At 72.5% G+C, this 56,124-nt stretch carries 55 protein-coding genes and 1 riboswitch (2 of these 56 running past the window's edge); of the genes, 3 read left to right on the top strand and 52 right to left on the bottom strand.

The annotated features are described in order from the left end of the window. The 7 genes in view from LQF12_RS08175 to LQF12_RS08205 are tightly spaced (at most 46 nt apart) and all read right to left on the bottom strand, a layout consistent with a single transcriptional unit that may run on beyond the window. On the bottom strand, positions 1-308 hold the beginning of the coding sequence (locus LQF12_RS08175; RefSeq protein WP_231055459.1) for a DEAD/DEAH box helicase. The gene continues 2,482 nt to the left of window position 1, outside the view; the window shows 308 of its 2,790 coding nt (coding positions 1-308); it begins with the start codon at positions 306-308; its stop codon lies beyond the left edge, outside the window. Positions 309-321: 13 nt separating this feature from the next. Beyond that, positions 322-1,266 (bottom strand): diacylglycerol/lipid kinase family protein, encoded by a 945-nt coding sequence (locus LQF12_RS08180; RefSeq protein WP_231055460.1) that lies wholly within the window; start codon positions 1,264-1,266, stop codon positions 322-324. Between the two features lie 18 nt (positions 1,267-1,284). Next, a complete protein-coding gene (tatC, locus tag LQF12_RS08185) occupies positions 1,285-2,082 on the bottom strand; it encodes a twin-arginine translocase subunit TatC (protein WP_231055461.1) in 798 nt (265 codons plus the stop codon). A 32-nt stretch (positions 2,083-2,114) separates the two neighbouring features. Then, positions 2,115-2,384, bottom strand: coding sequence for a twin-arginine translocase TatA/TatE family subunit (locus LQF12_RS08190; protein WP_231055462.1), 270 nt, complete (start codon positions 2,382-2,384; stop codon positions 2,115-2,117). A 46-nt stretch (positions 2,385-2,430) separates the two neighbouring features. Beyond that, positions 2,431-2,760: a hypothetical protein gene (locus tag LQF12_RS08195; RefSeq protein WP_231055463.1), complete on the bottom strand. Its 330-nt coding sequence runs from the start codon at positions 2,758-2,760 to the stop codon at positions 2,431-2,433. A gap of 9 nt (positions 2,761-2,769) precedes the next feature. Continuing rightward, positions 2,770-3,783 (bottom strand): helix-turn-helix transcriptional regulator, encoded by a 1,014-nt coding sequence (locus tag LQF12_RS08200; RefSeq protein ID WP_231055464.1) that lies wholly within the window; start codon positions 3,781-3,783, stop codon positions 2,770-2,772. Beyond that, a complete protein-coding gene (locus LQF12_RS08205) occupies positions 3,783-4,733 on the bottom strand; it encodes a helix-turn-helix transcriptional regulator (protein WP_231055465.1) in 951 nt (316 codons plus the stop codon). Before LQF12_RS08205 ends, LQF12_RS08200 begins: the two co-directional genes overlap by 1 nt. A 32-nt stretch (positions 4,734-4,765) precedes the next feature. Between LQF12_RS08205 and LQF12_RS08210 the strand changes: the two genes are divergently transcribed. Further along, positions 4,766-5,902, top strand: a complete 1,137-nt coding sequence (locus LQF12_RS08210; RefSeq protein WP_231055466.1) for a DUF3866 family protein — start codon at positions 4,766-4,768, stop codon at positions 5,900-5,902. Here the strand turns inward: LQF12_RS08210 and LQF12_RS08215 are convergent. The 33 genes from LQF12_RS08215 to LQF12_RS08375 form a co-directional block, all read right to left on the bottom strand. Then, entirely contained in the window at positions 5,831-6,304 is a 474-nt protein-coding gene (locus LQF12_RS08215) for a PH domain-containing protein (RefSeq protein WP_231055467.1), read from the bottom strand. The genes LQF12_RS08210 and LQF12_RS08215 overlap by 72 nt on opposite strands. Positions 6,305-6,309: 5 nt before the next feature. After that, positions 6,310-7,158 carry an ATP phosphoribosyltransferase gene (gene hisG, locus LQF12_RS08220; protein ID WP_231055468.1) on the bottom strand — a complete coding sequence of 283 codons (849 nt, stop codon included), beginning with the start codon at positions 7,156-7,158 and terminating at the stop codon, positions 6,310-6,312. A 52-nt stretch (positions 7,159-7,210) separates the two neighbouring features. Next, positions 7,211-7,474, bottom strand: a complete 264-nt coding sequence (locus LQF12_RS08225) for a phosphoribosyl-ATP diphosphatase (RefSeq protein ID WP_231055469.1) — start codon at positions 7,472-7,474, stop codon at positions 7,211-7,213. Between the two features lie 10 nt (positions 7,475-7,484). After that, positions 7,485-8,486 carry an ABC transporter substrate-binding protein gene (locus LQF12_RS08230; protein ID WP_231055470.1) on the bottom strand — a complete coding sequence of 334 codons (1,002 nt, stop codon included), beginning with the start codon at positions 8,484-8,486 and terminating at the stop codon, positions 7,485-7,487. Next, positions 8,480-9,259, bottom strand: coding sequence for an ABC transporter permease (locus LQF12_RS08235; RefSeq protein WP_231055471.1), 780 nt, complete (start codon positions 9,257-9,259; stop codon positions 8,480-8,482). The genes LQF12_RS08230 and LQF12_RS08235 overlap by 7 nt, the downstream gene beginning before the upstream one ends. An 84-nt stretch (positions 9,260-9,343) precedes the next feature. Beyond that, positions 9,344-9,467: riboswitch (FMN riboswitch) on the bottom strand. Positions 9,468-9,508: 41 nt separating this feature from the next. Further along, positions 9,509-10,180: a ribulose-phosphate 3-epimerase gene (gene rpe, locus LQF12_RS08240; protein ID WP_231055472.1), complete on the bottom strand. Its 672-nt coding sequence runs from the start codon at positions 10,178-10,180 to the stop codon at positions 9,509-9,511. Between the two features lie 23 nt (positions 10,181-10,203). Beyond that, a complete protein-coding gene (locus LQF12_RS08245) occupies positions 10,204-11,664 on the bottom strand; it encodes an RsmB/NOP family class I SAM-dependent RNA methyltransferase (protein WP_231055473.1) in 1,461 nt (486 codons plus the stop codon). After that, positions 11,661-12,608 (bottom strand): methionyl-tRNA formyltransferase, encoded by a 948-nt coding sequence (gene fmt, locus LQF12_RS08250; RefSeq protein ID WP_231055474.1) that lies wholly within the window; start codon positions 12,606-12,608, stop codon positions 11,661-11,663. Before fmt ends, LQF12_RS08245 begins: the two co-directional genes overlap by 4 nt. Before the next feature lie 10 nt (positions 12,609-12,618). Further along, positions 12,619-14,193 (bottom strand): HNH endonuclease, encoded by a 1,575-nt coding sequence (locus LQF12_RS08255; protein WP_231055475.1) that lies wholly within the window; start codon positions 14,191-14,193, stop codon positions 12,619-12,621. Between the two features lie 86 nt (positions 14,194-14,279). Then, positions 14,280-14,888 (bottom strand): HAD-IA family hydrolase, encoded by a 609-nt coding sequence (locus LQF12_RS08260; RefSeq protein WP_231055476.1) that lies wholly within the window; start codon positions 14,886-14,888, stop codon positions 14,280-14,282. A 9-nt stretch (positions 14,889-14,897) separates the two neighbouring features. Next, positions 14,898-17,039 carry a primosomal protein N' gene (locus LQF12_RS16415; protein WP_290370750.1) on the bottom strand — a complete coding sequence of 714 codons (2,142 nt, stop codon included), beginning with the start codon at positions 17,037-17,039 and terminating at the stop codon, positions 14,898-14,900. A 39-nt stretch (positions 17,040-17,078) separates the two neighbouring features. Then, positions 17,079-18,299, bottom strand: a complete 1,221-nt coding sequence (metK, locus tag LQF12_RS08270) for a methionine adenosyltransferase (protein WP_231052472.1) — start codon at positions 18,297-18,299, stop codon at positions 17,079-17,081. A gap of 54 nt (positions 18,300-18,353) precedes the next feature. Then, a complete protein-coding gene (coaBC, locus tag LQF12_RS08275) occupies positions 18,354-19,565 on the bottom strand; it encodes a bifunctional phosphopantothenoylcysteine decarboxylase/phosphopantothenate--cysteine ligase CoaBC (protein WP_231052473.1) in 1,212 nt (403 codons plus the stop codon). An 8-nt stretch (positions 19,566-19,573) separates the two neighbouring features. Beyond that, on the bottom strand, positions 19,574-19,837 hold the full coding sequence (rpoZ, locus tag LQF12_RS08280; RefSeq protein ID WP_231052474.1) for a DNA-directed RNA polymerase subunit omega: 264 nt from the start codon (positions 19,835-19,837) through the stop codon (positions 19,574-19,576). A gap of 76 nt (positions 19,838-19,913) precedes the next feature. Then, a complete protein-coding gene (gmk, locus tag LQF12_RS08285; protein ID WP_231052475.1) occupies positions 19,914-20,507 on the bottom strand; it encodes a guanylate kinase in 594 nt (197 codons plus the stop codon). Then, positions 20,500-20,811: an integration host factor, actinobacterial type gene (gene mihF, locus LQF12_RS08290; RefSeq protein ID WP_231052476.1), complete on the bottom strand. Its 312-nt coding sequence runs from the start codon at positions 20,809-20,811 to the stop codon at positions 20,500-20,502. The genes gmk and mihF overlap by 8 nt, the downstream gene beginning before the upstream one ends. Before the next feature lie 68 nt (positions 20,812-20,879). Then, a complete protein-coding gene (gene pyrF, locus LQF12_RS08295) occupies positions 20,880-21,764 on the bottom strand; it encodes an orotidine-5'-phosphate decarboxylase (RefSeq protein WP_290370669.1) in 885 nt (294 codons plus the stop codon). Then, complete coding sequence (gene carB, locus LQF12_RS08300) at positions 21,761-25,102, bottom strand: carbamoyl-phosphate synthase large subunit (RefSeq protein WP_231052477.1); 3,342 nt, start codon at positions 25,100-25,102, stop codon at positions 21,761-21,763. The genes pyrF and carB overlap by 4 nt, the downstream gene beginning before the upstream one ends. Continuing rightward, positions 25,102-26,322: a glutamine-hydrolyzing carbamoyl-phosphate synthase small subunit gene (gene carA / locus LQF12_RS08305; RefSeq protein ID WP_231052478.1), complete on the bottom strand. Its 1,221-nt coding sequence runs from the start codon at positions 26,320-26,322 to the stop codon at positions 25,102-25,104. Before carA ends, carB begins: the two co-directional genes overlap by 1 nt. Then, on the bottom strand, positions 26,319-27,635 hold the full coding sequence (locus tag LQF12_RS08310; protein ID WP_231052479.1) for a dihydroorotase: 1,317 nt from the start codon (positions 27,633-27,635) through the stop codon (positions 26,319-26,321). The genes carA and LQF12_RS08310 overlap by 4 nt, the downstream gene beginning before the upstream one ends. Continuing rightward, positions 27,632-28,597, bottom strand: coding sequence for an aspartate carbamoyltransferase catalytic subunit (locus tag LQF12_RS08315; protein WP_231052480.1), 966 nt, complete (start codon positions 28,595-28,597; stop codon positions 27,632-27,634). The genes LQF12_RS08310 and LQF12_RS08315 overlap by 4 nt, the downstream gene beginning before the upstream one ends. Further along, positions 28,594-29,145, bottom strand: coding sequence for a bifunctional pyr operon transcriptional regulator/uracil phosphoribosyltransferase PyrR (gene pyrR / locus LQF12_RS08320; protein WP_231052481.1), 552 nt, complete (start codon positions 29,143-29,145; stop codon positions 28,594-28,596). Before pyrR ends, LQF12_RS08315 begins: the two co-directional genes overlap by 4 nt. Before the next feature lie 91 nt (positions 29,146-29,236). Next, a complete protein-coding gene (locus LQF12_RS08325; RefSeq protein WP_231052482.1) occupies positions 29,237-30,688 on the bottom strand; it encodes a pyridoxal phosphate-dependent decarboxylase family protein in 1,452 nt (483 codons plus the stop codon). Then, a complete protein-coding gene (locus LQF12_RS08330) occupies positions 30,685-32,052 on the bottom strand; it encodes an MFS transporter (RefSeq protein WP_231052483.1) in 1,368 nt (455 codons plus the stop codon). The genes LQF12_RS08325 and LQF12_RS08330 overlap by 4 nt, the downstream gene beginning before the upstream one ends. Positions 32,053-32,056: 4 nt before the next feature. Beyond that, positions 32,057-32,515, bottom strand: a complete 459-nt coding sequence (gene nusB / locus LQF12_RS08335) for a transcription antitermination factor NusB (RefSeq protein ID WP_231052484.1) — start codon at positions 32,513-32,515, stop codon at positions 32,057-32,059. 3 nt (positions 32,516-32,518) lie between these two features. Next, a complete protein-coding gene (gene efp, locus LQF12_RS08340; protein ID WP_231052485.1) occupies positions 32,519-33,082 on the bottom strand; it encodes an elongation factor P in 564 nt (187 codons plus the stop codon). Between the two features lie 109 nt (positions 33,083-33,191). Next, positions 33,192-33,599, bottom strand: coding sequence for a hypothetical protein (locus tag LQF12_RS08345; protein ID WP_231052486.1), 408 nt, complete (start codon positions 33,597-33,599; stop codon positions 33,192-33,194). Then, positions 33,596-34,219 carry a hypothetical protein gene (locus LQF12_RS08350; protein ID WP_231052487.1) on the bottom strand — a complete coding sequence of 208 codons (624 nt, stop codon included), beginning with the start codon at positions 34,217-34,219 and terminating at the stop codon, positions 33,596-33,598. Before LQF12_RS08350 ends, LQF12_RS08345 begins: the two co-directional genes overlap by 4 nt. Before the next feature lie 67 nt (positions 34,220-34,286). After that, positions 34,287-34,727: a type II 3-dehydroquinate dehydratase gene (locus LQF12_RS08355; RefSeq protein WP_231052488.1), complete on the bottom strand. Its 441-nt coding sequence runs from the start codon at positions 34,725-34,727 to the stop codon at positions 34,287-34,289. Between the two features lie 5 nt (positions 34,728-34,732). Next, positions 34,733-35,815: a 3-dehydroquinate synthase gene (gene aroB, locus LQF12_RS08360; RefSeq protein ID WP_231052489.1), complete on the bottom strand. Its 1,083-nt coding sequence runs from the start codon at positions 35,813-35,815 to the stop codon at positions 34,733-34,735. Further along, positions 35,812-36,324, bottom strand: a complete 513-nt coding sequence (locus tag LQF12_RS08365; protein WP_231052490.1) for a shikimate kinase — start codon at positions 36,322-36,324, stop codon at positions 35,812-35,814. The genes aroB and LQF12_RS08365 overlap by 4 nt, the downstream gene beginning before the upstream one ends. Then, the gene (gene aroC / locus LQF12_RS08370; protein WP_231052491.1) at positions 36,321-37,538 is read right to left on the bottom strand and encodes a chorismate synthase; all 1,218 of its coding nucleotides are present in this window, start codon (positions 37,536-37,538) and stop codon (positions 36,321-36,323) included. Before aroC ends, LQF12_RS08365 begins: the two co-directional genes overlap by 4 nt. Before the next feature lie 61 nt (positions 37,539-37,599). Beyond that, complete coding sequence (locus LQF12_RS08375; RefSeq protein ID WP_231052492.1) at positions 37,600-38,289, bottom strand: prepilin peptidase; 690 nt, start codon at positions 38,287-38,289, stop codon at positions 37,600-37,602. A gap of 128 nt (positions 38,290-38,417) precedes the next feature. On the opposite strand from LQF12_RS08375, the gene LQF12_RS08380 reads away from it, so the two are divergent. Further along, the gene (locus LQF12_RS08380) at positions 38,418-40,076 is read left to right on the top strand and encodes an HNH endonuclease signature motif containing protein (RefSeq protein ID WP_231052493.1); all 1,659 of its coding nucleotides are present in this window, start codon (positions 38,418-38,420) and stop codon (positions 40,074-40,076) included. Here the strand turns inward: LQF12_RS08380 and LQF12_RS08385 are convergent. The 8 genes from LQF12_RS08385 to LQF12_RS08420 form a co-directional block, all read right to left on the bottom strand. Then, on the bottom strand, positions 40,059-40,934 hold the full coding sequence (locus tag LQF12_RS08385) for a shikimate dehydrogenase (RefSeq protein WP_231052494.1): 876 nt from the start codon (positions 40,932-40,934) through the stop codon (positions 40,059-40,061). The genes LQF12_RS08380 and LQF12_RS08385 overlap by 18 nt on opposite strands. Continuing rightward, entirely contained in the window at positions 40,927-42,072 is a 1,146-nt protein-coding gene (gene mltG / locus LQF12_RS08390; RefSeq protein WP_231052495.1) for an endolytic transglycosylase MltG, read from the bottom strand. Before mltG ends, LQF12_RS08385 begins: the two co-directional genes overlap by 8 nt. Further along, on the bottom strand, positions 42,069-42,614 hold the full coding sequence (gene ruvX / locus LQF12_RS08395; RefSeq protein ID WP_354004664.1) for a Holliday junction resolvase RuvX: 546 nt from the start codon (positions 42,612-42,614) through the stop codon (positions 42,069-42,071). The genes mltG and ruvX overlap by 4 nt, the downstream gene beginning before the upstream one ends. Then, the gene (gene alaS, locus LQF12_RS08400) at positions 42,611-45,310 is read right to left on the bottom strand and encodes an alanine--tRNA ligase (protein WP_231052496.1); all 2,700 of its coding nucleotides are present in this window, start codon (positions 45,308-45,310) and stop codon (positions 42,611-42,613) included. Before alaS ends, ruvX begins: the two co-directional genes overlap by 4 nt. 58 nt (positions 45,311-45,368) lie before the next feature. Further along, the gene (locus LQF12_RS08405) at positions 45,369-45,689 is read right to left on the bottom strand and encodes a hypothetical protein (protein WP_231052497.1); all 321 of its coding nucleotides are present in this window, start codon (positions 45,687-45,689) and stop codon (positions 45,369-45,371) included. Then, positions 45,686-46,042, bottom strand: a complete 357-nt coding sequence (locus LQF12_RS08410) for a DUF948 domain-containing protein (RefSeq protein ID WP_231052498.1) — start codon at positions 46,040-46,042, stop codon at positions 45,686-45,688. The genes LQF12_RS08405 and LQF12_RS08410 overlap by 4 nt, the downstream gene beginning before the upstream one ends. Positions 46,043-46,185: 143 nt before the next feature. After that, on the bottom strand, positions 46,186-46,812 hold the full coding sequence (gene rpsD, locus LQF12_RS08415; protein WP_231052499.1) for a 30S ribosomal protein S4: 627 nt from the start codon (positions 46,810-46,812) through the stop codon (positions 46,186-46,188). A gap of 200 nt (positions 46,813-47,012) precedes the next feature. After that, the gene (locus tag LQF12_RS08420) at positions 47,013-48,359 is read right to left on the bottom strand and encodes a replication-associated recombination protein A (RefSeq protein WP_231052500.1); all 1,347 of its coding nucleotides are present in this window, start codon (positions 48,357-48,359) and stop codon (positions 47,013-47,015) included. A 74-nt stretch (positions 48,360-48,433) separates the two neighbouring features. On the opposite strand from LQF12_RS08420, the gene LQF12_RS08425 reads away from it, so the two are divergent. Next, entirely contained in the window at positions 48,434-50,740 is a 2,307-nt protein-coding gene (locus tag LQF12_RS08425; RefSeq protein ID WP_231052501.1) for an MMPL family transporter, read from the top strand. Here LQF12_RS08425 and LQF12_RS08430 read toward each other — a convergent pair. The 4 genes from LQF12_RS08430 to LQF12_RS08445 all read right to left on the bottom strand — a co-directional run. Next, the gene (locus tag LQF12_RS08430) at positions 50,730-51,527 is read right to left on the bottom strand and encodes a GNAT family N-acetyltransferase (RefSeq protein ID WP_231052502.1); all 798 of its coding nucleotides are present in this window, start codon (positions 51,525-51,527) and stop codon (positions 50,730-50,732) included. The genes LQF12_RS08425 and LQF12_RS08430 overlap by 11 nt on opposite strands. 4 nt (positions 51,528-51,531) lie before the next feature. Further along, a complete protein-coding gene (aspS, locus tag LQF12_RS08435; protein ID WP_231052503.1) occupies positions 51,532-53,343 on the bottom strand; it encodes an aspartate--tRNA ligase in 1,812 nt (603 codons plus the stop codon). A 117-nt stretch (positions 53,344-53,460) separates the two neighbouring features. Continuing rightward, on the bottom strand, positions 53,461-55,140 hold the full coding sequence (locus tag LQF12_RS08440; RefSeq protein ID WP_231052504.1) for a GTPase: 1,680 nt from the start codon (positions 55,138-55,140) through the stop codon (positions 53,461-53,463). Further along, on the bottom strand, positions 55,137-56,124 hold the 3' portion of the coding sequence (locus LQF12_RS08445) for a dynamin family protein (RefSeq protein ID WP_231052505.1). 722 nt of this gene lie beyond the right edge of the window; only the last 988 of its 1,710 coding nucleotides appear in the window; its start codon lies off the right edge, out of view; it ends in the stop codon at positions 55,137-55,139. The genes LQF12_RS08440 and LQF12_RS08445 overlap by 4 nt, the downstream gene beginning before the upstream one ends.

The following is a 56,124-nucleotide window of genomic DNA, read 5'->3' on the forward strand; positions in this document are numbered from 1 at the left end:
GCGTCGGCTCCGTGCCGCGCACGCAGGTCGAGGAACTTCTGGTTGCTCAGGGCCTTGATCGGGGTGGTGTAGAAGGTCTTGCGGCCCTGCTGCAGGCCCAGCGCGACGGCGAACTCCCCCACCACCGTCTTGCCCGCGCCCGTGGGCGCGGCGACGAGGACGCCCCTGCCCTCCTGCAGCGCCTGGCACCCCTGGATCTGGAAGTCGTCGAGCGCGAAGTCCAGCGTGCGGCGGAACACCGCGAGCGGGGTCTCCTGCTCGACCTGTCGCTGCTTGAACGCTGCGTACCGCTCGGCCGGGCTGGTCATGCAGCCAGGCTACCTACGGTTGCGCCGGGGCGAGCAGTCGGAGGCCCCCGGGGCGGACCCGGGCCCGGAGCGGCAGGCGGCCGAGGAGCTCGCCGTCGGCGTAGACCGGTGGCGGGGTGGCCGCTCCGGACCACGCCTCGAGGACCACCTCGCGGGCGCGGACGATCTCCACCCGGTCCGATTCCACGTGCCGGCCCGAGTACACCTTCGGAAAGAGACGCAGGAGTGCACCTCGCCCCATCGCATGGCCGATCACCACGTCCATCAGGCCGTCGTCCGGGCGCGCGCCGGGAGCGATCCGCATCCCCCCGCCGAAGGAGGTGGCGTTGGCGAGGGCGACGAGGGTGGCCGGCAGCTCCCGGGGCGTGCCGTCGATGGTGATCCGGTAGCCGTAGGGCCGGAAGGTGGCGAGCTCGCCGAGGACGCCACGCACGTACCGCCCGCCGCCGCGCGGCCACCGGAAGGAGTTGGCGCGGTGGTTGACCGCGGCGTCGAAGCCCGCGGACAGGACGCAAGCGGTCCATTCGATACCGGTCTGGGCGGCCTGACTCTCGCCGTCCGGAAGATGTACCTGCGTGCCGATCACGTCCAGCAGGCGAGGCGGCCGCCCCAGGCCGTCCAGCACATCCGCCACGGCCCGGCTCACGTCGTGCACCGACAACCCCAGGTTGCGCGCGAGGTCGTTGCCGCTGCCCACCGGCACGATCCCGAGCGGCGTGGTCGTCCCCGCGACGGCGTTCACCCCGAGGTGGGCCATCCCGTCCCCACCGACCGCGACGACGGCGTCCAGCTCCCACAGCGAGCGGCGCACGCGCGCCAGTGCGTCGACCGCATCACGGCCGGACAGATCCAGGATCTCGTGACCACTGCGGCCCAGCAGCCCGAGCACCTCCCGGCCGCCGGCCTCACCCCGGCCGTGCCCCGCCGTCGGGTTGACGAGCACGCCCACTCTGCTCACGGTCGGTGCCCCGCCTGCTCAGCGCTCGGCGTCGGCCGAGGACGAGGCACCGTCCGCGAGCGCGTCGTCGAGCTCGGCCTCCTCCTTGGCGGACTTCCGCGCCCGCCGCCGGTCGTTCAGCAGGCAGATCCCGACCGCGGCGAAGTAGAGCACCACGATCGGCAGCGCCATCAGGATAAAGGTCACGACGTCCGCGGTGGGCGTGGCCAGGGCGGACAGCACGAAGATCACGATGACCGCCCAGCGCCAGCCCTTCAGCCAGGTGATCCCCTTGACCACCCCGAGGAAGTTCAGCACCACCAGGATCAACGGCAGCAGGAAGGCGAACCCGAAGATCAGCAGGAACTGCATGACGAACTTCAGGTAGTCCGTGACGCCGATGAACAGCGAGGAGGTCTCGCCCTCGGGCACGAACTGGGTCAGCAGGATGTAGGTGTTCGGCAGCGCGAGCCAGGCCATGTAGACGCCGCCGGCGAACAGCGGCACGCCCGCGCCGATGACGGCGAGGGTCCAGCGCCGCTCGTTGTGCTTGAGCCCCGGCGCGAGGAACGCCCACAGGTGGTAGATCCACCACGGGCAGCTGACGATGAGGCCGAGGAAGCCGGCGACGCGCAGCTTGATGTCGAAGCTGGAGGCCACGCTGTCGAAGTTGAGGGTGGCCTCGACGCCACGCGCACGCAACTCCTCGACGGGTTGCTGGAGCAGCCCGTAGATGACGTCGTAGAGGAACCAGCCGCCGATGGCACCCAGCAGGATGCCGATGAACGCCAGAACGAGCCGCTTGCGCAGTTCACGCAGATGATCCCCGAGGGGCATCCGCCCCTCGGGGTTGTCCCGACCGGCCACTGTCAGGTGGTGGTGTTCTCGTCGGTGCGCCGCTGCTCGGTGCTCTGCGAGGTGGTGGTCGAGGCCTGCTCGGTCCGGTCCCTGCGCTCGCCGGGCTCGGCGTTCTTGTCATCGATGGAGACGTCGGTGTCGTCCTGCAGCTCCTTGATCTCCTTCTTGAAGACCTTGAGCGACTTGCCGACGTTGCCGGCGATGTCCGGCAGGCGGCTGGCGCCGAAGAGCAGCAGTACCAGGCCGATGATCGCGATCCAGAAGACGGGGTTCTTCAGCATGTGCGGTTCCTTCGTCGGAATATTCGTGGCGGTCGGCGGCCGGTGGTCACAGGGGCATCCCGATCGCCCGCCATCTGTCCAGGGTACGCCTTCGGCGCGCCCGCAGCCGTGCAGCACGTGCGGCGAGGTTCGTGGCGCGGGTGCTGCGCCACTGATCCCGCTGCTCCTCGGTGGCCGCCAGGTGCGGGCCGAACCTGGGGTCCTCGCGCAGCCGCGCCAGCTCGGCGAGACGTTCGTCGAGCCGTTGCATCACCTCGGCGCTGCGCCCGGCCTCCGCGTTGAGGGCCTTGAACGAACGCCAGAGACGACGAGCGATCACGAACAGCACGAGGAACGCCCCGAGTACGAGCGCTGTCCATACGGCTGACCAGATCACTCCCCCAGCCTAGGCCACGGAGCCGGGTGAGGTGGAGGTGTGCCCGCCGAGTCCTGCCTGCTGGTAGGCGGCCAGGGCGCCGCGGGCCCGCGCGGCCAGGCCGTCGGCCACGTCCGCGGGCTCGACCGCGCGGACATCGGCTCCGAGCCCGAGCAGCAGGTTGTGCAGCCAGGCCAGGTCCACCACGTCCAGCTCGACGGCGAAGTCCCCCTCTCCCAGCTCCTCCACCGTGCTCACGGGGTACTGCTCCGCCACCCAGCGCGCGCGCGGTGCAAGCACCAGGCGCACGTGCCAGGGGGCCCGGGCGAGGGTCGGCTGCGCCGATCCCGGCAGCGCGACGTCATGGTCGGGAGCGGGCGAGTCCAGCACGGTGGCCTCGAGCATGCGATCGAGCCGGAACTGGCGCAGTCCGCCGGCGCGGTGACACCACGCGAGCAGGAACCAGCGGTGGGAGTCGGTGAGCAGCTGGAGCGGGTCGACCACCCGCTCGCTGACGGTGTCCGAGGCGGAGACGTAGCGCAGCGCGAGCTGCCGGCGCTTCTTCACGGCGCGGCGCACGGTCGGCAGGTGGTCGGCGGAGTCGGCCCCCGAGCCACTGGCGGAGTGCACCTCCACCGCCCCGACGGACTCCGCGGCCTGGCCGGCCGCCGCGGAGAGCTTGGCGGTGGTGGAGGCCAGCACCGCGTCGTCGGTCAGACCCGGGGTGGCCTGCAGCGTGCGCAGCGCCGTGAGCAATGCGAGGGCCTCGTGCGGCCCCAGTCGCAACGGACGATGCATCCCCCGGGCGTCGGTGAGGGTGAGGCGGTTCTGTTCGTGGTCGTCGGCGGCGAAGTCGATGAGGTCACCGTGCAGGTAGCCGGGCGTGCCCGAGACCCAGAGGGTGTCCACGTCCTGGAGCACCTGCCCGGCGCTGACACCGAAGTGCTCGGCCACCTGCTCGACGGGCACGCCGGGGTGGTTCTCCAGGTAGGCGATCAGTGCGAGCATCCGCACCATCCGGTCCCCGGCGGTCTCGGCTGCCATCAACGCCCTCCCCAGGTGGTGGCCGCATGCAGCCGCTCGAGGACCGCCGAGCGGAGTTCCTCGGGCTCGAGCACCAGCACGCTGTCGCCGTAGCCGGCGACCTGCTCGGCGAATCGGTCGACGTCGGTGATCCGCAGGCGCACGACGTCCCGATCGGCGGGCGCCAGCGGGTGCGTCGCCGGCTCGGCCCGCGTGCGCAGTGCGGAGGCACGTTCCGGGGCCAGGGCGAGGACCACCTCGGTGGTGGTGACGGCGGGGACCTCGATCTGCTCGGGGATCTGGACCGTTGCCCGGTCACCGATCCGCTGGACCGTGGAGGTGATGCGTGAGAGCCGGAACGAACGCTGCGCCTGACGGTCGCGGTCGAAGCCGATCAGGTACCACCCGCGGTCCTTGGCGACCAGACGCCAGGGTTCGACGGTGCGCTGGGCCGTCGTGCCCGTGCGGGCGGTGCGATAGGTGAACCGGACGGCGATCCGGTCGGTGATGGCTTCCAGCAGCTCGGCGAACGCCGCATCCGGCCCGCGCACGCGCAGCGCCAGGCCGGCGTGCTCGCCCGGGTCGCTGAGGTCGCTGACGGCGCGCAGCTTGGTCAGACCCCGCCGGGACTCGGCGGCGAAGGAGGAGTCCTGCCAGACCTGGGCGGCCAGGGACAGCACCCCGACCTCGGCCGGGGTGAAGTCCACCGGCGGCAACGTGTACTCGCCTGTGTCGATGCGGTAGCCGACATCGTCCTCGTGGGCGGAGTCGGTGAGGGTCAGCAGCGGGATGCCGAGGGCCCGCAGCTGGTCCTTGTCACGCTCGAACATCCGGTCGAAGGACTCGTCCGAGGCGGCGTCGGCGTACCCGTTGACCTGACGGCGGATCTCTGCCTTGGTCATCCGGTGGCGAGTATGGCTCAGCGCGATCACCAGATCGAGGAGGCGCTCAGCGGCCGGGACGCGGTCCATGCGACCCAGGCTAGCCGCGATACCTTGCTGGTGTGATGACATGGCGGGACGGCGTGGTGCGCAGCACGGGCCGGCGGTGGCCGGGTGCGGTCGAGCTCGAGGTCGAGGTGAGCGAGCCGGTCGGTGAGGCCGGCAGGCTCGTGCGCGCCCTTGCCTATCCGGAGCTGGTCGGCGACCCGGGCGTGGGGACGAGGGTGCTGCTCGCGACCGGTGCCCTGGCCAGGGGGCTGGGCACCGGGGGCTATGCCTTCGTCGTGGCGTGCCCCGACGACCTGCCCTCCGATCCCCCGATCCGGCCCGGGCATCTGGTCAAGGCCCGTTACACCCCGATGCAGGCGCTGGTGCTGGGAGCGGACGAGCAGGAGGCCCGCAGCCACGCGCTGCTGGCCGACGCCGATGACCTGGGCGCGCTGCCCGTCGTCGTGGCCGACCTGCACTCGGCGCTGCCGGCGATCGTGGCGGGCGCACGCCACGAGGCCCTCCGCGCGGGCCTGCGCCCGCCGCGGGTGGCCTATGTCATGACCGACGGCGGTGCGCTGCCGGCCTGGTTCTCGCGCACCGTGGCGTCGTTGCGCGAGCAGGAGTGGCTGGCCGCCACCATCACCGTCGGGCAGGCGTTCGGCGGTGATCTGGAGGCGGTGACCGTGCACTCGGGGCTACTGGCGGCGCGACTGGTTGTCGGGGCCGATCTGGTCGTCGTGGCGCAGGGCCCCGGGAACCTCGGGACGGGCACCCGCTGGGGGTTCTCCGGTGTCAGCGCCGGTGAGGCGATCAACGCCGCCGGAGTGCTCGGCGGGCGTCCGGTCGCGAGCCTGCGGGTCTCCGGCACCGACCCGCGGGAGCGGCACCGGGGGGTGTCCCACCACAGCCTCACCGCCTACGGTCGCGTCGCGATGCACCCCTGCGACGTGGCCGTGCCCGAGCTGGTGGGCCCGCTCGCGGCCCTCGGAGACCTCGTGCAGCAGCACGCGAGCGAGCTGGCCGCGCGGCACCGGCTGGTGCCGGTCGGAACGGACGGGCTGCACGAGGCGCTGGCCGGCGCACCGGTGCGCCTGTCCACCATGGGGCGCGGACTCGAGGAGGATCCGGGTGCGTTCCTAGCGGCTGCCGTCGCGGGCGTCCATGCCACCAGGCTCATGGCGGGCGACCAGCGCGGCGAGCCGGCGTGAGGCCACGCGCGCATGCTCGCCGTCGACGCGCTGGATCGCCATCACCGCGAGCACGGTGCCGTCGGTGAGATCGAGCTGTACCCAGTCACGCTCACCGAAACGGACCGAGACGATCTGCTCCCAGGCGAGGCGCTGACGCCGCAGGACGTTGCGCACGAGCAGGCCCTGCTGGTCGGGGATGGCAGCCACGCTGGCGTGTAGCCACAGGAACAGGGCCACCGCGGCGGCCAGCACGCCCGCCGTCAGGTGGAGCAGGAGCTGGGAGCCGGGCAGGCGAACGGTCAGCACCACGAAGACGAGGTATCCGCCGAGCACCCAGACGATGATGCCGAGGCTCACCCACCGGGTGGCACGAGGGCGGAAGGGCGCGTACAGGTCCTCCGCTCCTTCGCGCTCGCTCATGCTCGCTACAGCCGGCTGGCGTGGATGCCGGTGACGATGATGGCGCGTGCCCCCAGCTCGTACAGCTCGTCCATGATCGGGTTCGTCTGGTTGCGCGGGACCATCGCACGCACCGCCTTCCACTTGTCGTCGTGCAGCGGCGAGACCGTGGGTGACTCCAGTCCCGGGGTGATGGCCACGCAGGCCTCCACCCGGTCGACCGGGCAGTCGTAGTCCATCAGGACGTACTGACGGGCGACCAGCACCCCGTGCAGCCGGCGGTCCAGTGTGGCCAGCCCCGGCTTCGGCTCTTCGCCGTCATCGGGGCGGATGAGCACGGCCTCCGAACGCAGGATCGGCTCGCCGAAGACGTGCAGACCCGCCGCACGCAGGGTGCCGCCGGTCTCCACCACGTCGGCCACCACGTCGGCGACCCCCAGGCGCACGGTCGACTCGATCGCGCCGTCGAGGCGGACGACATGGGCGGTGATACCGCGCTCGCGCAGGTAGGTGCCGACCAGGTGCGCATAGCTGGTGGCCACCCGCTTGCCGTCGATGTCGGCGAGGGTCTGCACCTGCTCGGGCGGCCCTGCGAAGCGGAAGGTGGAGCCGGCGAAGTTCAGAGCTCGGTGTTCGATGGCCCGGACGCCGGAGTCGAGCAGCAGGTCGCGGCCGGTGATGCCGGCGTCGACGACGCCCTCGCCGACGTAGACGGCGATGTCGCGGGGGCGCAGGAAGAAGAACTCGACGTCGTTCTCCTCGTCGGGCAGCACCAGCTCGCGGCCGTCCCGGCGCTGACGGTATCCGGCCTCGCGCAGCATCTGGCTGGCGGGCTCGGACAGGGAGCCCTTGTTGGGCACGGCGATTCTGAGCACGGGGGTCCTTCTTCTCACGTGGTGGCGGGGGTCTGGCGCGTGGTTCCGGTGCTCACAGGTGCTCGTAGACGTCCTCGGGCGTCAGGCCCCGGGCGAGCATCATCACCTGCAGGTGGTAGAGGAGCTGGGAGATCTCCTCGGCCGTCTCCGCCTCGCTCTGGTACTCGGCCGCCATCCACACCTCGGCGGCCTCCTCGACGATCTTCTTGCCGATGGCATGGACGCCGGCGTCCAGCTCTGCGACGGTGCCCGAACCCTCCGGGCGGGTCCGGGCCTTGTGCTGGAGCTCGGCGAAGAGGTCGTCGAAGGTTTTCACGCCGCAGAGCCTACTGGTCTTCGGCGAAGGCGTCGGTATAGGCCTCCCCGGGCGGCACCGGGGCGGAGGTCAGCTCGACCCCGGCCAGGAACTCCGACATCTCCGCCCAGGGCCCGCGATGGACCCCCCACCCGGGTCCGGTGCTGCCGTAGAGCGGCACCGTGGCCGCCATGGTGGCGGACATGATGGCCTCCTGCTCCGCGTCGACGGTGCCGGGGATCTCCTCGATGGCGGCGTCCACGCCGGCCTGCGGGTCGGCGGCGATGTCCTCGAGGGCGCGCCCGACCGCCTCGACGGCCGCGCGTAGCGCCTCGGGCTGCTCCTGGGTGAGGGCGTCGGTGGTTCCCATGCCGATGCCGACCAGCGGCACCTCCCCCAGCTCCACGGCGCGCACGTCCAGGCCGGTGGCGGCGAACTGCGGGACGTCGTTGTTCCGGTAGCCCATCACGGCGTCGACGTGCCCTTCGGAGAGAGCACTCTGCTGGGTGAAGCCGATGTACTCGATCTGCACGTCCTCCTGGCTCAGGCCGGCCTGGTCGAGCATCGCGAGCAGCCCGAACCAGGTCTCACCGAAGGGTCCGGGCACCCCGACGGTGCGCCCGTCCAGGTCGGCCGGTGCGGTGAGGTCGGAGTCGTCCGGCACGATCAGCGCGACGGGGTAGGTCTCGTACAGCGTTGCGATGCTCACCACCGGGATGCCGGAGTCGCGCGCCTGCATCATCTCGTCCCCGCCGGCCACCACGACGTCCTCGGTGCCGTCGGAGAGCGCGCCGAACAGGTCCTCGGACTCCCCGTGGTGGCGCAGCGTGACGTCGACGCCGGCCTCGTCGAAGTAGCCCCGCTGCGCGGCGAGGTAGAAGGGGGCGAACTGCACATTGGGCACGTAGGTGAGCCCGATCGTCAGCTCCGCGTCGGCCGGGGCGTCCCCCGCCTCCTCGGGCGGCGCACAGGCCGCCAGCGCGGCGGCGACGAGGGCGAGGGCAGCCGGCAGGCTGCGGTGGATCTTCACCATCTGACCTTTCTCTCCCAGGCTCGGACGAGCACGTAGAAACCGACCGCACCGGCGGCCAGGACGAGCAGGGTCGTGAACATGCCGACGGTGTCGGAGCGGTCACGGTAGATCGAGAGCAGCAGGCCCAGTCCCTGGCCGCCCATGACGAACTCGCCCACCACGGCGCCCGTGATCGACAGGACGAACCCGTTGCGGACGCCGGCGAGCACTGCCGGCAGCGCGAGCGGTGCCTCGATGTGGGCGAGCAGGCGCCATCGTCCGGCACCGTCGAGACGGGCCGCACCGAGGATCTCCTCGTCCAGCGTGGTCAGGCCGAGGGTGGTGTTGACCACGATCGGGAAGAAGACGAGGAGCGCGCACAGCAGCGCCACCGGCAGCAGGCCGTAGCCGAACCACAGCACGATCAACGGGGCGAGCGCGACGGCGGGGATCGCCTGCGTGGCGGCCAGATAGGGGCCGAGCGCGGCGGAGGCCAGTCGCGACCGGGCCAGCAGGTAACCCAGCGGCAGGGCGACGGCGAGGCCGATCAGCCCGCCGAGCAGGCTCTCGGTGGCGGTGGTCGCGGCGTAGCCGATGATGTCGCCGTCTGCGATCTCGGCGACCAGGCGTACCGCCAGGGCGCTCGGTGCGGGTAGCACGCGGGTGGGCGTCAGCACGGCGAGGAGCTGCCACAGCAGCAGGCCGGCCGCCCCGAGGACCAACGGGGCGAAGACGGAGGATCCGACCAGGTCGGCGGCGTCAGCCGGTCGCGACTGCGTCATCCTGCGTGCCACGGCGACTCGTCCTCTCCCCAGCCATACCCGGGGTGGACGACGTGCGCGGCGCGCGTCGACCGACGGCGTCATGTGTCATGACACCGCGTGCTTCCTCCCATCCGGACTTTCACCGTCGGTCCCGGAGTTCCACCAGGTCAACCGATCTTGCGATCGGGTCGCGGACTGTCACCGCCGGCTCGGACTTTCACCGACCCCGGAGCACGTTGGTCTCTGGTCCTATTCTGGCACAGGCGACCGGGTGGACGTTCAGGGGCGGAACGCTGCCGTGGCGGCCTCGCGCAGCGCCGCGATCTCCTCGACGGGGTCCTCGGCGGAGTAGACGGCCGAGCCGGCCACGAAGATGTTCGCCCCGGCCTCGGCGGCCGCACCGATGGTCTCGCGCGAGACTCCGCCGTCGACCTGGATCCATACGTCGGCTCCTGAGCGGGTGATCGCGTCACGGGTGCGGCGGATCTTCGGCAGCGTGCCGGTGATGAAGGACTGCCCGCCGAATCCGGGCTCGACGGTCATCACCAGCACCATGTCGAACTCGGGCAGCAGGTCGAGATAGCTCTCGATGCCGGTGGCCGGCCGTAGCGCCAGACCCGCCCGGGCGCCCTGGGCACGCAGCTCGCGAGCGAGGCGTACCGGCGCGGTCGCGGCCTCGGCGTGGAAGGTCACCGACGCCGCGCCCGCCTCGGCGAAGGCGGGGGCCCAGGTGTCGGGGGCGTCGATCATCAGGTGCACGTCTGCGGGAACATCGGTGGTGGCCAGCACACGCTCCACCACCGGTAGCCCGAAGGTCATGTTCGGTACGAAATGGTTGTCCATCACGTCCAGGTGCACGTAGTCGGCGCTGGAGATGCGGCCGATCTCGCGGGTGAGGTCGGCCAGGTCCGCGTTGAGCACGCTGGGTGAGATCAGGATGGGAACGTCCATGTCCGCCAGCGTATCGCCGGGCGTCATCGGCGGATGAGCGCGAGGAACATCGCATCGGTGCCGTGGCGGTGGGGCCACAGCTGTAGATAGTGGCCCTGCTGGCCGGGAACGGGGGCGCCGACGAGTTGCTCGGTGATCGCGACCGCGTCGAGGACCTCGGCGTGCTCGGCGCGCTTGAGCACGTCCGTCACCACCGTCTGGGTCTCGGCCAGGTGCGGTGAGCACGTGACATAGGCCACCACTCCCCCGGGCCGGGTCGCGGCGAGCGCGGAGGTCAGCAGTTCGCGCTGCAGGGGGCCCAGCGTGGCCAGGTCGGAGAGGCTCCGGCGCCACCGTGACTCCGGTCGGCGCCGCAGCGCGCCTAGCCCGGTGCAGGGGGCATCCACGAGGACCCGGTCGAAGCCGCCGGGGTGCTCCTCGCCCAGCTCGCGCCCGTCCCCGGTACGCACGCTCAGTCCGGGAAGGACCCGGCGGACCGCCGTCATGGACTGTTCGACCAGGCGGGCCCGGTGGGCCGAGATCTCGTTGGCGAGCAGCTCGCCGTCGGGGGCGCGTTCGGCGAGCAGGGCGCCCAGCAGGGCGGCCTTGCCACCGGGGCCGGCGCACAGGTCGAGCCAGCGGGAGTCCTCTCCTTCGACGGGCGCGGCGGCGGCCACGAGGGTCACCAGCTGGCTGCCCTCGTCCTGGACCCCGATCCGGGACTCACGCACCGCCGTCAGTGCGCCCGGGTCCCCGTGCTCGAGGGAGCGCGCGGTCGGCGCCCAGCGGGTCGGCCGGGTCTCGGGGGCGTCGGCATCGGTGGCCAGCCCGGGCCGCAGCACCAGGGTGACGGCCGGTGCGGTGTTGTCGGCCTCGAGCAACGCGGGTAGGTCCGTGGCGCCGTCGGGGGTGGCGGACAGACTCTGCCGCAACGACCGGACGATCCAGGCGGGGTGGGAGGTCGTGAGGGCCAGGCGGGCCGTCTCGTCGGGCTGCTCGGCGGCGATGATGTCCAGCCACTGCGCGAGCGGACGTTCGGCGATCCGCCGCAGGATCGCGTTGACGAACTGTGCTGATCCGGCGCCGACGGTCGCGCGGGCCAGGCCGACGGTGGCCGAGACGGCCGCGTGGTCGGGCACCCGCATGGCGAGCAGCTGGTGGGCGCCGAGCCGGAGGACGTCGAGCACGGGCGGGTCGAGCCGGTCGAGCGGGCGGTCGACGACCGTGTCGATGATCGCGTCGTAGCGGCCGCGGTAGCGCAGCGTGCCGTAGGTCAGCTCGGTGGCGAAACCGGCGTCGCGGCCGGTGATGTGACGCTCGCGCAGCATCGGGGGCAGCGTGAGGTTGGCGTAGGCGTCGGAGTCCTCGACGATGCGCAGCGTGTCGTAGGAGGCCCGGCGGGCCGGATCGGCGGTCTTGGCGCGATCCTGGGGCCTGCGCTCGGTCCGCGCCCGGGAGCCGTTCGGCCGGCCGGTGCTGGGTCGGCCGCGGCGGTCCTCGCTCATCGCGCCTCCTCCGACTCGAACGCGTCGTCCTCGCCGAGTCTGGCACCGCGCGCCCAGTCGGCGGCTGACATCCAGGACTTGCCGGGCGGGGCGATCCGGTCGAGCCGCACGGGAGAGGTCCCGGTCCCGACGAGGAGGCCGTCGGAGGTGACGGACAGCTGCCCCGGCGCCAGCCCGGGGGTGCCGGTGTCATCGATGGGCCGGACAGGCCCGAGCTTGACCCGCTGGCCGGCTCGGGTGGTCCAGGCACCGGGGGCGGGCGTGCAGCCGCGGATCTGGCGGTCAATGGCGATCGCGGGGCGGCGCCAGTCGACCCGGGCGTGGTCCGCGGTCAGGCGTGGGGCGAGGCTGACGCCCTCGTCGGGCTGGGGCTGCGGGGAGGCCGTGCCGTCGGCGAGGGCGTCGAGGGAGGAGACCAGCAAGGCCGGTCCGGCCTCGGCGAGCCGGTCGAGCAGGTCGCCGCTGGTGTCCCAGGGCCGGACCGTCTCGGTCATCGTGCCGATCACCGGGCCCGTGTCCAGCCCGGCCTCGATCCGGAACGTGGAGGCACCGGTCACGTCGTCACCGGCCATGATCGAGTGCTGGACGGGTGCGGCGCCGCGCCAGGCCGGCAACAGCGAGAAGTGGAGGTTGATCCAGCCGTGCGGGGGCAGGGAGAGTGCCGGTTCGCGCAGGAGCGCCCCGTAGGCCACGACGGCGCAGACCTCCGGTGCGAGTGCGCGGAGCTGCTCGACGGTCTCCGGTTCATGCGGCCGGTCGGAGGTGATGACGGGCAGGCCGGCCTCCTCTGCCGCCTCGTGTACCGGGCTCGGCGTCAGGACGCGCTTGCGGCCCGCGGGGGCGGGCGGCCGGGTCAGGACGGCGACGACCTCGTGGCTCGAGGCCAGGATCGCGTGCAGGGAGGGCACGGCGACGGCGGGCGTGCCCGCGAACACAACACGCATGCCTCGCAGTCTAGGTCCGCGGCGTGCCCTGCACGTGCCGGTGTCCCCGTCGGCGGTGGTGGTCGGCGGGGTCCGGGGCGGGGTGATCAGAAGGGTGGCGGGTCGGTGCTACCGGTGCTGCCGGGACCGCGTGCTGCTGGTGGCTGCCCGCGGGGAGGACGGACGGCATCGCCTTGGCGGCGGTGCGCATCGAGTCCAAGGCTCGTTGGCGCACCCGTGCGGTCGAAGTCGCTGCGGTCCCCGGTGAGCCGGGCAGGTCGAAGGTGCCGGCGGGGGTGACCAGATAGGCCGCGCCGTCGGGACTGGCCCAGTGGTAAGTGCCGGGGGTGATCACCTGGTAGGTCCAGCCCGCGTGCGTCTTCGCGCGATGGTGGCGCCGGCACAGGGCTGCCAGGTTGGTCGAGGTGGTGGGCCCGCCGTCCTCGTGGGGGTCGATGTGGTCCAGGTCGCCGGCCCGAGCGCTGCGGTGGCAGAACGGGAACCGGCACGTGCCATCGCGCAGGATGACCTGCTCACGCAGCCTGGGGCTGGCTTCATAGGTGGTGGCCGCGTAGTCGGTGTTGAGGTCGATCACCGGCCGCACCAGGACCCGACCGGCGGTGGCGCACCAGGTGCGGACCTGCTCAGCGGTGATCGGGGAGCGGGTGTTCTCACACCGCCCCACCCCAGACCCGTCGTGGGTGAGGTCGCCGGCGGCCAGGTGCAGATACAGCAACACCGTGCGCCCGTTGGGGTCGCCGGAGTCACTGGCACGGTCATCGTCGCCGGTGGCCCGGGCCAGGGAGGTGTGGCCGCGGGCGAGGTCGCCGAGGGCGACCGAGCGGCGCACGTCCTCACTGGCACCGGGCATGAGGGCCGTCAACGCGGCCGCGCGGGCGGAGATGGCTGCTTCCAGGTCCAGTGCGTCGGCGAGGTCGAGGCCGCCGCCGAAGGTGATGACCGCACCCGCGCTGGGATCGGTCGCGGTCGCCACCTGATCGAGGTCGATGTCGACGCGTCGCCCCTCCAACGCCGCCTCGCGGTCCTTCTCGGCCTGGTCGGGGTCGAACCTCGCCACCGCCGCAGCCACGGTGCGTTCGATCTGAGCCACCGAGCACGTCCCGATCGTCCAGGCGACCTGGGCATCGACCCAGGCGGCACCAGCGGCGGGGAGCTTCTTGCTCAACCGGGCCACCGTCCTGGCCCGATGGACACTGACCTGCCCGGCCCTGACCCGGGACCACAGCACCGGCAGGCGGTAGGCCAGCTCGACCACCGCACCGACGTAGTTCATGGCGGCTTCGTTGGACTGTCCCAGTGCTGCGGCCAGGCGGGTGAAACCGAGATCGGCCACCCACGGGGCACCCTCCCCAGCCAGCCGCATCGGCTGCTCGGTCCCCGGCACCCCGACATGAACGTCGGGGTCGAAGACCGCGTCCTGGGTCGTCTCCTCCGGGTCCACGACCGACTCACGCACCCACGCCAGCACCAACTCCGCGCGCTCGACCTCCACCGCCCGAGCCGCCACCCCATTGGCCCTCACGGCAGCCAGCACCTCTCGCTCGGCCGGAGCCGAGAAGGAGGAAGCGGTGGCTGTCGAGGTCATGAAAGAAGCCTCCCACCGACCACCGACACTGACCCATCACCCCAGGTCAGAGCAGGTTCGAGCATCAGAGCAGGATCAGTCCATGCTCAGAGCGCACCCCACTCGCGCAGCGTCCGGCGCCAGGCATCGGCACCGGCGAACACCTCGGCGTGGATTCCCGCCTCGCGCGCCGCTTCGACGTTCGGTGGTGAGTCGTCCACGAACGCCGTCTCGGAGGCCTCCAGATCGAACCGGTCCAGCAACAGCCGGTAGATCGCCGGGTCCGGCTTGGCCACCCCGACCTCACCCGAGACCACCACGCCTTCCATGAGCGCGATCGCCGGTGCCGCCGCAGGCGCGTGCTGGATGGTCTCCGCGGACCAGTTCGTCAAGCCGAGGGTGCGCACGTCCGCCCGCTGCAGGTCCAGCACCAGCTCCTCCATGCCGTCCACGGGCGCGACGAGCGACCGGGGAAAGTCCCGCAGGTACCGATCGACGAGCTCGACCCGCTCCCCCAGCGCCGCCTCGTGTTCGCCGCGCACGTCCGCCCACCGGGCTCCCGCGTCCAGGCGGCGGTTGATCGCGAAGAAGTCGGCCTCGTGCAACATCGCACGAGCGTCCTCGGAGGACATCTCCTCCTCCCAAACCCGGGTCGGGTCCCAGTGCACCAGCACCTGCCCGAAGTCGAAGACCACCGTGCGGATCATGCGCGTCATCCCTTCTCCTCACACCACGCGGTCGGGATCGACCCGCACGCGCAGCGTTCCCGGTTCCTTCTTGGCGCTGCGGATCGCGACCGCCTCGGCCAGCGCCCGGCCCAGCTCGTCACGCTGCTCCCGCGGGCACCGCACCAGCAGCCGGACCCACGGTTCGCCGTCGGGCCCGGTCTCCTCCACCGGCACCGGCCCCAGCGTGACAGCGCCCTCCGGCAACCGCACCCGCGAGCCGAAGAGCCGGATCGCCGTCGCATCGCCGGTCACTGCGGCCCACTGCGTGATCGGCGGGAACTCGAGCTCGCCGCGCTCGTCCAGCTCGCGTTGCGCGTGGCCGACCGGGTCCCAGCGCACGAGCGCCTGCACGGGCACCGGTGCCCCCTGTCCGAGCAGCATCACCTCCGCGTCCGGGCGGACCAACGCCGCCGCACGCAGCCATCGCCGCAGCGCCTCCACGGCCGCGCCCAGCTCCGGGCGTCCGGTCAGCACCGCGGCATCGAGCAGGAGCCCGGCGCGGTACCCACCCTCCGCCTCCGGCTCGGCGCCCGGCGTCGCCACCACCAGCCGCGCGCGTGCGTCCACCTGCGCGGTCACCCCGGAGTCCCGGTCGGAGACGAGCACAGGAGTGCCGGGAAAGGCCCGGCCGAGCTCCTCCGCGGTCCGGTCCGAGCCCACGCGCGCGGCTCGCACCCGCGTGCCCTCGCACACCTCACACTGCCAGCGCGTCTGCCACCGGCCACACCACCGGCACCGGGGGGTGGCATCGGGCCGGTCCAGCGCGAGCGGGCCGTGACACTCGCCACAGCGTGCCGGGGTGCGGCACGTCTGGCACGCGACCACCGGCAGGTATCCCGACCGCGGCACCTGGACCAGCACAGGCCCCTCCGCCAGTCCGCGGCGGACCAGCCGCACCGCCGCACCGGGGACCCGGGCGCGCCCCGCCGCGCCCTCGCGCGCCAGGTCGACGTCACTCGGTGCACTCACTCTCGGCGTCCCGGCGCGCACCGTCGCCCGGCTCGCCTGCACCGATCGCGCCCACCCCTCGGTCACCAGCATCTCGGCGTGCGGTGTCCGCCCGAACCCGCCGATCAGCGCCGCCGCGGACTCCTGCTCGGCCCGCAGGCAGAGGACATCACGCAGATGCGGATACGGCGCGCGCTGCTCGGCGTGGAGATCGTCACCGTCGTCCCAGCACACCACCAACCCGAGGTCCTGCACCGGCGCGAAGGCGGCCGACCGGGTACCGATCACCACCGCCGCCTGCCCGGTCAGAGCGAGGAGGAAGCGCCGGTAGCGCGCGGAGGCACCCTGATCGGCCGTCAGCACCACGTGCTCGACACCCGCCGTGGTCAGGGCTTGTCCGAGGCTCGCCACATCCCGCTGATCGGGTAGGCACACCAGCGCTCCCCGGCCGCCGGCACGTGCGGCCTGGACCGCCCCGGTCACCGCCTGCGCCCAGTGCGGTGCCGCCTCCGTCGCCTCGGACGCCTCCTCCACGCCTGCCGCCCACGGCAGGGCGCACCAGACCGCCCGCGGCGACTGCCCCGCGGCTACCCGACGCAGGAACGCCTCTCCCCCGCTGTAGGGCTGCCACGACCGCACGGCCGAGCCGGGCAACGGTTCCGCCAGCGATTGCGGGTCCGGGAGCACGCCGGCAGTCTCCGCCGCCGGACCGCCGGCATCCGCGGCCCACGGGATCCGCGTGTCGGTGGCCTCGGGCAGGGCCTCCAGCACCGATCGTTCGGCCGTGGCGTGGCGGGGCGGCAGCGCCAGGCGCAGCACGTCCGTCGTCGTGCCGGCGTACCGGCGTGCCACCGACCGCGCCAGCCGGAGGATCTGCGGGGTCAGCACCGCCACGGCTGAGGGCACCTTGCGCAGCGGTGACAGCGATCCGGCATGCTCGGAGCCGCGCGTCCGCCCGACGACATAGCCGTCCCGTTCCTGTCCGGCGAAACGCACCTTCACCCGCACGCCCGGGTGGACCTCGCCGTCCAGCTCGGGTGGGACGGCGTAGTCGAAGGTGCGGTCCAGGTGCGGAAGTGGGACGTCCACGAGTACCTGCGCCACGCCGGCGTGGGTCACAGGGCGCGCGGGCGTGACCGAGGCCGGATCGAGGAGACTGGGCTGGCGGGAGTCCACGGCATCAGATCCCATCACGGGCCGGTGACATCTCGCACCAGCGCGCCCCCGGCCTCAGGAGACCGCGGCGCGGAGGGCGTCGACGCGGTCGGTGCGCTCCCAGGTGAACTCCGGCAGCTCGCGTCCGAAGTGACCGTAGGTCGAGGTCAGGGCGTAGATCGGGCGCAGCAGGTCGAGGGCGTCGATGATCGCCGCCGGCCGCAGGTCGAACACCTGCGAGATCGCGGCGGTGATCTGCTCGACCGGCACGGTCTCGGTGCCGAAGGTCTCCACGTAGACCGCGATCGGGTGCGCCCGGCCGATGGCGTAGGAGACCTGGACCTCGCAGCGCCGCGCCAGCCCGGCGGCCACCACGTTCTTGGCCACCCACCTCATGGCATAGCTCGCCGAACGATCGACCTTCGAGGGGTCCTTGCCGCTGAAGGCGCCGCCGCCGTGGCGCGACATCCCGCCGTAGGTATCGACGATGATCTTGCGTCCGGTGAGGCCGGCGTCCCCCATCGGCCCGCCGACCACGAAGGTCCCGGTCGGGTTGACGAGCAGGTCGTAGCTGCTGACGTCGATGTCGAGGTCCGCGGCGATGCGCGCCAGCTCGTGCTCGACCACGTGCTCGCGGACCGCCGGCTCGAGGTCCTCGTCCAGACGCACCTGGGCCTCGTGCTGGGTGGAGACCACGACGGTACGCACGGCCACCGGGCGGTCACCGTCGTAGGCGATGGTGACCTGGGTCTTGCCGTCGGGCCGCAGGCCCGGCACGATGCCGCTCTTGCGTACGTGCGTCAGCCTCGCGCTCAGCCGGTGCGCCAGCAGGATCGGCAGGGGCATCAGCTCGGGTGTCTCGTCGGTGGCATAGCCGAACATGAGCCCCTGGTCACCGGCGCCCTGCTCGTCGAACCGGGAATCGAAGCCGGACTCCGCCGAGGCGGCTGAGGTGCGCAGCTCCAGCGACTTGTCCACACCGGCGGCGATGTCCGGGGACTGCTGCCCGATCGAGAGGGAGATCCCGCAGGAGTGACCGTCGAAGCCGATGTCGGAGGAGGTGTAGCCGATCGCGTTGACCACGCTACGCACCAGCCGCGGGATCTCCACATAGCTCTCGGTGGTGACCTCACCGGCCACGTGCACCAGGCCGGTGGTCACCAGCGTCTCGACGGCCACCCGGGACGCCGGGTCGGCCTCGAGCATCGCGTCGAGGATCGAGTCGGAGATGCGGTCCGCGACCTTGTCGGGGTGTCCTTCGGTCACGGACTCGGAGGTGAAGAGGCGGAGGGTCACCCCGAGAGCCTACCGGCGCGTGCGGGGGCCGGCCGTCGCCGTCACCGGCCCCGATCAGTGGGTGAGAAGCCTCACGACGGCGTCCCACACCACGCGGGCGACGTCGTCCTTGCTTCCGGCCCCCTCGCCCAGGTCCTCACCCGCGGCGTCCAGCAGGTGCACGGCGTTCGGCACATCGCCGAAACCGAGCGCGGTGCCCACGGCGTTGACGGCCAGCAGATCCGCCCCCTTGCGGCGCGCCTTGGCGCGACCGTGGTCGAGCACCGAACCGTCCGCATCGCCGGTCTCCGCCGCGAACCCGGCGACGACCTGCCCCGGGCGCCGCTCGGCGACGAGACCCGCGAGGATGTCGGGGTTCTGGACGAGCTCGAGCGGTTCGACGCTGCCGTCCGGGTTCTTCTTCGTCTTGTCCGCGCGGGCGCCGGCCGGGCGGAAGTCGGCCACGGCGGCGGCCATGATGAGCACGTCGGCATCATCGGCGGCCGCCTGCATGGCCGCCTGCAGGTCCGCCGTGGTCTCCACCGGGGTGACGGCCACGGAGCCCGGCAGGCCCGACAGCACCGCAGCCTCCACGTTGGCGGCGACCAGCTCGACCTCGGCACCACGCTCGGCCGCGTTCCGCGCCAGCGCCACGCCCTGGCGGCCGCTGGAGCGGTTGCCGAGGAAGCGCACAGGGTCGAGCGGCTCGCGCGTGCCGCCGGCGCTGATGACGACGCGACGGCCGGCCAGATCCTCAGGCGTGCCCGCGAGCAGCCGGTGCGCGGCGGCCACGATGTCCTCCGGCTCGGGCATCCGCCCGGGGCCTGAGTCCGCGCCGGTGAGGCGGCCCACGGCCGGGTCGAGCACGTGGACACCGCGTTCGCGCAGCGTCGCCACGTTGGCGCGGGTGGCCGGATGCTGCCACATCTCGGTGTGCATGGCCGGCGCGAGCAGCACCGGGCACGTGACGGTGAGCAGGGTGGCCGTGAGCAGGTCGTCGGCGATCCCGGCCGCGGCGCGCGCCAGCAGGTCCGCCGTGGCCGGTGCGACGACGACGAGCTCGGCCTCGCGACCGAGGCGCACGTGGTCCACCGACTCCGCGCCGTCGAAGACCGAGGTGGTCACCGGCTGCCCGCTCAGCGCTTCCCAGGTGGCCGTGCCCACGAAGTCGAGCGCCGCCCGGGTCGGAATGACCCGGACGGCGTGACCGTCCTCCCGCAACGAGCGCAGGACGGAGGGCACCTTGTAGGCGGCGATCCCCCCGCTCACGCCGAGCAGGATGCGCATGGTGAGACTCAGCCCTCGGTCTTCTCGGCCGTGAGCAGGCCCTCGTTGATCTCGCGCATCGCGATCGAGAGCGGCTTCTCCTGCGGCTTGGTCTCGACCAGGGGCCCGACGTACTCGAGCAGGCCCTCGTTGAGCTGGGCGTAGTAGGCGTTGATCTGCCGGGCGCGCTTCGCCGAGTAGATCACCAGCGCGTACTTGGAGTCCGCGGCCTCGAGCAGGTCGTCGATGGGCGGGTCGGTGATGCCTTCGGGAGCAGCAACAATTCCAGTCATGGTGGATCCCTCGCATTAGTCGGTGCGTGGCAGCGGGAGCGTCCAAGCATGCCTGGCCCGCCACCAGCGGTCCATGCTACCTGCTCGGCGTGCCGAGCTGGTCGACGCCCATCAGCGAGACGAGCTCGTCGGTCGCGCGGGTGACGTCGTCGTTGATGATCGTGCGGTCGAACTCCGCTGCCGCGGCCATCTCCACCTGGGCCGTCGCCAGGCGCCGCTCCCGCTCCTCGGCGTCCTCGGTCCCGCGGCCCTCCAGCCGCCGCACCAGCTCCTCCCAGCTCGGCGGGGCGAGGAAGACGAACTGTGCCTCGGGCATCGTCTGGCGGACCTGGCGTGCGCCTTGCAGATCGATCTCGAGCAGGGCCGGGCGGCCGGCGGCGAGGCGTTCCTCGACGGGCCCGCGCGGCGTGCCGTAGGAGTTGCGCCCGTGCACGACCGCCCACTCCAGGAACTCGCCGGAGGCGACCATGCCGGCGAAGTCGTCGGGGTCGAGGAAGTGGTAGTGGACGCCGTCGACCTCACCGGGCCGGGGGCGGCGGGTGGTCGCGGAGACCGACAGCCACACGTGCGGGTAGCGGGCGCGCACGTCAGCCGAGACGGTCCCCTTCCCCACGGCCGTGGGGCCGGCCAGGACGGTCAGACGGGCGCGATCGATCGGCCGCTCAGCCAAACCGCTCGACCAGCTTGGCGATCTGCTGCGGACCCAGCCCGCGCACACGGCGCGACTCCGAGATCCCCACCTCGGTCATCACGGTGCGCGCGGTCACCTTCCCGACCCCGGGCAGCGACTCGAGCAACGCGAGCACCTTCAGCTTGCCGACGGCGTCGTTGCGCTGGCCCTCGGCGATCACCTCGGAGAGCTTGCCACCGGAGTACTTGAGGCGATTCTTGACCTCGGCGCGCGTCACACGCGCCTGGGCTGCCTTCTCGAGCGCCTTCGCGCGCTGCTCGGGCGTGAGTGGGGGAAGAGCCACGGGTCACCTCGCCGGTCGTGGACGGAAAAGACGTATGCCTGGCAACGTAGCGAGCCGGTCGGTGCAAATCAATCGGGGGCACCTGCCGAGGGGGTGCGCAGCGAGCGCAGGTCCTCCTGTGCTGCGGCGGCCGCGGCGGCGAGGGCAGCCGGATCGGGCCCGGCCCGCAGGACGTCCCGGGAGCTGGAGGGCAGCACCGCCCGCTCGGCGCCGGCGAAGACCTCGCGCACCTGGTGCACCCCGGCACCCTGGGCGCCCAGGCCCGGTGCCAGCAGCGGGCCGCCCACGGCGGCCAGGTCCAGGCCGAGGCGGCGAGGGGCCGCACCCACCGTGGCGCCGACCACCAGGCCCACACTGCCCAGCGGCTCCCCCGCCGCCAGTTCCGCGGCATTGCGTCGCTGGGCCTCCACGGCGATCCGCGCGGCCACGCTGAGGCCGTCCTCCGCGCGCGCGTGCTGGACCTGCGCGCCCTCGGGGTTGGAGGTCAGCGCGAGCACGAACACACCGCGCCCGGTGCCGTGCGCCTGCTCCAGGACCGGCTCGAGCGAGCCGAACCCGAGGTAGGCCGAGACGGTGACGGCGTCCCCTGCCAGTGCCGAACCCTCCCCTACGTAGGCGCTCGCGTAGCCGGCCATGGTGCTGCCGATGTCGCCGCGCTTGGCGTCGACGATGCACAGCAGCCCCGCGTCCCGGCAGGCGGCCACCGTCTCCTCCAGCGCCGCGATCCCGGCGCTGCCGAACCGTTCGTAGAAGGCCACCTGCGGCTTGACGACGCCCACCACGCCGCGCAAGGCCGCCACCGCGCCGAGCGCGAACTCCCGTACGCCCCCGGCGCTGACGGGCAGGCCCCACGCCCGCAGCAGCGCCTCGTGCGGGTCGATGCCCACGCACAGCGGTCCGTAGCGGTCCATCGCCGCGGTCAGACGGCGGCCGAACGGCGCCGGCGTGCTCACGCGCCAGCCCCCACCACGGTGGCCTCGGCGGCGCGCAGTCGCTCGGCGCGGTCGCCGTCGTGGGCCTGCAGGGACTTCACCGCGAACGGGCCCCTCCGGATCGCCTCGATCGCCTGCACGGCTGCCGTGAACTGCTGCATCGTGGTCACGATCGCACGGTCGGCGGCGGTCGTGGCGGCACGGATGTCGTAACCGTCCGCGCGGGCGCCCTTGCTGCCCGGGGTGTTGAGCACCATGTCCACCTGCCCGTCGGTGATGAGGTCGATGATCGTGCCCTCACCGTCCGGTCCCGGCCCCTCGGAGGCCTTGCGCACCACCTGCGCGGCGATGCCGTTGCGGCGCAGCACCGAGGCGGTCCCGGCGGTGGCCAGGATCCGGAAGCCGAGCTCGACCAGGCGGCTCACCGGCAGCGTCAGCGAACGCTTGTCCCGGTCCGCCACGGAGACGAAGACCGTCCCCTGCGTGGGCAGGCCCCCGAAGGCCGCCGCCTGGGACTTGGCGAAGGCCAGCGGGAAGTCGACGTCGTAGCCCATTACCTCACCGGTCGAGCGCATCTCCGGTCCGAGCACGGTGTCGACCACCTGACCGGTGGCCGTGCGGAAGCGCTTGAACGGCAGCACCGCCTCCTTCACCGCCAGCGGGGCGCCGTGGTCGGTGACCGAGGCGTCTGTGTCGGGCAGGACCCCCGAGGCGGTCAGCTCGGCGATCGACTGCCCGCTCATCAGCAGCGCCGCGGCCTTGGCCAGCGGCACGCCCGTGGCCTTGGCCACGAACGGCACCGTGCGGGAGGCGCGTGGGTTGGCCTCGAGCACGTAGAGCACGTCGGCGGTGAGGGCGAACTGGATGTTCAGCAACCCCCGCACGCCCACCCCGGCGGCGATGGCCTCGGTGGAGGTACGGATCCGGGCGATCATCGAGTCCGAGAGCGTGACCGGCGGCAGCACGCACGCGGAGTCACCGGAGTGGATGCCGGCCTCCTCGATGTGCTCCATCACCCCGCCCAGGAACAGCTGCTCACCGTCGTAGAGCGCGTCGACGTCGATCTCGATCGCCTGGTCCAGGAACCGGTCCACGAGCACCGGTGCGGGCAGCATCGCGTGCCGGTCCTCGGTCCCGGTGGCGCGGGAGACGTAGTCGACCAGCTGGGACCGGTCGTAGACGATCTCCATCCCCCGCCCGCCGAGCACGTAGGAGGGGCGCACCAGCACCGGGTAGCCGATCCGGTCGGCGATCTCCTCGGCCTCGACCAGCGTGGCGGCGGTGCCGAAGGCGGGTGCGGGCAGGCCCGCCTGCACGAGCACCTGGCCGAACTGACCTCGGTCCTCGGCGGCGTCGATCGCCGAGGGCGGTGTTCCCCAGATCGGCAGGCCGGCCTCGGCGAGGGCGTCGGCCAGACCCAGCGGGGTCTGCCCACCGAGCTGGACGATCACGCCCGCGACCGGCCCGACGGCGAGCTCGGCCTCGTAGATCTCCAGCACGTCCTCGAAGGTGAGCGGTTCGAAGTAGAGCCGGTCGGCGGTGTCGTAGTCGGTGGAGACGGTCTCCGGGTTGCAGTTGATCATGACCGTCTCGTAGGAGTCCTTCAGGGCCAGCGCCGCATGCACGCACGAGTAGTCGAACTCGATCCCCTGCCCGATGCGGTTCGGGCCCGAGCCCAGGATCAGCACGGCCGGGCGCTCGCGCGGCTGCACCTCGGTCTCGGCGTCGTAGCTGGAGTAGTGGTACGGCGTGCGCGCCGCGAACTCCGCGGCGCAGGTGTCGACCGTCTTGTACACGGGCCGGATGCGGTAGGCGTGGCGCATCTCGCGCACGGTGGCCTCGCCGAGCCCGCGCACACCGGCGATCTGCGCGTCGGAGAAACCGTGCCGCTTGGCCCCGGCGAGCACGTCCGAGGTCAGCTCCGGCGCCGCCCGCAGCTCCTCGGCCACCTCGTGCAACAGCTGCAGCTGGTCCAGGAACCAGGGGTCGATCCAGGTGGCATCGAACAGCTCGGACAGCTCCGCCCTGCCCCGGATCGCCCGCATCAGGTCCAGCATGCGGTGATCGGTGGGGGTGCGGATCGACTCCAGCAGCGCCGCCGTCTCCTCGGCGTCGGGGGCCGGGGAAGCGAAGTCGAAGCTGGAACCGGCGTAGTCGATCGAGCGCATCGCCTTCTGCAGCGCCTCGGTGAAGTTGCGTCCGAGGGCCATCGCCTCCCCGACGCTCTTCATCGTCGTGGTCAGCGTCGGGTCGGCGGCCGGGAACTTCTCGAAGGCGAAGCGCGGCACCTTGACCACCACGTAGTCGAGCGTCGGCTCGAACGAGGCGGGGGTGGTCCCGGTGATGTCGTTCGGGATCTCGTCCAGGGTGTAGCCCACCGCCAGCCGCGCGGCGATCTTCGCGATCGGGTAGCCGGTGGCCTTGGAGGCCAGCGCCGAGGAGCGCGAGACCCGCGGGTTCATCTCGATCACCACGACCCGGCCGCTGTCGGGGTGGACCGCGAACTGGATGTTGCACCCACCGGTGTCCACCCCGACCTCACGGATCACCGCGATGCCGACATCGCGCAGCTTCTGGTACTCGCGGTCGGTCAGGGTCATCGCCGGGGCCACGGTGGTGGAGTCACCGGTGTGCACGCCGACGGCGTCGACGTTCTCGATCGAGCAGACCACGACGACGTTGTCGTTGCGGTCGCGCATGAGTTCGAGCTCGTACTCCTTCCACCCGAGGATCGACTCCTCCAGCAGCACCTCGGTGGTGGGTGAGTAGTGCAGCCCGGCGCCGGCGATCTGACGCAGCTCGGCCTCGTCGTAGGCGATGCCCGAACCCAAGCCACCCATCGTGAAGGAGGGGCGCACCACCAGCGGGTAGCCGAGGTCCTCAACAGCCGCCAGCACCTCGGTCATCGAGTGGCAGATGGAGCTGCGGGCCGACTCCGCCCCGCACCGCTCGACCACGCCCTTGAACTGCTCGCGGTCCTCGGCCAGGTGGATGGCCTCGATGTTGGCGCCGATCAGCTCGACACCGTGCTCGGCGAGCACTCCGGCCTTGTCCAGCGCGATGGCGGCGTTCAGCGCGGTCTGCCCGCCCAGGGTCGGCAGCAGCGCGTCCGGCTTCTCCTGGGCGATGATGGCCGCGACGGCCTCGGGGGTGATCGGCTCGACGTAGGTGGCGTCGGCGAACTCGGGGTCGGTCATGATCGTCGCGGGGTTGGAGTTGACGAGGATGACCCGCAGCCCCTCCTCCCGCAGCACGCGGCAGGCCTGGGTGCCGGAGTAGTCGAACTCGGCGGCCTGGCCGATGACGATCGGCCCGGAGCCGATGACCAGGACGCTGGAGATGTCGGTGCGGCGGGGCATCAGGCGTGGTCCTTCGCGGTGGTGGTGAGCAGGTCGACGAAGCGGTCGAACAGGTAGGCGGCATCGTGCGGGCCGGCGGCCGCCTCGGGGTGGTACTGCACGGAGAAGGCGGGCAGGTCCAGGCACTGCAGGCCCTCCACGACGTTGTCGTTGAGGCCCACGTGGGAGACGAGCACCCGGCCGTACCGGCCCCCGTCGTAGGGGGCGGTGGTCGCCTCACCGATCGGGGCGTCGACGGCAAAGCCGTGGTTGTGCGCGGTGACCTCCACCTTGCCGGTGGTCACGTCCTGTACCGGCTGGTTGATACCGCGGTGGCCGTAGGCGAGCTTGTAGGTGCCGAAGCCGAGGGCGCGCCCGAGCAGCTGGTTGCCGAAGCAGATGCCGAAGAACGGGACCTTCGCGTCGAGCACCTGACGCAGCAGCGCCACGGCGTGCTCGGCCGCCTCCGGGTCCCCGGGGCCGTTGGAGAAGAACACGCCGTCCGGCTCCAGGGCCAGCACCTCGCGTGCGGAGGTGCTGGCGGGCAGCACATGCACCCGCAACCCGCGCTCGGCCATGCGCTGCGGCGTCATCGACTTGATGCCGAGGTCGAGGGCCGCGACGGTGCCGATGGGCTCCTGGCCGGCGAAGGCCCCCGTCGGCTCGACCACGTACGCCTCGGCGGTGGTGACGGCGTCGAAGAGGCTGGCGCCGGCCATCTCGGGCGAGGCGAGCACCTGCTCGCGCAGCTCGGACTCGGCCCGGGCGTCGACGACGTCGGGCAGGGCGTCACCGGAGAAGATCCCGGCCCGCAGCACTCCGCCCTCGCGCAGCCGGCGGGTCAGGGCCCGGGTGTCGACGTCGCTGATGGAGACCACGCCCTGGGCAGCGAGCTCGTCGGCGAGGGTGCGGCGCGAACGCCAGTTGGAGGGCCGGCGGGCGGGGTCGCGCAGCACGTAGCCGGAGACCCAGATCCGGCGCGACTCCGTGTCCTCGTCGTTGATGCCGGTGTTGCCCACGTGCGGGGCCGTCATCACCACGATCTGCTGGTGGTAGGAGGGGTCGGTGAGGGTCTCCTGGTAGCCGGTCATCCCGGTGGAGAAGACGATCTCGCCGAAGGTGGCGCCGCGCGCGCCGTAGGCGCGACCGCGGACGACGGTCCCGTCCTCGAGCACGAGCAGGGCGAGATCTGAGGGTGCGGGCACGGCGTGCTCCTCCGGCGTCGGGGTGGTCGTGGTCATCGGGTGCTCCCGTCCTGGGGCTCGCCGTCCAGCACGGTCGCCACCCCGCGGTAGAAGGTGGCCAGCACGCGCGCGGGGAGCTCGCGGGCGGCGAAGGGAGTGTTCTCGCTCGCGGTGCGCAGCGCAGCGGGGTCGACCCGCCAGCGGGCGGCAGGGTCGACGAGGGTCAGGTGGGCGGGCTCGCCGGCGGCGATCGGCCGGCCCTGATCGCTCACGCGTCCGATCCGGGCGGGGGTGGCCGACATCGTCCGGGCCACGTCGGCCCAGCCGAAGTCGCGGGCGACGTCGTTCACCATCACCTCGGTGACCACCGAGAGCGCGGTCTCCAGGCCGGTCATCCCCATCGCGGCGGCGGCGAACTCACAGTCCTTGGCCTCGCTCGGGTGCGGGGCGTGATCGGTGGCGACGATGTCGATCGTGCCGTCCTCGAGGCCCGCGCGCACGGCCTGGACGTCCTCGGCCGTGCGCAACGGCGGGTTGACCTTGAACTGCGGGTCGTAGCCGCGGATCGCCTCGTCGGTCAGCACCAGGTGGTGCGGGGTGACCTCGGCGGTGACCTGGATGCCGCGGGCCTTGGCCCAGCGCACGATGTCGACCGATCCGGCCGTGGATAGGTGGCAGATGTGGATCCGCGAGCCCACGTGCTCGGCGAGCAGCACGTCCCGGGCGATGATCGCCTCCTCGGCCACGGCGGGCCAGCCGGTCAGGCCGAGCTCGGCCGAGACCACGCCCTCGTGCATCAGGGCGCCCTCGGTCAGGCGCGGCTCCTGCGCGTGCTGGGCGACGACGCCGTCGAAGGCCTTGACGTACTCCAGCGCACGGCGCATGAGGACCGGATCGTGCACGCACATGCCGTCGTCGGAGAACATGCGCACCCGCGCCGCGGAGTCGGCCATCGCCCCCAGCTCGGCCAGCTGGGTACCGGCGAGGCCGACGGTGACGGCGCCGACGGGGCGCACCTGCGCCCAGCCGGCGTCCTGGCCGAGGCGCCAGACCTGCTCCACCACGCCCGCGGTGTCCGACACCGGGGTGGTGTTCGCCATGGCGTGCACGCAGGTGAAGCCCCCGACGGCGGCCGCCCGGGTCCCGGAGGCCACCGTCTCGGCGTCCTCGCGGCCGGGTTCGCGCAGGTGGGTGTGCAGGTCGACCAGACCGGGCAGGGCGAGGAGACCGTCGGCGTCGACGCGGCGCGTGCCGGCGTCGGCGCCGGCCGCGGCGTCGGCTCCGGTGGCGGCGATGCGTCCGCCGGCCAGCAGCAGGTCGGTGACCGACCCGTCGGGCAGGCGGGCACCGGTGATCAGGTAGTCGGTCATGCGGGCGTCCCTTCGTTGCCGGCGAGCACCAGGTAGAGCACGGCCATCCTCACGGCCACGCCGTTGGCGACCTGCTCCACCACGGTGGAGCGATCGGAGTCCGCCGCCCGGGCGGAGATCTCCAGGCCGCGGTTCATCGGCCCGGGATGCATGACGAGCGCGTGCCCGGGGAGGGCGTCGAACCGGCCGGCGTCCAGCCCGTAGCGGCGGGAGTACTCGGCCGCGGAGGGGAAGAATCCGCCGCCGGCGGCCGACATCCGCTCACGCTGGACCCGCAGCATCATGATCGCGTCTGGGGCGGTGGCCGCGATCGTCGCATCGAGGTCGTAGGAGACCTCGCACGGCCACGTGTGCACCCCCACCGGCAGCAGCGTCGGCGGGGCCACGAGGGTGACGTGGGCGCCGAGGGTGTGCAGTAGGTCGACGTTGGAGCGCGCCACCCGCGAGTGCAGCACGTCCCCGACGATGACCACCCGCCTGCCCTCCAGGCCGGTGCCCGTGCCCCCCTCGGGCATCAGGTGGCGGCGCATCGTGAAGGCGTCCAGCAGCGCCTGGGTGGGGTGCTGGTGCATGCCGTCGCCGGCGTTGACCACCGGAGCGTCGATCCAGCCCGACGTCGCGAGCCGGTGCGGGGCTCCCGAGGCGGGGTGGCGGATGACGACCGCGTCGGCGCCCATGGCCTGCAGCGTCTGGGCGGTGTCCTTCAAGGACTCCCCCTTGGAGACCGAGGAGCCCTTGGCGGCGAAGTTGATGACATCGGCCGAGAGCCGCTTGGCGGCCGCCTCGAAGGAGATCCGGGTCCGGGTGGAGTCCTCGAAGAAGAGGTTGACCACGGTCAGTCCGCGCAGCGCGGGCAGCTTCTTGATCGCCCGGGACTGGGTGGATGCCATCGTCGCGGCGGTGTCGAGGATGGTGATGGCCTCGTCGCGGCTGAGGTCGGAGGCGGAGAGCAGGTGCCTCATGAGAGCACCACCTCGTCGGCGCCGTCGAGCTCGCTCAGGTGCACGCTGACCCGTTCGGAGCGTGAGGTCGGCAGGTTCTTGCCGATGTAGTCGGCCCGGATGGGCAGCTCGCGGTGGCCGCGGTCGATCAGCACCGCGAGTTGCACGGCGCGAGGGCGGCCGAGGTCGGAAAGCGCGTCGAGCGCGGCCCGCACGGTCCGGCCGGAGTAGAGGACGTCGTCGACGAGGACGACCACCTTGTCGGTGAGACCGGCGGCGGGGATGCGGGTCGGCTCCAGCCCGCGGGTGGGCTGGCGGCGCAGGTCGTCGCGGTACATCGTCGGGTCCAGCGTGCCGACGATGTCCTCGGTGCTCAGGGAGCCCGGCTCGGCTTCGGCGATCCGCGCGCCGATCCGGGCCGCGAGCGGGGCACCGCGCGTCGGGATCCCGAGCAGCAGCACCTCCTCGGCGCCCTTGTTGCGTTCGACGATCTCGTGCGCGATACGGGTCAGTGCCCGGGAGATGTCGGTCTCGGAGAGGACCACTCGTGCTGGGGCGCCAGAAGTCACCGGCGTGTGCCTCCTTCCCCGCCTCACGGGACGGGCTTAAAGGTTTGCGTGCCGAGGCGTTACTCTACCCGGTCGGCGCGGCCCGCCCCGCTCAGTCGCCGCCGTCTGTGTCCTCCGCCACGTCGGGGTCGATCACGGAGGCCAGCAGCGCGGTCAGGACAGTCCGCGCCTGCTCGCCGTCCATCGCCTCCAGCGTGGACAGCACCGGTGCCATCTCCGCCGGCAGCCCGCGGGTGAGAACCTCGGCGACGAGATCCGGCTGCGGGCCCGTGGCCGGGCGCCCGCGTACCTCGTCGGCCCCCTCGCGCAGAGCGGCGACCAGCTCGCGGGTGACCGACTCCGTGGCCGGGGTGATCGTCAGGTGCGCGGTGCGTGGCAGGGTGGTGCCGTCCGGCTGGGTGAACGCGGGCTGGGCCTGCAGCAGGAACCCGCGGCGGCGCACGGCATCGACCCAGGCGAACGGATCGACCTGATGCGCGGGCGCGCGATCCGGATCTGCCTGGACGGCCAGCAGCGCGGCGGCCGGTGCGCCCACCACGGTGAGTCCGCTGATGCCGTCGAGGGCCCGGCGCACCGCCCCGGTCGCGGCGGCGGTGCGCGCCACCAGCTCGGCGTAGCCCGCGGTGCCCAGGGCCCGCACGATCGCCCACGCGGCCGCATTCGCGGTCGCCGACCGGGAGCCGAGCACCGTCGGGTTGACCACCGGGTAGCCCGGCCACCCGGTGGTCGCGTAGTACTGCGCCCGGTGGCGCTCCCGGCCGCGGTAGAGCACCACGGAGGCACCCTTGGGCGCGTAGCCGTACTTGTGCAGGTCGGTCGAGATCGACGTGACGCCCTCGACGGCGAAGTCCCAGCGCTCGTGGTCGTCCGTGTTGTCCCCCGTGTCCCTCTCGGGCCACCACGGCAGCAGCCAGCCGCCGATGCAGGCGTCGACGTGGACCGGCACGCCGCGTTGCTGTGCCCCGGCCGCCACCCGGGCGACCGGGTCGATCGTGCCGAACGGGTAGTTGGGCGCGCTCACGACTACCAGGGCAGTGCGGGGCGTGATCGCGGCGAGCACGTCATCGGCGGCCACGATCCCGGTGCGGGGATCGACCGGGACCTCCGCCAGGGTGAGCCCCAGATACTGCGCCGCCTTGCGGAAGGCGGGGTGCGCCGTCGTGGGCAGCACCAGCTCGGGGCGCTCGCCACTCGCGTCCGTCTCGCCGCGGGCGGCGAGCCAGCAGTCGCGGGCTGACTTGACGGCGAGCAGGCAGGACTCGGTGCCCCCGGAGGTGACGGAGCCGGCCACCTCGCCGTCGCCGTGCAGCACCGACCGGGTGAAGCGCACGAGATCGCGCTCCAAGCGCGCCACGGAGGCGAACGTGGTCGGGTCCAGGCCGTTCACCGGCAGGAACATCGCAGCCGCCTCGGCGGCCAGCGCATCGAGCTCCGGCCGGCCGTGGTCGTAGACGTAGGACAGCACCCGGCCGCCGTGGGTGGGTGGATCGGCGTGCCGGATCCGGCTGAGCTCGGCCAGGATGTCGGCGGGGTCGTCGGTCATCGTGCCTCCAGGAGGTGCGGGGACGGGCGATGGCGCGCCAGCGGGACCAGGGAGATCAGCACGAGTGCGGCGGGCAGGGCACTGAAGATGACCACCACGGCCGTCAGCGCCGACTCGGGTTGGACGGCCGGGGCTCCGCCGGTGCGGGAGACGAATCCGCTCAGGGCCAGCACGGCCAGCGCGAGCGTCGGTCCCAGTGCCATGCCCGCGGTCTCCCCCGCCGTCCACACCCCGGCGATCACCCCGGCCCGGTCGGCCCGGTCCTCCTCGCCGGGACGGGTGCGGGCGTCGTCGGCGATCACGTCCGGCAGCATCGCCAGCGGGTAGAGCTGCATCCCGGCGTAGGCCACCCCGGCCACGGCGACGGCGGCGTACAGCCACCAGCCGGTCCCGGCGCTCATGAGCACGAGGGAGCCGGAGGCGATCGCGAAGACCACGCTGCTGAGCACGTACGCCCGCTTCTTGCCCACCCGGTCGGCGAGCCGGCGTGCGGGCACCATCACCAGCAGTGCCGGCGCGACGAGCGCCACGAAGAGGCCGGTGACGGCGGACTCCCGCCCGAGCACGTAGGTCGCCACGTACTGTGCGGCGGCCAGCATCGCCCCGGCAGCCAGGGCCTGCAGGACGAAGGTCGTCAGCAGCGTGCGCAGCGGCCCGCACTCGCGCAGCGCGGCCGCGCCGCTGCGGTAGGCCGCCGGCGACGGCGATCGCCGGGGCGGGTCGGCTGCCTGCGGCGGGCGGCGGGTCGCGCGTCCGGCCCCGGTGGCGGCCAGCACCATGCCGATCGCCATCACGGCGCCGGTGACGATCGCCATCACCAGGTAGCCGGTCCGGCCCGACCCGGCCGCGTCGCGTACCAGCGGCCCGCCTCCCCCGAACGCCAGGATGACCACCGCGAGGACGGCGATGCGGGGGGCGAGCAGGCGGGTGCGCGCGGTGGGCGTCGTCGCCAGCTCGGCCGGCAGGGCGATGTAGGGGACCTGGAAGAGGGAGAAGGCCGTCGTGGCCAGCAGGTAGGCACCGACGACCCACATCGCCGCTGCGCCGCCCGAGCCGGGGGCGGCGAAGAGGAGGGTGAAGGCGACCGGGAGGGTGAGCGCGCCGAGCAGCATCAGCCGTGACCGTGATCCGCGCCGGCGGGCGTCTGCGTCACTGGCGGCGCCGATGATCGGGTCGACGACGACGTCCCAGATCTTCGGGACGGTCACCACCAGCGAGGCGAGACCGGCGGCGACGCCGACGACGTCGGTCAGGTAGTAGCTGAGGACGAGGCCCGGCAGCGTACCGAACCCGCCGGTGCCCACCGACCCCGCGGCGTAGCTCGCGCGCAGCCGGCGCGGCAGCGGTGGGTCGGCGGGCGGCACGGCGTCAGTCCACCAGGTTGGGTCCCAGCTCGGCGATCCGGCCGAGCAGGCCGTTGACGAATCTGGGCGAATCGTCCGTGCTCAGCTCGCGGGCGAGCCCGACCGCCTCATCGATCGCAACGGCGGCATCGACCTCGTCGTTGTAGAGCACCTCCCACGTGCCCATCCGCAGGATGGCGCGGTCCACACTCGGCATCCGCTCGAGCGTCCACCCCTGGGAGAAGGTGGCGAGGACCTCGTCGATGCGTTCGGCGTGGGCGGCGAATCCCTCGACGATCTCGACCGAGTACTGGGGCAGCGCCGTCTGCGTGCCCGGTTCGACCAGCCGCTCGGCGAGGACCGAGACCGGGGTCGGCCGGCCGGGATCGGAGTGCTCGGCCCCGGCCTGGGAGGCGACGGCGCGCTGGTCAGCCTCGTAGAGGACGTCCACGGCCCGCTTGCGCGCCTTCGTGCGTGCGGCCATCCGTCAGTCGTTCACGCGGCCCAGGTAGTCACCCGAGCGGGTGTCCACCTTGACCTTGGTGCCGGCCTCGAGGAACAGCGGCACCTGGATCTGGTAGCCGGTCTCGATGGTGGCCGGCTTGGTGCCACCGGTGGACCGGTCACCCTGCAGACCGGGCTCGGTGTAGGTGATCTCCACCACGACCGAGGCGGGCAGGTCGATGTAGAGCGGGAGACCGTCGTGCAGGGCGACGATGACCTCGGATCCCTCGAGAAGGAAGTTCTTCGACTCCCCGACGATGTCCTCGGGCACGGTGATTTGCTCGTAGTCGCTGGTGTCCATGAAGACGTAGCCGGTGCCGTCCATGAACAGGTACTGCATGTCGCGGCGGTCGACGTTCGCCGTCTCCACCTTCACGCCGGCGTTGAAGGTCTTGGCCACGACCTTGCCGTTGGTCACGCCCTTGAGCTTGGTGCGGACGAACGCCGGCCCCTTGCCCGGCTTGACGTGCTGGAACTCCACGACGGACCAGAGCTGTCCGTCGATGTTGAGCACGGTGCCGTTCTTCAGGTCGTTGGTCGTTGCCACGCGATCGTCCTCACTACAGGTTGGTCAGGCGGGCCGGGGCAGGATGCCCGGGCCCGGTGCGGCACTCAGGGTAACGTGCCGGGCCCTCACGCCGCGCCCCGGCCCGGGCTCACCCGAGCAGCGCGAACAGAGCCAGCCCGCCGAGGCCGGCCAGGGCCGCCCACACGTAGGAGGTCAGCGTCCCGACGAGGAAACGCTCGGAGATCCCCGCGTGCCCCTCGAGCGCGCGGAACCGCCCCAGCCCCTTGACGGCGACGACGACGGCGATGCCGGCCGGGTAGCCCACCAGGATGCAGCCGGTGATGGCGAACCGCTCGAGCACACCGATCCACCAGCCACCGCGCAGCACCTCTTCGGCGGGCTGCTCCGGGGACGACGCAGCGGTCTCCTCGGGCGCCGGCGTCCGGCGGGCGAAGCGCGCGAGCAACCAGCCGGTGAGCGGTGCGCCGGCGCCGGCCGAGACGCCGAGGGCGAGGCAGGAGATCGCCGCGGTGATCAGGATGTCGCCGACAGTCATGAGTCCATCCTGCCCGTCTCGTCCAGGGACGCCAGCAGGCGCTCCGCGAGCGGGTGCACGCCGCGCTCCTCGTCCCACATCGCGGCGCGTAGCCGCGCGCTGACCGCCTGGGGGGACACGCCCAGGGCGGTGGCCGCCTCGCGTGCGGTGCAGCCGGTGGTCTCGATCAGGTCGATCGCCTCCCAGCCCGCGTCGGTGCGCCGGCGTACGACGCCGGCCACCAGCTGCAGCAGCGCCTCGGCCTCGGCAGCCCCGGCGGCCTGACCGGCGGTGACGGCCATGGGAACGGGTACCGTGCGTCCGCGGGCCCGCTCGACCGCCTCGCGGGCATGCAGGAACGCCGCTCCGGACGAGGCGCGGGCGCTCTCGGCCAGGGGCAGGTCGACAGCGCCCACGCCGACACCGACGCTCCACTCGTGGCGGCGGTGCAGCGCGAGCACCGCGCGCAGCGTGCCGGCTGCGGTGGTGAGGACACCCTGGATCTCATCGCCCACCGTCCGCTCGAAGGCGAGCGCGACGGCGGGATCCCGGCCGTGCAGCCGGTGCAGGTGGTCGAGGGTCTCGGGCACCAGGTCCCGGTGCCGGCGGGAGGCGTTCTGGTCGGCGGTCACGACGAACATAGATCAAGGGTAGAGCCTTGATGTCGCACTATCAAGCCCCTAGGCTTGATACGTGAGGAGCAAGCCCTCAGGCTTGATGAAGCAACCCCTGCAGCGCGAGCCGGTAGGACTCGACGCCGAATCCTGCGACGGTTCCCGTGGCCACCCCGGCGATCACGCTGGTGTGGCGGAACCGCTCCCGTGCGGCCGGGTTGCTCAGATGCACCTCGATCAGGCGCAGGCCCCCGGTGGTCACCTGCGCGGCGGCATCGCGCAGTGCATAGGAGTAATGCGTGAAGGCGGCGGGGTTGAGCACCACGTCCCGGCCGGTGTCGACCGCCTCGTGCAGCCAGGCCATCAGCTCGGCCTCGTCGTCGGTCTGGCGCACCTCGGCCTCGAACCCGAGCTCGGCGGCCCACCCGAGCACCCGCTCGGCCAGGCCGGGATGGTCCAGGTGGCCGTACACGTCCGGTTCCCGGCTGCCCAGGCGGCCGAGGTTGGGTCCGTTGAGCACCAGGACTGCAGACATGTCGTTCACTCCCCCGTGACGGCGGTGTAGGCGGCGGCGAGCAGCGCGGGATCGGGCCCCGCCAGCCGGGTCGGTCGGGCCAGGCCCTCCAGCACGACGAAGCGTAGCGTCGCCCCGCGGGTCTTCTTGTCCCGGCCCATCGCCTCCCGCAGCTCGTCCCACACCCCCGGCCGGTACCGGGTCGGCAGCTCCAGGGCGGCCAGCACGTCGCGGTGGCGGCGCAGCAGGGCGGCGTCGATCAGTCCGGCCGCGTGGGCCAGCTCGGCCACGAACACCATCCCGACGGCGACCGCCTCGCCGTGGCGCCAGCGGTACTGCTCGTGGTGCTCGATCGCGTGGGCGAAGGTGTGACCGTAGTTGAGGATCTCCCGGAGGGAGGACTCCTTCAGGTCGGCGGAGACGACGTCGGCCTTGACCTGCACGGCGCGGCGGATCAGCTCGGCCAGCACCGGGCCCTGCGGCGCCATGGCCGCGGCCGGGTCGGACTCGACCAGCTCGAGGATCCGGGGGTCGGCGATGAAGCCACACTTGACCACCTCGGCCATCCCCGCCCGCAGGTCCGCCGGCGGGAGCGTGACCAGCCAGTCCAGATCACACACCACGGCGCTCGGTGAGTGGAAGGCCCCGACGAGGTTCTTGCCCTCGGCGGTGTTGACGCCCGTCTTCCCGCCCACCGCCGCATCGACCATGGCGAGCACCGTCGTCGGGAGCTGGATCACCCGCACCCCGCGTAGCCAGGCGGCGGCGACGAAACCGGCCAGGTCGGTGGTGGCACCGCCACCGAGCCCGATCACCACATCGGTGCGGGTGAAGGCGGCCTGGCCGAGTGCGGCCCAGCAGCCCGCGGCGGTCTCGATCGTCTTGGCCTGCTCGGCGTCGGGAAGCTCGTGGGGGTGCACCTGGTAGCCGGCGGCGCGGAGCCGCCCGGCCACCGCAGCGGCCTGCTCCCGCAACGCGGGGGCGTGCATGAGGAAGACGCGGGCGACGCCCTCACCCACCAGGGCGGGCAGCCGGTCGAGCAGGTCCGAGCCGATCAGCACGTCGTAGTCGTGCTCGGCCCGCACCGGCACGGTCACCGGCTCCCTCATGCGGGCACCTGCGCGAGCACGGTGTCGCGCACCTGCTCCGGCGTGAGTCCGTCGGTGCGCACGACGACGGTCGCGAGCCCTTCGTAGATCCCGCGCCGTGCGTCCATCAGCGCCTGCCACTGGCGTCGCGGGCTGCCCAGCAGCAACGGGCGGCTCGTCGTCAGCCCGACCCGGCCGGCGGCGTCGGCCAGTCCGACGGAGAGGAAGACCACGGTGTGCCCGGCCAGGTCGGCCTGGGTGTCGGGGTCGAGGATCGCTCCCCCACCCAGGGCGAGGACGCCGTCGTGCTCGGCCAGTGCGCGCTGCACGGCGGTGCGCTCGGCCTGCCGGAAGTAGGGTTCGCCATCGTCGACGAAGATGTCGGAGATCGCCCGGCCCTCGGCGGTCTCGACGTCGGAGTCGGTGTCGCGGAAGGTGACACCCAGCGCCTCGGCGAGGAGATGGCCGGCGGTGGACTTGCCGGCCCCGGGCGGCCCGATGAGGACGAGGCGAGGATGGGCCGCGGTCATCGCATGTGCTCCGGGATCGAGTCCAGGTACGTGCGCACGTTGCGCGCGGTCTCCGAGATCGAGTCCCCGCCGAACTTCTCCAGCAGCGTCTCGGCCACCACCAGGGCCACCATCGCCTCGGCCACCACGGCAGCCGGCGCGATGGCGCAGACGTCGGAGCGCTGATGCAGGGCGGTGGCCGCCTCCCCGGTGGTGACGTCGATCGTGGCCAGGGCCCGCGGCACCGTGGAGATGGGCTTGAGGGCGGCCCGTACCCGCAGCACCTGCCCGTTGCTCATCCCGCCCTCGACGCCACCGGCCCGGTTCGTCGCCCGGGTGAGGTGACCGCCGGGGTCGCGGACGATCTCGTCGTGGGCGACCGAGCCGCGCCGGGCGGCGGTGCGGAAGCCGTCGCCGACCTCGACGCCCTTGATCGCCTGGATGCTCATCAGGGCGCCGGCGAGGCGGGCGTCGAGGCGCCGGTCGGAGTGGACATAGCTGCCGACCCCCGCCGGCACGCCGTAGGCGAGCACCTCGACCACCCCGCCGAGGGTGTCCCCGGACTTCTTGGCGTCATCGATCTCGGCAACCATGCGGGCGGAGCTGTCGGGGTCGAAGCAGCGCACCGGGTCCTCGTCGAGGGCGGCGACGTCGCCGGGTCCGGGGAGCGGCGCGTCCTCGGGCACGCCCACCGGGCCGGTCTGGACCACGTGCGAGACGAGCCGGATGCCGGCGGCCTGCTCCAGCAGGGCGGCGGCGACGCGACCGAGGGCGACACGGGTGGCGGTCTCGCGCGCGGATGCCCGCTCGAGCACCGGGCGGGCGTCGTCGAGGTGGTACTTGGCCATCCCGGTCAGGTCGGCGTGACCGGGCCGCGGGCGGGTGAGCGGCTTGTTGCGCGCCTGCTCGCGGGCGTCCCCGGTGCCGGCGTCGACGTCGAGCACGGAGGAGTCCACCGGGTCGGCGGACATGACCTGTTCCCACTTCGGCCACTCGGAGTTGCCGATCTCGATCGCGACCGGGCCTCCCATGGTGCGCCCGTGCCGTACCCCGCCGAGGATCCGGACGGCGTCCTGCTCGAACTTCATCCGGGCGCCGCGCCCGTAGCCCAGGCGGCGGCGCGTCAGGGCTGCGGCCACGTCGTCGGTGGTGATCTCGACACCGGCGGGGACCCCTTCCAGGATCCCCAGCACTGCGGGGCCGTGCGACTCGCCTGCGGTCAACCATCGGAGCATGGCGACATCCTCCCACGGTTGCCCGCTGCCCCTGCGGGCACGTCCGGGAGGCGAGCGGGCCTCAGGCGGGGGCCATCGCGGCGGCCGCGACGGCGAGGGCGGCGCCGAGGCCGAGGAAGGGTCCGAAAGCGATCGGGGTACGCCGGTCGGCCCGTCGCGCCAGCAGGAGCGCCAGGGCCACGAGGCCACCGGTGACGAAGGACAGGACGAGACCGGCGAGCACGGCCGACCAGGAGAACCACCCCAGCGGGAGGGCCAGCACGCCGGCCAGCTTGACGTCCCCGAGCCCGAGGCCGGAGGGAGTGAGCAGGCACAGCACGAGGAAGCCGGCGCCGACCGCGACACCGGCACCGGCGGCCCGGCCCAGGTCGCTCCACGTCCCCTCCCCCAGCAGCGTGGCCGCGAGCAGTCCCGCCAGGACGACGACGGCCAGCGCTGCGACCAGCCGGTCGGGCAGGCGGTGCACCGCGAGATCGACGGTGACCAGCAGCGCCAGTCCGAGCGCGGCGACCGCGAGCGTGGCGGTCAGGACCGGACCGGCCGGCAGGGCCATCACGCCGGCACCGGCCACGGCGGCGAGCGGGACGTGGGCGCGCCGGCGCACCCACGGCGAGGTCGTCGGCGGTGCGGAGGATGCTGTGCCGGTTCGGCTGGTTCGGCTGGTTCGGCTGCTGGCGTGGCGAAGCACGACGGGTGTACTCGCCCAGGCGGCGACCCCCAGCAGCAGTGCCCCCAGCAGTGATCCCCACATCTGCTCATGATGGCAGCCGCGGTGGACCGGCCGTGCGGGTACCGCGCGACCTGTGGACGACGTCGTCCTTCACACGTTCGGACATGCCACAGTCGTTCGATGTCGGTGCTCGCTGATGTACTGCAGTCATGTCCGAGAACCGCTCCTCCGCCACCCTCCGTGACCGGGTGGAGGCGGCGCGCGTGGTGGATCGGGTGACGCCGGGGTGGTCCTTCGACGCCTCGTGCTCCCAGGCCGCGGAGGTGGTGGCCGAGGCTCCCGCGGGTGCGGATCTGCTGAGCGTGCTGGAGGCCGAGGTCGACGGGCTGCGAACTCCGGACGAGGGCCTGTTGGTCGAGCTGATCGCTGCGGCGGAACGGATCGTGAACCGCGCAGGTGCGTTGCAGGCCGCGTTCGTGGCCGAGCTGATGGAGCGGCGGATCGGATCCCGCGGGGCGACCCGGACGAGGGACGAGATCGCGCTCCGGCTGGCCTCGACCGGGCACGCGGCCGAGACCCTGGTGGGGCGGGCGGCAGCACTGGCCGAGGCACCCGCCGTCGCCGAGACGTTCCGCGAGGGTCTGCTCACGGCCCGCAAGGTGGACCTCATCGCCGAGGCGACCGAGGGGATGGAGCCGACAGCGGCGCTCCGGGTGCAGGAGCACGGTGCTGCCTACGGGCAGGACCACACACCCCCGCAGCTGCGCCGGGAGCTCGAGGTGGCCGTCCTGGCCGTCGACCCCGCCGGTGCGCAGCGCGAGAGCGAGAAGGAACGCGCCCGACGACGGGTGGTGCTCGAGCCCGCCCGGCACGAGATGGCCTGGGTCGGTGCCTACGTTCCGGCCGCGGAGGCGCTCGCCGCCTATACCTGCGTCGACACCCTCGCCGCGGACACCACTGCCGAGGACGAGCGCACCCTGGATCAGCGACGTGCTGATGTGTTCGTGCAGATCTTCCAAGAGATCCTGGTCACGGGACACACCCCCGGCGGGCACGTGCTCGGCGAGCGTCACGGTCGCCGTCCGGTGATCCAGATCAGCGCGACCGTGCCGGTCCTGGCCGCGGACGACGAGACGCCGGCGATGCTGCACGGGTACGGGCCGATCTCGGCTGGCTCCGCGCGCCGATTGGCCGGTGGGGGCACGGTCGAGGTCGATGTGCGAGATCGCGGCCGGCCGCAGGGATCGGCCCCCACTCTCGAGGAGCTCCTGGATCCGATGCGGGAGGTGCTCCCGCCCCGGCGGCCGCCCGGCCTGCCGGACGGGAGCGAGCCGGCGGCCACGGTGGCCTGGATGCAACGCCGGCCGCCCGGCGGGGTGGCACAGTCACCAGACGCTGCGGCTGCTGGAGTCCCTCGCGTTGGGCCGAGCCCTCCGGGTCGTGGGAGTGGTGCCACGGATCCGGTGGTGGTGATGGGTGCCGAGCTCGGACTGGCGTGCACGGACTCCTACGTCCCGTCACGGCGCCTGCGTGCGCTGATCCTCGATCGCGACCGGACCTGTTGCTTCCCGGGATGCCTCGTGCCGGCGTGGCGGTGCCAGATCGACCACATCACCCCGTTCGACCCCGCCCTGCCGCCGTGGGCGCAGACGGTGGAGACGAATCTGCAGACCCTCTGCCGCCACCACCATCAAGGCAAGACCGAGCGCGCCTTCTCGGTAGAACGTGACGCGTGGACCGGGGTGACGACGTGGCGCACCCGCACGGGCCACGTCTACGTACGGGTGCCCGAGCGCAGCGACTTCACCGCGCTCAGTGCCGGGCTGCGTGAGGAGGTCGCGCCCGGGTGGTCAAGCGCGGGCCAGTGAGGCGGTCAGAGCCTCCCGCATGGCCTCGACGGGTGGCTCGTGACCGGTCATCAGCCGCACCTGCTCGCAGGCCTGGTGCAACAGCATCAGGAAGCCACTGGCGATGGTGCCGCCCGCCTGCTCCCACGCCTGCGCAGCGGCGGTCGGCCAGCCGGCGTAGACCGCGTCGAGCATCACCTGTGAGGGCGAGAGACTCGCGTCGGAGAACCAGTCGGCGAGAGGGTCGGCTGCATGCTGCGGCAACGTCAGGATCACGACGTCGGCGGCGCGCATGAGCCCAGGTGTCTCGGGCCGGTCCAGCGCCACGTACTCCGGTTCGAGACCGGTCTTCGCCGCCGCGCGCCGCACCGTGCCCACCCGGGCGAGCGAGCGGGCGATGACCACGGGGTGATGAACGCCGAGCTCGCCGACCGCGGCCAGTGCGGAAGCCGCCGTGGCTCCCCCACCGACGATCACGGCGGACCGGGGCTGCCAGCCCGCGGGAGCCACCTCGCGCAGGGAGGCGACCAGACCGTGCACGTCGGTGTTGGCCGCGACCAGCAGCCCGCCGGGCTGGCGCAGCAGCGTGTTCGCCGCACCGACCACCTTGGCGAGCCCGTCGGCGTGGTCGGCCAGCCGCAGTGCCTCGTGCTTGAGCGGCATCGTCAGGGACAGGCCCGCCCAGGAGTCATCGAGCCCGGCTACGAAGTCGGCGAGCTGGTGCTCATCGACGTCGTGGAGCTGGTACTCCCACTCCGTCAGACCGAGGGCCTCATAGGCGGCCGTGTGCAGCACAGGTGAGCGCGAGTGGGCGACGGGGTGCCCGAGAACGGCGGCGCGGCGCACACGAGCGGATTCGTCCTGCCGGTGGTCAGCCATCGCCACTGGTGCGCTCATTGATGATTGCCCGGTTCTCGTTGTGCTCCTCGAGCGTCTCCGCGAACAGCGACTCGCCGGTTTCGAGATCGCTGACGAAGTAGCACAGCTGTCCTTCAGCCGGCTCGAGAACTGCTTCGATCGATTGCTGGCTGGGTGAATTGATCGGGCCAGGCGGAAGCCCCGGGTTCAGTCGCGTGTTGTATGCCGTGTCTTCTCGAAGCCGTTCCTGCGTGAGGGCCTCTCCCAACGTGATGCCCAAACCGTAGGCAACTGTCGAGTCCATGCCCAGGCGGCCATCTCCGCTGCAACCCTCGAGGCGGTTCTCGATCACGAGCGCTACGTTCGCACGCTCATCATCCAGGATGACCTCGGCCTCCACGATCGAAGCCTTGATAAGAACTTCCTCGCGCTGCTCCGGCGGGACCTCCAGCGAGTCCAGCATCTCGACGGTTCGATCGATCATTGCCTGCAGCACGTCCGTCGCCGTGTCGTCCGGATGCACGTTGTAGGTGCTCGCGGCGAGCCAGCCTTCCATCTCGTCGCCGGCCACGTCCGGGAGATAGTCCGCGGCAACGTCGTCTGCAGCAGACTCGACCTCACTGACGTCGACCTCAAGACGCTGTGCGATCCGCTCGTAGATCTGACTGGCACGCCATTGTTCCGGGATGGTCAACCGGGTGTCGGCCAGCGTCGTGCCGTCCGCCATCAGCGCCACCGCGTCATCGGCCGACATCTCCTGCATGAGGACATGGGTACCGGGCTGGATTCCGGCCGCATCCGGATTGGCGTTGAATGCGCTGATGAACGCCGTCCGGGTGGCGACCACGTCCGCCTCGACCAGTGCGGTGGCCATGTCGCTGCCACTGGAGCCTTCCTCGATGACCACCTCGACCTCGCCGGAGCCCGGGCCCGGGTAGTCGGTCACCTCGGCGGTGGGCTGCTCGTCGCTGCTGAGCAGCGGGCGCACCAGCACCCAGCCTCCGCCCACCAGCAGCGCCAGCGCCACCACCATGACCACGAAAGAGATGATGTTGCGGCGGCGCTGCGCGTGCTTGCGGGCGCGACGACGACGCTCAGCAGTGCGCTGCTCGCGGGCATCGTCAGCACTGCCGGAGCCCTGATTGAACAGGTCGGTCACGTGCCCTCCTGAGTCGGTGCGTCCAGGTCTGCGTCCGGTGCCGCTCCGCGCGGAGCGCCATGGTCGGGGTCCGGGTCCGGGACGATCTCCCCCGGCGGCCGGCCCTGACGTCGTTCGGCGTCGAGGGCGGCCTCCAGGATCGTGACAGCCGCCACCTGATCGACCACCTCGCGGTGCCGCTTGGACTTACGACCGGCCTGGTGCAACACCTGATGGGCGGTCACCGTGGTCAGTCGTTCGTCGACCAGACGAACCGGAATCGGGCGGATCGCCCGGACCAGTGCTACACAATACGCCCGAACGCTGCGTGCTGCGGGACCCTCCCCGCCGTCGAGGCTCCGGGGCAGCCCGACGACCACCTCGATCGGCTCGTACTCGGCGACGAGCGCCGTGAGTTCGCGCACACCGTCCTCCTGCGCCGAACGGGCGACCGTGCGCACCGGCGAGGACAGGATGCCGTGCGGGTCGCACCGCGCGACACCGATGCGGACCGAGCCCACATCGATCGCGAGGCGCACACCCGTCCGCAGACTGTCGGTCACGACAAGGCGTCCAGGTCCGCGGCCACGGCCCGCAGCGCCTCCTCGAGGGCCCCGGCGTCCGTACCGCCCCCCTGTGCGATGTCGTCCTTGCCACCACCGCCGCCGCCCAGACGGGTGGCCGCCGTGCGCACCAGCGCACCGGCCTTCGCGCCGGCGGAACGGGCGCCGTCGTTGGTGGCCACCACGACCACCGGACGGTCCTTGACCACGGCACCCAGGGCCACGACGCTCGGGGAACTCGAGCCCAGGCGGTCACGCACGTCGAGCACGAGTGAGCGGACGTCGTCGGCGGAGGTGAGCTCACCGAGGGTGGCGGTGACGGTGCGCACTCCCCCGTGCTCGATCGCCGACCCGGCCAGCTCCCCCGCCCGGGTGAGCAGCTGCCCCTGCCGGAGCGTGGCCAGCTCCTTCTCGGCATCCTTCAGGCGCCCCAGGACCCCGGAGATCCGCTCGGGTAGCTCCTCGGCCCGCGCTCCGACGAGCTGGGAGATCTGCCCCACGAGCGCGTGCGCCTTGGCCTGGTTGTCGTAGGCGCCCTGCCCGACGAGGGCGTCGATGCGCCGCACGCCGGACCCGATGGAGGACTCACCGAGGACGGTCACCAGCCCGAGGTCGCCGGAGCGCTGCACGTGCGTGCCGGCACACAGCTCCTTGGACCAGTCGCCACCGATGGAGACCACGCGCACGCGATCGCCGTACTTCTCCCCGAACAGCGCCATCGCGCCCTGCGCCCGTGCCTCGTCCAGGCTCATCGTGGCGTCGGTGACCTCGAGATTGTCGGCCAGGCGCTCGTTCACGCGCTGGTCGATCTCGGAGATCACCGAGGTCGGCACGGATGAGCCGTGCCGGAAGTCGAAACGCAGCCGCGAGGGCGCGTTCTCCGATCCGGCCTGCGTGGCCTGTTCACCGAGGAACTCGTGCAGCGCCTTGTGCACCATGTGGGTGGCCGTGTGCGCGCGGGCGATCGAGCGGCGGCGGTCGCTGTCGATCGTGGCGACCGCCTGTTCGTCCACCGCGATGGTGCCCTCGGTGAGAGTGCCGCGGTGCACGTGCAGGCCCTTGAGCGGCGACTGCACGTCGGCCACGTCCACCACACCGCCACCGGCGAGGGTGATCGTGCCCTGGTCGGCCAGCTGCCCACCGGCCTCGGCGTAGAACGGGGTCTGGTCGAGGATCACCTCGACGTCCGCCGGTGCCGTCGCCACGGGCGAGGCACTGCCGTCCACCACGAGTCCCACGACCCGTCCCTGCGCGGCGTGGTCGGTGTAGCCCAGGAACGTGCTCGGACCACCGAGCGCGGCTCGGAACGACTGATAGACCGAGGAGTCCACGTGACCGGTCTTCTTGGCCAGCGCATCGGCGCGCGCCCGCTGGCGCTGCTCCGACATCAGCGAGCGGAAGCCCGCCTCGTCGACCTCCACGCCCTGTTCGGCCGCCATCTCCAGGGTCAGGTCGATGGGGAAGCCGTAGGTGTCGTGCAACGCGAACGCGTCGGTGCCGGGCAACTGCACCCGAGCTCCGGCGCCGGCAGCCTTGGCCTTGCGCACCGCGGTGTCGAGGATCGTGGTGCCCGAGGCGAGGGTGCGGCGGAACGCCTCCTCCTCCTCGTAGGCCACCTGGCTGATGGTGTCGAACTGCGCCTCGAGCTCGGGATAGGACTCGGCCATCGCGTCCTTGGCCACCGGCATCAGGGCCGGCAGCGCCGGCTCGTCCACGCCGAGGAGCTTCACCGAGCGCACCGCTCGGCGGATCAGGCGGCGCAGCACGTAGCCGCGGCCGTCGTTGCCGGGGCGCACGCCGTCACCGATGAGCATCAGCGCCGAGCGCACGTGATCGGCCACCACGCGCATCCGCACCTGGTCCGGCTCCGGTGAGTTGCGGCCCAGCAGGTACTCGGCCCCGGAGAGCTCCTCGACCGTGCGGATCAGCGGGAACGTCTGGTCGATCTCGTACAGGTTCTCGCGGCCCTGCAGCACGAAGGCGAGGCGCTCGAGCCCGAGCCCGGTGTCGATCGACTTGTTCTCCAGCTCCCCGAGCAGCTCGTAGTCCTTGCCGGTGCCCGGGCCGCGGACGAACTGGTCGAAGACGTTGTTGTAGATCTCCAGGTACCGGTCCCCGCCAGGATCGATGGTGCCGCCCTCGGCCTCCGGCCCGTACTGCGGCCCGCGGTCGTAGTGGAACTCCGCGCAGGGGCCGGCCGGGCCGGGCTGGCCGGTGTCCCAGAAGTTCTCCTGCCGCGGCAGCTTGACGATGTGCCGGGCATCGACGCCGATCTCGCGCAGCGCACGTTCGGCCTCGTCGTCCTCGTTCCAGATCGTCACCCAGATCCGGTCACCGTCGAGGCCGAAGCCACCGGCATCCTGGCCACTGGTCAGCAGGTCCCACGAGAAGCCGATGGACTCGGTCTTGAAGTAGTCACCGAAGGAGAAGTTGCCGCACATCTGGAAGAACGTGCCGTGCCGGGTGGTGGCGCCGACGTTCTCGATGTCGTTGGTGCGGATGCACTTCTGCACACTCACCGCACGCGGGTAGGGCGCCTTCTCGGTGCCGACGATGTAGGGGATGAACGGCACCATCCCGGCGATCGTGAACAGGATGGAGGGGTCCGGGGAGACGAGCGGAGCGCTCGGCACCACGGTGTGACCGCGGTCGGCGAAGTAGGACAGCCAGCGGCTACGGATCTCGGCGGTACGCATGGATTCTCGTTCGGTCGCGTCGGGGCGCCCCGCAGACAGCACGGAGCGGGCGGAGGGTCTACAGGGTGTCGTCGATGTCGAAGTCGTCCGGCCAGGACGAGGGAGCGTGGCGTTCGGCTCGGCTCTGACGGGCGTGGCTCTGCTCGGCCTGGCTCGGCAGCAGCGCCGCCGTGAGCCGGTCCTCGTGCTCGGCCATCGAGGTGCGCAGCTGCTCGGTCAGGTCCCGGGCGGCCGAGGCGAGCGTGGTGACCGACTCGGCCAGGCCCGCCGGGCTCACGGCGTGGGCGATCGCGCCGACGCGCTCGTTGGCCTTGCCGGCCTGCCGGAGCACCACCACGGTGACCGCGACGCCGACACCCACCCACAGGAGTCGCTTCACTTGTCCTTCTCCCCCTTGCCGAACATGCCACGCACCGCCAGCGAGAAGGCCGCGACCTTGACCAGCGGCGCACCGACCGTGGCGGCCACCAGCGAGGTCAACGCCGAGACGTTCGTGGAGACCTCGGCGGCCGCCGTGGTCACCGTGTCGACCTTGCTGATCTGGCTGTTCGCCGAGGTGATCGTGACCGCGGCCTCGTCGATCACGGGCAGAGTGTGCTCGGTGACGTCGGCGAGGCTCTTGCGTGCCTCGTCCATCACGCGGCCCAACTTGAGCAGCGGCACCGCGAGAGCACCGACCAGGAGCACGAATGCGATCGCGGCGATGAGGCCGGCGATGTCACCGAGAGACATGAGCTGTGGTTCTCCTACCGAGGGCAACGGGTCTGGTGAGGCGACCCTACCGGGCGCCCGGCCCGGCGGGTGAGACGACGACGCCCCGGGCACGGCCGTGATGGCCTCGCCCGGGGCGCCGCGTCAGTGGATACGCGCGTGGATCAGCGCGAGTAGTGCTCGACGACCAGCTGGACGTCACAGGTGATCGGCACCTCGGCGCGCTTGGGGCGGCGGGTCAGCTCGAACCGCAACTTCTCGATCTGCACCTCGAGGTACTCCGGCACCAGCGGCAGCACGTCGCGGTGGGCGCCGGCGGCGGCGACCTGGAAGGGAACCATGGTCTGGCTGCGGGGCTTGACCTGGACGACCTGGCCGGGCTTGACCCGGAAGGAGGGGCGGTCGACCAGCTTGCCGTCGACCAGGATGTGGCGGTGCACGACCGCCTGGCGCGCCTGCGCCATGGTGCGGCCGAACCCGGCGCGCAGCACGAGCGCGTCCAGGCGCATCTCGAGCAGCTCCACCAGCGACTCACCGGTCAGGCCCTGCTCGTGGCGGGCCTCGACGAAGGCGCGACGCAGCTGAGCCTCACGCAGCCCGTACTGGGCGCGCAGACGCTGCTTCTCCTTCAGACGCACGGCGTAGTCGGAGTCGGTCCGGCGGCGTGCACGGCCGTGCTCGCCCGGCGGGTAGGGGCGCTTCTCGAAGTACTTGACGGCCTTCGGGGTCAGGGCGATCCCGAGCGAGCGGGAGAGCCGGACCTGCCGGCGCGTGCGGTTCTGCGATGCCATGTGGCGATTCTTCCTGTCGTGTTGATCCTGACGTCACACCACGCTCCGCGACGCGTGCGTCGCGGTGACCGGGGTGTGGGGCCAACTCCAGGAGCATCCCGAGACGGGACGGTCCATCGGCTAGGACCCCAGGCGTGCCCGAGTGGGCAACCCCGACACTCTACCGCATCGGCCGGGGCGCACCGGTCGCACCAGCAGGGCTACCGCCCCAGCATCGAGCGGATCCGGTCGAGCCGTTCGGACAGGGTCCGCTCGAAGCCGCGGTCGGTGGGCTGGTAGTAGCGAGCACCGGCGAGGTCCTCGGGCAGGTACTCCTGCCGCGCCACCCCGTGGGGTTCGTCGTGGCTGTAGACATAGCCGGCGCCGTGGCCCAGGTGCTGCGCCCCGGCGTAGTGGGAGTCACGCAGGTGCGCCGGGACCACGCCGATCCGGCCGGCCTTGACGTCCGCGATCGCCGCGTCGATCCCCGCGTAGGCGGCGTTCGACTTCGGGGCGGCGGCCACGTGCACGACCGCCTGGGCGAGGATGATCCGCGCCTCCGGCATCCCGATCAGGGCGACGGCCTGCGCCGCGGCCATCGCCGTCTGCAGGGCCGTCGGGTCGGCCATCCCGACGTCCTCCGAGGCCGCGATCACCACCCGACGGGCGATGAACCGCGGGTCCTCCCCCGCCACCACCATCCGGGCCAGGTAGTGCAGCGAGGCGTCCACGTCGCTACCGCGCATCGACTTGATGAAGGCGCTGATCACGTCGTAGTGCTGATCGCCGTCCCGGTCGTAGCGCACGGCGGCCACGTCGATGGCGCGCTCGACCGCCTCGAGGGTGATGGACCCTGCCTGCGCTCCGACGGCGGTCCCGGCCGCCGCCTCCAGGATCGTCAGCGCCTTGCGGGCGTCCCCGCCGGCCAGGCGCAGCAGGTACGCACGCGCCTCCTCCTCCAGCTCGACCTGACCGCCGAGCCCGCGTTCGTCCGTCAGCGCGCGCGTGATCAGCGCGTCCAGGTCGGTGGTCACCAGCGAGCGTAGGGTCAGCATGATCGAGCGCGACAGCAGCGGGGAGATCACCGAGAAGGACGGGTTCTCGGTGGTGGCCGCCATCAGCGTCACCCACCGGTTCTCCACCGCCGGCAGCAGTGCGTCCTGCTGGGTCTTGGAGAACCGGTGCACCTCGTCGATGAAGAGCACCGTCTCCTCCCCCGAACCGGCCAGTCGCCGTCGGGCATCGGAGATCACGGTGCGGACATCCTTCACCCCGGCGGTGACCGCGGAGAGCTCGACGAACCGGCGCCCGGACACGTGCGCCACCAGGTAGGCCAGCGTCGTCTTGCCGGTGCCGGGCGGCCCCCACAGCACCACCGAGGACGGCGGCAGCGTCCCGGCGGCCGGAGGGTCGATCAACCGCCGCAGCGGAGAGCCCGACTCGAGCAGGTGCGCCTGCCCGAGCACTTCCTCGGGCCTGGCGGGCCGCATCCGGACGGCGAGGGGCGCCGTCGCCGAGGCCTGCGGCACGCCGGCGTCATCGGTGCCGACCGATTCGAACAAGTCCACGCGTGAGAGCCTACGCGCCCCGAGTGTCCGCTCCGGCGACGATCCGCAGCCCTGCGGCCTGCGATGATAGGCCGGTGTTCGATCGCCTCGGAGCCGTCACCGCTCGCGCCCCCCGCCGCATCGTCGTCCTCTGGCTCGTCCTGCTCGCCCTCGCGGGCACGCTCGCGACCACCGGCTTCGGGGCCGGTGGCCTCTTCGACCGCCTGCACAGCGGTGAACCGCGCGTACCGGGCTCGGAGACCGAGGAGGCGCGCACCATCGTCGATGATGCCACCGAGGACGGCGCCACCATCACGGCCGTCCTCAGCGGCGTCGATCTGGAGTCGGAGGAGACGCTGGCCGAGGCGGCCCGGGCCGCCTCGCGGCTGCACTCGGTGCTGCTGGCCGACGAGCGCGTGGAGTCGGTGACGGACCCGTTCATCGTGCCCGAGGGGGCACAGTCCCCGGCCGCCGTCCCGTTCCTGGCCGAGGACGGTGACGGCTTCGTGGTCACCGTCACCCTGGACGCAGCCCTGGCCGAGGACGCCGAGGAGGCTGCCCTCGAGGACGTCACCGCCGAGCTCGGCACCCTGGCCGAGGACCTCGGCGCCGACGCCCGGCTGACCAGCGCCGGCCTCATCACCGACGCGATCATCCACCAGATGGAGAGCGACCTGGTGACCGGCGAGATCGTGGCGCTGCCGATCTCCCTGCTGATCATGGTGATCGTCTTCGGCGGCTTCCTGGCCGCCGGGATGCCGCTGGCCGGGGCGCTGGCGTCGATCGCGGGTGGGCTCGCGGTGCTGTGGGGGTTCTCGGCGGTCCTGGAGCTCGACTCCGTGGTCGTCAACATCGTCACGGTGCTCGGCCTCGGGCTCTCCATCGACTACGGCCTGCTGATCGTCTCCCGCTTCCGTGAGGAGATCCGGCATGCCGTGGAGGAGGAGGCCGAGCAGCTCGCGGCCACCGGCCCGATCCCGCTGGGCGCCTCCCGCCGGAGCCGGCGTCGCGGTCACGGCCGCGGTGACGCCGCCGTCATCCGTGCCACCCGGCGCACCCTCACCACCGCCGGGCGGACGGTCGCGTTCTCGGCGGTCACCGTGGCCGTCGCCGTCTCGGGCCTGCTGCTGCTGCGACCGGACATCCTGCGCTCCCTCGGGGCCGCGGGTCTGTCGGTCGTGGCCCTGGCCCTGCTCAGTGCCCTGACGCTGGTGCCCGCGCTGCTCGCCTGGCGCGGCCGGCGGATGCTGCGCCCCAGCGCCCTCTCCCGCATCCCGGGGGTGCGTCACGTGCTCGGCCGCTTCGGTGAGACCGCTCCCCCGACGGGGCTGTTCTCGGCGCTCGCCGGCCGCGTCCAGCGCCACCCGTGGGTGGTGATGCTCGGCACGGCGGCGATCCTGCTCCTGCTCGCCTCACCGCTGCTGGGCCTGCAGCTGCGCAGCTCGACCGTGGACATGCTCCCGCCCGGGACCGAGCAGCGCGAGGTGGTCGACACCCTGGAGGAGCAGTACCCGGCGCTGTCCGACCCGGCCGTGCAGGTGCTGGTGGGCTCAGCCGGTCCGGATGGTGCCCAGGCCCTGAGCGAGTCAATCTCGGACCTGCCCGGGGTCTCGAGCGTCGACCCCGCGCGCGAGCTCGACTCCGACTACGACGTGCTCGGGGTGCGCCTGCCCGAGGGCGTGGACGCGGGGGGTCAGGACGCGCAGGACGTGGTGACCGCCATCCGCGACCTGGGCGCGCAGGCCGATGTCGAGTACTGGGTCTACGGCCAGGCCGCGAGCCAGATCGACTTCACCCAGGCCCTGATCGACGGCGTCCCGCTCGCCGCCGGGGTGGTGGTGCTCGCCACCTTCGTGCTGCTGTTCGCCATGACCGGATCGATCCTGGTGCCGCTGAAGGCGCTGATCGTGAACCTGCTCTCGCTCGCGGCCTCGGTCGGCGTGACGACCTGGGTGTTCCAGGAGGGGCACCTGAGCGACCTGCTCGGCTTCGAACCCGTCGGGGGTCTGGAGTCCTACGTGGTGGCGGTCGTCGTCGCGTTCGGGTTCGGCCTGGCGATGGACTACGAGGTCTTCCTCATCGCCCGGATCAAGGAGTTCTACGACCGGGGCCCCGGCGGGCGGCAGGGCAACGACCAGGCGGTCCGGGACGGCCTGCAGCAGTCCGGTCGGATCATCACCTCGGCGGCGGCGGTGATCGTCGTCGTCTTCGCCGGCTTCATCAGCGGTGAGCTGGTGGTGATCAAGCAGGCCGGCTTCGCGCTGGCCGTCACCGTCATCATCGACGCCACCCTCGTGCGGATGCTGCTGGTGCCGGCGACGATGACGCTGCTCGGCAGCCGGAACTGGTGGGCGCCACGGCCGCTGCGGGCGTTGCACCGCCGGATCGCGATCACGCACTGACCCGCGACGGCGGCCGGCGGCTCTCCCACTGCTGCCCCAGGGCGAACCCGAGCCGTGCGTAGACCCGCCGCGCCTCGTGGTTGTCGGCGTACAGGCCCAGACTGACCTGCCCGGTGGCGGCCAGGCCGCGCCGCGTCAGCGCACCGGTCAGCGCGGAGCCGAGCCCCTGACGGCGCACGTCCGGGTGGGTCACGATCGAGCCGAGGTGGACCTCGTGGACCCACCCGCCGGCCGCGGCCATCGCCACCAGCCGTCCGCGATCGTCCCGGCAGCCGAACCAGCGCGTGCCGGGCTTGTCCAGCGGGGTGTAGGTGTGGGGCAGCACCAGCTGCTGCAGCGCGGCCATCTCGGCTCGCTCCAGGCCGAGGTCGAGCTCGACCACGCGTTCGTGCGCCGAGGTCGGCGGCGGCGCCTCGGTGCACACGAGCCAGTCCCAGTGGCTGGCCCGGGTGGTGCCCAGCCACGTGCGCACCGCGGCGGGCAGCAGGTCCCAGGTGCCGCGGGTCAGGCTCACCACGGCCGGTGGCATGTGCAGGCCGCTCCCCGGGGAGGGGGCGCCGTCGGGCGTGAACGCGGCGGTGACCACGTCCGCCAGCGCTGCGGGCTCTCCCACCCCGACCAGCGATCGAGCGGACCCTTCGGCGGCCGTGCTCATGGCGACCGCGCCGGGGCCGGCCCACCAGATCGCCTGCCGGTACCGCGGGACGTCCGCCCGCAGCACCGGCAGCGAGGACCACTGCGGGCCCAGGTCCGCCGCCGACGTCAGCCGGCGGAAGGTCGGCGCCACCTGGTTACTGTGCGGGTGCGTCGTTCGACGTCGCCTCGTTCGACCCTGCACCCTTCGGCTCCGGCTTGGCGTCCACGCCGGCCTCCTTGCGCTGCTGCGCGGAGATCGGAGCAGGAGCACCGGTGAGCGGGTCGTAGCCGCCACCGGACTTCGGGAAGGCGATCACGTCGCGGATCGAGTCGGCCTTCGAGAGCAGGGCCACGATCCGGTCCCAGCCGAAGGCGATCCCGCCGTGCGGGGGCGCGCCGTAGGAGAACGCCTCGAGCAGGAAGCCGAACTTCTCGGCCGCCTCCTCGGCCCCGATCCCCATCACCTCGAAGACCCGCTGCTGGACGTCCTTGCGGTGGATACGGATCGACCCACCGCCGATCTCGTTGCCGTTGCAGACGATGTCGTAGGCGTAGGCCAGCGCGCTGCCCGGGTCGGACTCGAAGGTGTCGATCCACTCCGGCGTCGGCGAGGTGAAGGCGTGGTGCACGGCCGTCCAGGCGCCACCGCCGACGGCCACGTCGTCGTCCTCACCGGTCGGCTTGAACAGCGGTGCGTCCACCACCCACACGAACGACCAGGCACTGTCATCGATGAGCCCCTGGCGGCGGCCGATCTCCAGCCGGGCGGCGCCGAGCAGGCCCCGCGCCTCGGTCTGCTTGCCGGCGGCGAAGAAGACGCAGTCACCCGGGGAGGCACCCACGGCCTCGACCAGGCCGGCGCGCTCGGACTCGGAGAGGTTCTTCGCGACCGGTCCGCCGAGCTCGCCGTCCTCCGCGACGGTCACATACGCGAGGCCCTTGGCCCCGCGCTGCTTGGCCCACTCCTGCCACGCGTCGAACTGACGGCGCGGCTGCGACCCGCCGCCGGGCATGACCACCGCGCCCACGTAGGGGGCCTGGAACACCCGGAAGGGGGTGTCGGCGAAGTAGTCGGTCAGCTCGGTCAGCTCCAGGCCGAAGCGCAGGTCCGGCTTGTCGGTGCCGTAGCGGCGCATCGCGTCCGCATAGGTCATCCGCGGGATGGGCGCGCTGATCTCGTGACCGATCAGCCGCCACAGCGCCGTCAGGACCTGCTCGGCCAGCGCGATCACGTCGTCCTGGTCGACGAAGCTCATCTCGACGTCGAGCTGGGTGAACTCCGGCTGCCGGTCGGCGCGGAAGTCCTCGTCCCGGTAGCAGCGGGCGATCTGGTAGTACCGCTCCATCCCGGCCACCATCAGCAGCTGCTTGAACAGCTGCGGCGACTGCGGCAGGGCGTACCAGGAGCCGGGCGCCAGCCGCGCCGGCACCACGAAGTCACGCGCGCCCTCCGGCGTGGACCGGGTGAGCGTGGGCGTCTCGATCTCCAGGAAGCCGGCCTCGTTCAGCACGCTGCGCGCGGCGCGGTTGACCTGGGAGCGCAGCCGCATCGCCGCCGCCGGGCCCGGGCGGCGCAGGTCCAGGTAGCGGTGGCTCAGGCGCACCTCCTCGGAGACCGTGACCTGCGCATCGATCGCGGTGGAGACCTGGAAGGGCAGCGGCGCGCTCTCGTTCAGCACGACGACCTCGCCGGCGATCACCTCGATCTCACCGGTGCCGAGGTTGGGGTTGGCGTTGCCCTCGGGCCGGGCGCTGATCTCGCCGGTCACCTGCAGCACGAACTCCGAGCGCAGCGGGTGCGCGATCTCCTCGTCGCGGACCACGACCTGGACGATCCCGGAGGAATCCCGCAGATCGAGGAAGGCCACCCCACCGTGATCACGACGGCGATCCACCCACCCGGTCAGGGTGACGGTGGTGCCGATGTCGCCGGCACGCAGGGTGCCGGCCTGGTGGGTGCGAAGCACGAGGGTCCTCCGGATCGTTCGGGCGGGGGCGCCAGGGCGGTGCCTGGTCGATCCTAATGCCCTGGCGGAGCGTGGACGGCCCCGGGACGGGCGTGCGCAACCGTGCGCACGCAGTGCTCAGCGGCGCGCGCGCTCGAGCGCGTGGGCGTAGGTGCGGGCCGCCTGCACCCGCGCGTGGACCTCGGCCAGGACGAGCCGCTCGGCCACCTGTGTCACGGCGGTGCGTAGCGCGATCCGCGTGCGCCGGCGCCGGCGTGCCGCCCCGATCCGTGCCGCCCCCCAGACGACCACGGAGGTCAGCAGCCCGAGCAGCAACCCGCCCAGCAGTGCCACCGTGGGCCAGGGCAGCGCCGGCAGCGCGGGCAGCAGAGCCCCGGACTCCTGCGCCGGGACGGGTCCCAGCTGCGGCGTCCACGGCGGCGGCAGGCCCAGGTAGCGCACGCCGGCGATCACGCCCAGCCACAACGCGCCCACGACGGCGGTCGCGAACCACAACCACTGCAGCACCGCGGGCAGGGCGAACCACCGCGGGTCGCGTGCATGGACGGTGCGGTGGGAGCTGATCGCGGCATCCAGGGCGCGGGGGAGGTCGTCTACGTGTGCCATCGCACCCTCCCGCAGATGGTCCCGCCACACGCCCGTGGCCGATCCGGCACCGGTCTCGGCGAGCCGCCGCAGCGCGCTCGCGGCCTGGGAGCGCACCGCCGGGCTCGGCGGTGGCGCGGAGGAGACGGTCAGCACCGGATCGTCACGGCTCGGATTCGCTTCCTGCCCGGGGCGGCCGAGATGCAGGCGGCGCAGCGGGTCGGGGCGTAGCCGCCCCAGCCAGCGGGTCACCGGCCACCCGGCGCGCATGCGCGCCCGGTAGCGGTAGGAGCCGGCGACGGCGGTGGCCACCGCCTCCACGCCCCCCGCCTCGCACAGCCGGTCCACCAGCTGGCGCTGCTCGGTGCGGGAGACCGCACCGGGCGCAGGCGCCGGGCACACGTCGGCGAGCCGGTCCGCGGCGGTGGCGACGTCGGCCTGCAGCCGTGCCTGCACCGCGGCACGGCGGGCGACGACGTCGGCCAGGCGCCGGCGCAGGTCCGGCAGTCCGGCACCGGTGAGTGCGGAGACCCCGAGCACCTCCACGCCACGCAGGCCGTCGTCGGCGAGACGGCCGGCGACGTCGGCCATCACCTGGCGGACGTCCGGCGGGGAGAGCAGGTCCACCTGGTTGAGCACGGCCAGGGTGACCTCGGCGTGCCGCGCCATCGGGCGCAGGTACTGCTGGTGCACCACGGCGTCGGCGTACTTCTGCGGATCGAGCACCCACACGAGCATGTCGACACGCGCGGCCAGGCGGGCCGCGCGGTCGTGGTGGTCGGTCCGCACCGAGTCGATGTCGGGCAGGTCCACCAGCACCAACCCGTCCAGCCGTGGCCCGCCGGCCGCCTCGGCGCCGACCCGCCGGTCGATCCCGAGCCAGTCGAGCAGTGGCGCGCTCGGCTCGGTCCCCCACACCACCGCCACCGGATGTCCGGTCGTGGGCCGGCGGGCGCCCACCTGGGTGACGTCGTGACCGGCGAGCGCGTTGGTGAGCGAGGACTTGCCGCTGCCGGTCGCCCCTGCCAGCGCGACCACGGTGTGCGCGGCGGACAGCGCGCCGCGTTCTCCGGCGCGCTGGAGTACCCCCTGGGCGCCGGAGAGCGCCGCCTCGATCATGGGCTCCCCCGGGCCGACGACCGGGGTGAGAGCCCCGACCGCCTCCTCGAGCGCGTGGAGCCGGTCACTCAGGGCCGTGGCACGCCCTCTCACGCGCGCTCCACGGCGGCCAGGGCCGCCAGGGCGGATGCGGCGTTCGTCCGCAGCGCCTGTGCCGCAGTGTCCATCCGGCCGGTGTCCGGCAGCAACGTCTCGTACCGGCCCTGCTCCTGCGCGAAGAGGGTCTGGACGCGGGTGTCCAGGTCCGCCCGTGCCTGCTCGGCGAGGCGGCGTACGGCCTGGTCGCCGAAGATCGCCTCGAGGAGCTTCTGCGCCACCACGGCCGCGCCACCGGCGATCGCGACCTCGGAGCCGAGCAGCGCCCCGCCGGTGGTCGCGAAGGCGACGATCATCAGCACCACCGCGACGCCGTTCACGCCGAAGGCGAGCATCCGCGCCGTCGTGCGCTTGTCCTGGCCCTCGGTGCGGACCAGCTCCAGCAGATAGTGCTGCCAGCCCCGGATCTGCTCCCCGGCACGCTCGGCGATGTCGGGCGAGGCCCTGTCCAGACTCGTGCCGTCCTGGGCGGCCCCGGCCACGAGGGCGCGGCCCGCGGGCTCGCGCGAAAGCGCTTGATAGGCGTGTTCGGCGGCGGTCCCGGCCTGGTCCACGAGCACCGCCAGCACCCCGTGCCCGATCGCGTCCTCCACCTTCCGCGCCGGCTGGGGTCTGCCGGTCACGAAGGCCGTCACGCGGTCCCGCGCCCGGCCCACGGTCGACTCGACCGACCGGATGAAGTCACCGGTGCCGACGAAGTCCTGCCAGCGGGCCAGCACCTCGGTGCGTAGCAGCGCGCCGTCGGCCAGGGTCCGCAGCAGATCGCTGGTGTCGTAGGCGCCGGCCACCCGCCCGCGCAGGTCGATGGCCAGCCGGCGTTGCTCCTCGAGCGCTCCGGCCAGATCGGCCGCGCCCTGCGCGACATCCCGGACCGCGCCGTGCAGGGTCTGGCGCGCCAGCTGCGCGCGCGCGTCGCTGTCGGCCGAGAGCCCCGCCAGCCACCGGGCGAGGTCGGTCAGGTACTCCGGTGGCAGCATGCCG

The organism is Ruania suaedae (assembly GCF_021049265.1).
Classification (GTDB): domain Bacteria; phylum Actinomycetota; class Actinomycetes; order Actinomycetales; family Beutenbergiaceae; genus Ruania; species Ruania suaedae.

What these genes read in the sequence shown, in the direction of transcription:
- LQF12_RS08230 (WP_231055470.1), bottom strand. Translation starts at nt 8,486, where the DNA reads ATGGTGAAGATCCACCGCAGCCTGCCGGCTGCCCTCGCCCTCGTCGCC.
- carB (WP_231052477.1), bottom strand. Translation starts at nt 25,102, where the DNA reads ATGCCCCGCCGCACCGACATCTCCAGCGTCCTGGTCATCGGCTCCGGG.
- aroB (WP_231052489.1), bottom strand. Translation starts at nt 35,815, where the DNA reads ATGAGGGAGCCGGTGACCGTGCCGGTGCGGGCCGAGCACGACTACGAC.
- rpe (WP_231055472.1), bottom strand. Translation starts at nt 10,180, where the DNA reads ATGGACGTTCCCATCCTGATCTCACCCAGCGTGCTCAACGCGGACCTG.
- nusB (WP_231052484.1), bottom strand. Translation starts at nt 32,515, where the DNA reads ATGGCCGCACGCACGAAGGCGCGCAAGCGGGCCGTGGACGTCCTCTAC.
- LQF12_RS08380 (WP_231052493.1), top strand. Translation starts at nt 38,418, where the DNA reads ATGTCCGAGAACCGCTCCTCCGCCACCCTCCGTGACCGGGTGGAGGCG.
- LQF12_RS08355 (WP_231052488.1), bottom strand. Translation starts at nt 34,727, where the DNA reads ATGTCTGCAGTCCTGGTGCTCAACGGACCCAACCTCGGCCGCCTGGGC.
- aroC (WP_231052491.1), bottom strand. Translation starts at nt 37,538, where the DNA reads ATGCTCCGATGGTTGACCGCAGGCGAGTCGCACGGCCCCGCAGTGCTG.
- LQF12_RS08260 (WP_231055476.1), bottom strand. Translation starts at nt 14,888, where the DNA reads ATGACGCGCATGATCCGCACGGTGGTCTTCGACTTCGGGCAGGTGCTG.
- rpsD (WP_231052499.1), bottom strand. Translation starts at nt 46,812, where the DNA reads ATGGCATCGCAGAACCGCACGCGCCGGCAGGTCCGGCTCTCCCGCTCG.
- fmt (WP_231055474.1), bottom strand. Translation starts at nt 12,608, where the DNA reads ATGCGTGTTGTGTTCGCGGGCACGCCCGCCGTCGCCGTGCCCTCCCTG.
- LQF12_RS08310 (WP_231052479.1), bottom strand. Translation starts at nt 27,635, where the DNA reads ATGACCGACTACCTGATCACCGGTGCCCGCCTGCCCGACGGGTCGGTC.
- LQF12_RS08325 (WP_231052482.1), bottom strand. Translation starts at nt 30,688, where the DNA reads ATGACCGACGACCCCGCCGACATCCTGGCCGAGCTCAGCCGGATCCGG.
- LQF12_RS08365 (WP_231052490.1), bottom strand. Translation starts at nt 36,324, where the DNA reads ATGACCGCGGCCCATCCTCGCCTCGTCCTCATCGGGCCGCCCGGGGCC.
- LQF12_RS08345 (WP_231052486.1), bottom strand. Translation starts at nt 33,599, where the DNA reads ATGACTGTCGGCGACATCCTGATCACCGCGGCGATCTCCTGCCTCGCC.
- LQF12_RS08410 (WP_231052498.1), bottom strand. Translation starts at nt 46,042, where the DNA reads ATGTCTCTCGGTGACATCGCCGGCCTCATCGCCGCGATCGCATTCGTG.
- LQF12_RS08385 (WP_231052494.1), bottom strand. Translation starts at nt 40,934, where the DNA reads ATGGCTGACCACCGGCAGGACGAATCCGCTCGTGTGCGCCGCGCCGCC.
- LQF12_RS08315 (WP_231052480.1), bottom strand. Translation starts at nt 28,597, where the DNA reads ATGAGGCACCTGCTCTCCGCCTCCGACCTCAGCCGCGACGAGGCCATC.
- coaBC (WP_231052473.1), bottom strand. Translation starts at nt 19,565, where the DNA reads ATGCGCATCCTGCTCGGCGTGAGCGGGGGGATCGCCGCCTACAAGGTG.
- tatC (WP_231055461.1), bottom strand. Translation starts at nt 2,082, where the DNA reads ATGCCCCTCGGGGATCATCTGCGTGAACTGCGCAAGCGGCTCGTTCTG.
- LQF12_RS08375 (WP_231052492.1), bottom strand. Translation starts at nt 38,289, where the DNA reads ATGTGGGGATCACTGCTGGGGGCACTGCTGCTGGGGGTCGCCGCCTGG.
- LQF12_RS08205 (WP_231055465.1), bottom strand. Translation starts at nt 4,733, where the DNA reads ATGGACCGCGTCCCGGCCGCTGAGCGCCTCCTCGATCTGGTGATCGCG.
- LQF12_RS08255 (WP_231055475.1), bottom strand. Translation starts at nt 14,193, where the DNA reads ATGACCTCGACAGCCACCGCTTCCTCCTTCTCGGCTCCGGCCGAGCGA.
- LQF12_RS08190 (WP_231055462.1), bottom strand. Translation starts at nt 2,384, where the DNA reads ATGCTGAAGAACCCCGTCTTCTGGATCGCGATCATCGGCCTGGTACTG.
- carA (WP_231052478.1), bottom strand. Translation starts at nt 26,322, where the DNA reads ATGACCACGACCACCCCGACGCCGGAGGAGCACGCCGTGCCCGCACCC.
- LQF12_RS08215 (WP_231055467.1), bottom strand. Translation starts at nt 6,304, where the DNA reads ATGAGCGAGCGCGAAGGAGCGGAGGACCTGTACGCGCCCTTCCGCCCT.
- LQF12_RS08245 (WP_231055473.1), bottom strand. Translation starts at nt 11,664, where the DNA reads ATGAGCGAGGACCGCCGCGGCCGACCCAGCACCGGCCGGCCGAACGGC.
- alaS (WP_231052496.1), bottom strand. Translation starts at nt 45,310, where the DNA reads ATGCGTACCGCCGAGATCCGTAGCCGCTGGCTGTCCTACTTCGCCGAC.
- rpoZ (WP_231052474.1), bottom strand. Translation starts at nt 19,837, where the DNA reads ATGACTGGAATTGTTGCTGCTCCCGAAGGCATCACCGACCCGCCCATC.
- LQF12_RS16415 (WP_290370750.1), bottom strand. Translation starts at nt 17,039, where the DNA reads ATGGGATCTGATGCCGTGGACTCCCGCCAGCCCAGTCTCCTCGATCCG.
- LQF12_RS08200 (WP_231055464.1), bottom strand. Translation starts at nt 3,783, where the DNA reads ATGGCAGCCGAGACCGCCGGGGACCGGATGGTGCGGATGCTCGCACTG.
- LQF12_RS08350 (WP_231052487.1), bottom strand. Translation starts at nt 34,219, where the DNA reads ATGTTCGTCGTGACCGCCGACCAGAACGCCTCCCGCCGGCACCGGGAC.